Source organism: Phocaeicola plebeius (genome assembly GCF_003437535.1).
GTDB classification, from domain to species: Bacteria; Bacteroidota; Bacteroidia; order Bacteroidales; family Bacteroidaceae; genus Phocaeicola; species Phocaeicola plebeius_A.
Genome location: NZ_QSQT01000021.1, coordinates 226 through 57,896 on the forward strand (window position 1 = coordinate 226; position 57,671 = coordinate 57,896).

Annotated in this window: 38 protein-coding genes and 1 pseudogene (1 of these 39 running past the window's edge); 8 read left to right on the forward strand and 31 right to left on the reverse strand. The window is 47.4% G+C overall.

The window, feature by feature from the left end; genetic code table 11:
• Positions 1–350 precede the first annotated feature (350 nt).
• From DXD04_RS11395 to DXD04_RS11405, 3 genes are read left to right on the forward strand one after another with little or no spacing between them, the layout of a single operon-like run.
• Positions 351–1,169, forward strand: coding sequence for an ion transporter (locus DXD04_RS11395; RefSeq protein WP_117673339.1), 819 nt, complete (start codon positions 351–353; stop codon positions 1,167–1,169).
• A gap of 3 nt (positions 1,170–1,172) precedes the next feature.
• A complete protein-coding gene (locus DXD04_RS11400) occupies positions 1,173–1,634 on the forward strand; it encodes an alanyl-tRNA editing protein (RefSeq protein ID WP_117673341.1) in 462 nt (153 codons plus the stop codon).
• Positions 1,635–1,646: 12 nt separating this feature from the next.
• Positions 1,647–2,570: a DNA/RNA non-specific endonuclease gene (locus DXD04_RS11405; RefSeq protein WP_117673343.1), complete on the forward strand. Its 924-nt coding sequence runs from the start codon at positions 1,647–1,649 to the stop codon at positions 2,568–2,570.
• A 20-nt stretch (positions 2,571–2,590) separates the two neighbouring features.
• On the opposite strand, the gene DXD04_RS11410 is transcribed toward DXD04_RS11405, so the two are convergent.
• Genes DXD04_RS11410 through DXD04_RS11425 form a run of 4 tightly spaced genes read right to left on the reverse strand, consistent with a single transcriptional unit; the run spans position 2,591 to position 8,777 of the window.
• Positions 2,591–3,100 (reverse strand): hypothetical protein, encoded by a 510-nt coding sequence (locus tag DXD04_RS11410; RefSeq protein WP_022053656.1) that lies wholly within the window; start codon positions 3,098–3,100, stop codon positions 2,591–2,593.
• Between the two features lie 13 nt (positions 3,101–3,113).
• A complete protein-coding gene (locus DXD04_RS11415) occupies positions 3,114–4,490 on the reverse strand; it encodes a TolC family protein (protein ID WP_117673345.1) in 1,377 nt (458 codons plus the stop codon).
• Positions 4,491–4,533: 43 nt separating this feature from the next.
• Entirely contained in the window at positions 4,534–7,647 is a 3,114-nt protein-coding gene (locus DXD04_RS11420) for an efflux RND transporter permease subunit (RefSeq protein WP_117673347.1), read from the reverse strand.
• A gap of 11 nt (positions 7,648–7,658) precedes the next feature.
• Complete coding sequence (locus DXD04_RS11425; protein ID WP_178288521.1) at positions 7,659–8,777, reverse strand: efflux RND transporter periplasmic adaptor subunit; 1,119 nt, start codon at positions 8,775–8,777, stop codon at positions 7,659–7,661.
• 834 nt (positions 8,778–9,611) lie between these two features.
• Here DXD04_RS11425 and DXD04_RS16950 point away from each other — a divergent pair.
• Positions 9,612–9,875, forward strand: a pseudogene (locus DXD04_RS16950) (helix-turn-helix transcriptional regulator); the annotation flags it as partial.
• A 30-nt stretch (positions 9,876–9,905) separates the two neighbouring features.
• Here DXD04_RS16950 and DXD04_RS11435 read toward each other — a convergent pair.
• The 10 genes from DXD04_RS11435 to DXD04_RS11480 all read right to left on the reverse strand — a co-directional run bounded on the left by DXD04_RS11435 (position 9,906) and on the right by DXD04_RS11480 (position 28,104).
• A complete protein-coding gene (locus tag DXD04_RS11435; RefSeq protein WP_007560407.1) occupies positions 9,906–10,580 on the reverse strand; it encodes an ABC transporter ATP-binding protein in 675 nt (224 codons plus the stop codon).
• Between the two features lie 25 nt (positions 10,581–10,605).
• Entirely contained in the window at positions 10,606–12,975 is a 2,370-nt protein-coding gene (locus DXD04_RS11440; protein ID WP_117673353.1) for an ABC transporter permease, read from the reverse strand.
• A gap of 25 nt (positions 12,976–13,000) precedes the next feature.
• Positions 13,001–14,548 carry a TlpA disulfide reductase family protein gene (locus DXD04_RS11445; RefSeq protein WP_117673356.1) on the reverse strand — a complete coding sequence of 516 codons (1,548 nt, stop codon included), beginning with the start codon at positions 14,546–14,548 and terminating at the stop codon, positions 13,001–13,003.
• A 38-nt stretch (positions 14,549–14,586) separates the two neighbouring features.
• Positions 14,587–16,995 carry an ABC transporter permease gene (locus tag DXD04_RS11450; RefSeq protein ID WP_117673358.1) on the reverse strand — a complete coding sequence of 803 codons (2,409 nt, stop codon included), beginning with the start codon at positions 16,993–16,995 and terminating at the stop codon, positions 14,587–14,589.
• Positions 16,996–17,015: 20 nt separating this feature from the next.
• Complete coding sequence (locus DXD04_RS11455; RefSeq protein ID WP_117673360.1) at positions 17,016–19,364, reverse strand: ABC transporter permease; 2,349 nt, start codon at positions 19,362–19,364, stop codon at positions 17,016–17,018.
• Positions 19,365–19,381: 17 nt separating this feature from the next.
• Complete coding sequence (locus tag DXD04_RS11460) at positions 19,382–21,763, reverse strand: ABC transporter permease (protein WP_117673362.1); 2,382 nt, start codon at positions 21,761–21,763, stop codon at positions 19,382–19,384.
• A gap of 38 nt (positions 21,764–21,801) precedes the next feature.
• Positions 21,802–24,180, reverse strand: a complete 2,379-nt coding sequence (locus DXD04_RS11465; RefSeq protein WP_117673364.1) for an ABC transporter permease — start codon at positions 24,178–24,180, stop codon at positions 21,802–21,804.
• A gap of 55 nt (positions 24,181–24,235) precedes the next feature.
• Entirely contained in the window at positions 24,236–25,189 is a 954-nt protein-coding gene (locus DXD04_RS11470; protein WP_117673366.1) for a tetratricopeptide repeat protein, read from the reverse strand.
• Between the two features lie 218 nt (positions 25,190–25,407).
• Positions 25,408–26,658 carry an efflux RND transporter periplasmic adaptor subunit gene (locus tag DXD04_RS11475; protein ID WP_117673368.1) on the reverse strand — a complete coding sequence of 417 codons (1,251 nt, stop codon included), beginning with the start codon at positions 26,656–26,658 and terminating at the stop codon, positions 25,408–25,410.
• A 12-nt stretch (positions 26,659–26,670) separates the two neighbouring features.
• Positions 26,671–28,104: a TolC family protein gene (locus tag DXD04_RS11480; protein ID WP_259295973.1), complete on the reverse strand. Its 1,434-nt coding sequence runs from the start codon at positions 28,102–28,104 to the stop codon at positions 26,671–26,673.
• Between the two features lie 214 nt (positions 28,105–28,318).
• Here DXD04_RS11480 and DXD04_RS11485 point away from each other — a divergent pair, with 214 nt between their 5' ends.
• Together DXD04_RS11485 and DXD04_RS11490 are read left to right on the forward strand one after the other, a co-directional pair.
• Entirely contained in the window at positions 28,319–29,689 is a 1,371-nt protein-coding gene (locus tag DXD04_RS11485; RefSeq protein WP_117673370.1) for a sigma-54-dependent transcriptional regulator, read from the forward strand.
• Positions 29,686–30,960, forward strand: a complete 1,275-nt coding sequence (locus tag DXD04_RS11490) for a sensor histidine kinase (RefSeq protein WP_181977125.1) — start codon at positions 29,686–29,688, stop codon at positions 30,958–30,960. Before DXD04_RS11485 ends, DXD04_RS11490 begins: the two co-directional genes overlap by 4 nt.
• A gap of 17 nt (positions 30,961–30,977) precedes the next feature.
• Here the strand turns inward: DXD04_RS11490 and DXD04_RS11495 are convergent, their stop codons facing one another.
• From DXD04_RS11495 to ruvX, 8 genes are all read right to left on the reverse strand, one after another.
• On the reverse strand, positions 30,978–32,132 hold the full coding sequence (locus DXD04_RS11495) for a lactonase family protein (protein WP_117673374.1): 1,155 nt from the start codon (positions 32,130–32,132) through the stop codon (positions 30,978–30,980).
• A gap of 391 nt (positions 32,133–32,523) precedes the next feature.
• Positions 32,524–32,874 carry a 50S ribosomal protein L20 gene (gene rplT / locus DXD04_RS11500; protein ID WP_007560377.1) on the reverse strand — a complete coding sequence of 117 codons (351 nt, stop codon included), beginning with the start codon at positions 32,872–32,874 and terminating at the stop codon, positions 32,524–32,526.
• Between the two features lie 109 nt (positions 32,875–32,983).
• Positions 32,984–33,181 (reverse strand): 50S ribosomal protein L35, encoded by a 198-nt coding sequence (gene rpmI / locus DXD04_RS11505; protein ID WP_007560375.1) that lies wholly within the window; start codon positions 33,179–33,181, stop codon positions 32,984–32,986.
• Positions 33,182–33,253: 72 nt separating this feature from the next.
• A complete protein-coding gene (infC, locus tag DXD04_RS11510; RefSeq protein ID WP_007560373.1) occupies positions 33,254–33,835 on the reverse strand; it encodes a translation initiation factor IF-3 in 582 nt (193 codons plus the stop codon).
• 101 nt (positions 33,836–33,936) lie between these two features.
• On the reverse strand, positions 33,937–35,877 hold the full coding sequence (gene thrS / locus DXD04_RS11515; protein ID WP_007560371.1) for a threonine--tRNA ligase: 1,941 nt from the start codon (positions 35,875–35,877) through the stop codon (positions 33,937–33,939).
• Between the two features lie 74 nt (positions 35,878–35,951).
• A complete protein-coding gene (locus DXD04_RS11520) occupies positions 35,952–37,955 on the reverse strand; it encodes a tetratricopeptide repeat protein (protein ID WP_117673375.1) in 2,004 nt (667 codons plus the stop codon).
• Positions 37,952–38,506: a peptide deformylase gene (gene def, locus DXD04_RS11525; RefSeq protein ID WP_117673376.1), complete on the reverse strand. Its 555-nt coding sequence runs from the start codon at positions 38,504–38,506 to the stop codon at positions 37,952–37,954. Before def ends, DXD04_RS11520 begins: the two co-directional genes overlap by 4 nt.
• Before the next feature lie 21 nt (positions 38,507–38,527).
• Entirely contained in the window at positions 38,528–38,944 is a 417-nt protein-coding gene (ruvX, locus tag DXD04_RS11530; protein ID WP_117673377.1) for a Holliday junction resolvase RuvX, read from the reverse strand.
• Between the two features lie 186 nt (positions 38,945–39,130).
• Between ruvX and guaA the strand changes: the two genes are divergently transcribed.
• On the forward strand, positions 39,131–40,684 hold the full coding sequence (gene guaA / locus DXD04_RS11535) for a glutamine-hydrolyzing GMP synthase (RefSeq protein WP_117673378.1): 1,554 nt from the start codon (positions 39,131–39,133) through the stop codon (positions 40,682–40,684).
• Between the two features lie 65 nt (positions 40,685–40,749).
• Here the strand turns inward: guaA and DXD04_RS11540 are convergent, their stop codons facing one another.
• Positions 40,750–42,123, reverse strand: a complete 1,374-nt coding sequence (locus DXD04_RS11540) for an MATE family efflux transporter (protein ID WP_117673379.1) — start codon at positions 42,121–42,123, stop codon at positions 40,750–40,752.
• 113 nt (positions 42,124–42,236) lie between these two features.
• A complete protein-coding gene (locus DXD04_RS11545; RefSeq protein WP_117673381.1) occupies positions 42,237–43,214 on the reverse strand; it encodes a virulence RhuM family protein/type II toxin-antitoxin system death-on-curing family toxin in 978 nt (325 codons plus the stop codon).
• A gap of 528 nt (positions 43,215–43,742) precedes the next feature.
• On the opposite strand from DXD04_RS11545, the gene DXD04_RS11550 reads away from it, so the two are divergent.
• Positions 43,743–44,585, forward strand: a complete 843-nt coding sequence (locus DXD04_RS11550; RefSeq protein ID WP_117673383.1) for an OmpA/MotB family protein — start codon at positions 43,743–43,745, stop codon at positions 44,583–44,585.
• Between the two features lie 95 nt (positions 44,586–44,680).
• Here DXD04_RS11550 and DXD04_RS11555 read toward each other — a convergent pair whose 3' ends face one another.
• The 7 genes from DXD04_RS11555 to DXD04_RS11585 form a co-directional block, all read right to left on the reverse strand.
• On the reverse strand, positions 44,681–46,282 hold the full coding sequence (locus tag DXD04_RS11555; protein ID WP_117673385.1) for a hypothetical protein: 1,602 nt from the start codon (positions 46,280–46,282) through the stop codon (positions 44,681–44,683).
• Positions 46,283–46,289: 7 nt separating this feature from the next.
• Entirely contained in the window at positions 46,290–47,345 is a 1,056-nt protein-coding gene (locus tag DXD04_RS11560) for a serine hydrolase domain-containing protein (protein ID WP_259299549.1), read from the reverse strand.
• A gap of 201 nt (positions 47,346–47,546) precedes the next feature.
• Positions 47,547–50,672 (reverse strand): glycoside hydrolase family 2 TIM barrel-domain containing protein, encoded by a 3,126-nt coding sequence (locus DXD04_RS11565; protein ID WP_117673389.1) that lies wholly within the window; start codon positions 50,670–50,672, stop codon positions 47,547–47,549.
• Positions 50,673–50,751: 79 nt separating this feature from the next.
• Positions 50,752–51,966, reverse strand: a complete 1,215-nt coding sequence (locus DXD04_RS11570; protein WP_117673391.1) for an alginate lyase family protein — start codon at positions 51,964–51,966, stop codon at positions 50,752–50,754.
• A 129-nt stretch (positions 51,967–52,095) separates the two neighbouring features.
• Complete coding sequence (locus DXD04_RS11575) at positions 52,096–53,547, reverse strand: Ig-like domain-containing protein (RefSeq protein ID WP_117673393.1); 1,452 nt, start codon at positions 53,545–53,547, stop codon at positions 52,096–52,098.
• 42 nt (positions 53,548–53,589) lie between these two features.
• A complete protein-coding gene (locus tag DXD04_RS11580; RefSeq protein WP_117673417.1) occupies positions 53,590–55,308 on the reverse strand; it encodes a RagB/SusD family nutrient uptake outer membrane protein in 1,719 nt (572 codons plus the stop codon).
• A gap of 13 nt (positions 55,309–55,321) precedes the next feature.
• On the reverse strand, positions 55,322–57,671 hold the 3' portion of the coding sequence (locus DXD04_RS11585; protein WP_117673395.1) for a SusC/RagA family TonB-linked outer membrane protein. Its footprint extends 863 nt past the window's final position; the window shows 2,350 of its 3,213 coding nt (coding positions 864–3,213); the start codon falls outside the window, past its right edge; the stop codon is at positions 55,322–55,324.

A 57,671-nucleotide genomic window follows, 5' to 3' on the forward strand; every position in this document is an offset into this window, starting at 1 on the left:
ATGCGCGCGTAAGGAAACGTAAGGAAAAAGGAATTGTTCTAACGGAAATGAAGAGATTTTCCAGCACATATTCAGCTTTCAAAAAAACGCAAGTACATTTGATTTAAAACACAAGTGCGTTTCACTTCAAACGCAAGGACGTTTTAGTTCAAACGCAAGTGCGTTTTGGATGGAACGCACTTACGTCTTTTCAGGCATGAAAAATAACAGTTTTTAGGGCTCATTTTCAGGGGAATTTAAGCTCTCCCTTCCGTACCTCTAATTTCTTTTTCTTCCACTTTCTCCTTTATTGCAAAAGAAAAGAGTATATTTGCCTGATACACGAAAAATCATTCATTAAAATCACGACCATGAACATAGAACCTCACAACTTGATAGACCCGCTGCGCGAGAAGCTCCCGCACCTAATTCGCCACGAAAAGCAGTACCGGATGATCCATCGCCAGCTGATGAAAAAATGGTTTCAATATTTTGTGCTGTTCTTTATCATCGGTTCCATTTGCTCTATCATATACAGCTCTTTCGAGGAATCAGCTCCCTACCATAATATCCTGTATGCATTCAACTACCTGGCCTCCTTTATATTCACCATCGAATATGGATTACGCATCGTGGCTGCTCCCGTGCAGTATGCCAGTTGCAACCATGCCTGGAAAGCACGTCTGCGCTACCTGTTCTCCTTTTATGGACTTATCGACTTCGTGGCAATTATCCCGTTCATGGTGATTTATGTGTACAAGGAAACCCCGCACGTACATCTCGTAGTGCTGGCCTACGTACTGATTATCTTCAAGCTGATACGCTATTCACGTTCCTTCCAGATGATTGGCACCGTACTCCGAACCGTCAGAGAAGAACTTGTTACGGCCTATACTGCCTGTGGCATCATGTTAGGTTTCTCTGGCATTCTGATGTACTACATCGAACGCTACGCACAACCGGAAGCCTTTGAAAATATCGGCGACGGATTCTGGTGGGCAATCGTAGCCTTCACTACCGTGGGTTACGGCGACATTTACCCAATTACTCCGTTGGGACGGTTGTTGAGCAGCATCATCAGCCTGATTGGCATCGCCATGATTGCCATTCCTACAGGTATCATCAGCTCGGCCTTCATGAGCATGCTGATAGAAAAAAAGCAAAAAGAAAAAAACAATTCATCAATGTAATTTATGGAACAAGAAATCCAACTTAATGCACACAACAAGCAGGAGTATCCTCCTATGCACACCTGCGAACACATCATCAACCGCACCATGGTCAATTTTTTCGGATGCGGACGGGCTGTATCTGCCCATATCGAACGGAAGAAAAGCAAACTCGATTTTGCGCTTTCACAAGCACCTTCGGAAGACGATATTGCACGCATTGAAACGACTGTCAACGAAGTAATCGCACGCCATCTTCCTGTCACTACGGAATTTATCACACAGGAAGAAGCTACCGGACGCTTTGACATGAAACGGCTGCCTGAAGGAGCTTCCGAGACGGTTCGTGTGGTACACGTAGGCGACTACGACGAGTGCTTGTGCATCGGGCAACATGTAGAGAATACATCAGAAATCGGCACCTTCAAGATCATCAGTCACGACTTTAACGACGGTATCTTCCGGATGCGTTTCAAACTGGTTTAATACACGTACATTATGGGAAAGAAAAAGAGAAGTTCATCCACCGGCTCCCTGAAAAGCTTCATACTCCTGCTGCTGATTCTGGGTGGCGGTGCCTATTTCTATCAGAACCAGCAGAATCTGCCGGAAGCTAAGGAACTGACAAAGGAGCTTTCGCACACATTGGAGAAGGCACAGGAGGAAGTGGCACAACGCCTGCCAGAAAAGCCGCAGGACGAGGCGGAGTCACAACCCTCGGCCAACCGCATCAGCAGCAAACTGGAAATTCCCGTCATGCTGACCAAGCGGGAAGAAATCAAGTTGCAGCGAACGGGATATACCGTTTCATACAATAATTTCTACAAAACCCCCAACTGGGTAGCCTGGGAACTGACACAGCAGGAAACCAAAGGAAGTGAAGAGCGAAAGAACCGCTTCGCACCCGACCCGGATTTGCCCGAACCCCGTGTGGAGCATGCCGATTATACGCACTCCGGATACGACCGGGGACACATGGCTCCGGCGGCCGACATGAAATGGAGCAAAAAGGCCATGGAAGAATCGTTCTACATGAGCAACATCTGTCCGCAGAATCAGAAACTGAACCGGGACGACTGGGGAGATTTGGAAGAATTATGCCGCAGCTGGGCCCGGAAATATGGCACGGTACACATTACCTGCGGACCTATCTATGACAAGAAACAACCCAAGCGCATCGGAGAGCATCAGGTGGCCGTGCCCGACCGTTTCTTCAAGGTGGTGCTGATTTACAACCGGAAAAGTCCCATCGCCATGGGCTTTCTGTTCGACAACAAGGCACATCATCAGGCACTGGATAAATACATGGTATCGGTTGACTCCGTGGAAAAAGTAACGGGGATGGATTTCTTCTCCAAGCTCCCCGACAACGTGGAAAACCGAATAGAGGCCGATATTCCGGCACTGCCTTCAGGAAGGTGAAAGCAGGCCGGAACTTCGGTTCACTCCTGTTGTTCCTCGTTTTTGTATTCTTCAATACAAAAACGATTTATCGTGCAATGCAAAGAATCAAAGTTCGTGCGGTAAGCTATGACCTTTATTGCCATCCCGTCATTGGCTTCTAACAGATATTCATGGGTACCGCTTGCATTCATCCGGTACCACATACCATTCTGCCCGTAAAGTATCCGCAAGGTATTTTCCGACGTATACTCCCAGCTGATACGATAAAGCCCCGTCTCTCCTTTATGAAAGGAGAAAGTACACGAGTTTTCATCGTACTCCAGATAATCCAATGAGGTGATTTCATCTTTATAAAAGTTCAAGACAGCGGCCTCACCAAGGGTATCATATTCGAGCCGGATGTAATTCTCCGGCTCACATTTATATTTGAACGTTTCTCCCAAGTGAATCTTGGGAAGCGGAGTATATGCACCCACCTCTTCTTTATTGCATGCCAACATACATGCGAGTCCTCCCACGCATGCAGCAATTATCATCATCTTCTTCATATCAACCTATATGTTAGTTGTTTCCCCCTCCCAATGCATGATAAAGGGTAATGACACTTTTTATCTCAGCATTCCGGTCGGCCACGAGCGACAGCCGCGCTGCCAGTAATGACTGACGGGCAGTCAGCACTTCCAGGTAGTTCGTCATACCGTGTTCCATCAGCAGTTCCGTATCACGCAACGCATCTTTCAGATGCTCCACCTGCTCACGGTCGAGCACCGTTTTCTGACGGGCCGTCTGCCACTGGCTCAAGGCATTGTTCACCTCTGCACCGGCATCCAACAAGGTCTGCTGGAACTGCAGCAAAGCTTCTTCCTGCTGTGCCTTACTGATTTTCAGATTTGCCATAAGCTGCCCCCGCTGAAAAAGAGGTTGCACCAGAGAGCCTACCGCCTGAAGCAGCCAGGCACCCGGATTAGTTACAAGGGCTCCCCCACTGTTGGTCCATCCGGCCGAACCACTCAATGTCACGCTCGGATAAAAACTGGAACGTGCCTGATTGGTGGCATAAAAAGCCTGTTTAAGTACGGCCTCAGCCTGCCATACATCTGGACGGTTAGCCAACAAATTCAGCGGCACTCCCACCGACAAACTTTCCGGGAAATCCACTTCACCGAGTGTACCACGCGCAACAGGCTGCGGGGTCCAGAAAAGCAGGGCACACAGCGTGTTTTCCGTTTCCGTCACCTGTTGCTTCAAATCCAGCAAAGAGGCTTCGGCGTCCAAGCGGGAAGCTTCTGCCTGGTTCACGGTCGCACGGTCGGCCTGTCCGGCTCGCATCAGGGCCTTCAAACTACGTATATACTCTTTCCAGCTTTCTACCGTTTCCGTAGTTACGGCTACCTGCTCATCGAGCATCAGCAACGTGTAATAACTCTCGGCCACCGTGGCAATAAGCTGTGTCTGCACCACCTGACGATACGCCTCACTCTGCTCCAATGCCGCACGCTCTCTCCGTTTGGCGTTGGTCAGCTTTCCAAAGAAATCCTGTTCCCAGCTGGCAGAAGCTCCCAACGAATAAGTCTTGGTGGGTTTGCTGCCGTCAAAACTGCTCAAAGCGCCTTCCGGGTCCAACTGGACAGAAGGCAGGTAAGCCTGCTTGGCAGCTGACAGCGAAGCCCGTGCCTCTTCCACTTTCAAACGGGCCACATTCAAATCCGTATTCGCCTCCAGCGCACGTGTAATCAGTTTTCGCAAGGATGCATCCGTAAACAGTTCCTCCCATTTCAGGTCGGCCAGTGAGGAGGTAGTATCCACCTCCTCCGGAAGAGCGCCGAACAATCCGTCGGTATTCGTTTCCGGCTGCCGGTATTTTGTGTAGATGCCACATCCGGTCAGCATACTGGCCATGCACGCGGCAACTACTATATGACTTATATTTTTCTCCATATCGAATGTTTCTTTAGTTGATATAAAATTCCCCCACAAGGGATTATTCCGCTGCATCGGTCTGACGGCGAGGCATCACACGTTCTTCAATTGCCTGGAACACCGTGAACAGCACCGGCACTACAAACAGAAGTGCCACTGTACCGACAAGCATACCCCCTACCGTACCGACTCCCAACGAACGGTTTCCGTTGGCTCCTGCTCCGGTAGCCACAATCAACGGGAAGAGTCCGATAATCATCGTCAGGGCGGTCATCAGAATCGGACGCAGACGAACTCCGGCAGCAGCTACGGCAGCCTGGGCAATACTCATTCCCTGTCGGCGACGGGCCGAAGCATATTCAGTCAGCAAGATGGCGGTTTTCGAAAGCAATCCAATCAGCATAATCAAACCGGTCTGCATGTAGATGTTGTTTTCCAGCCCAAAACATTTGGCAAACAAGAAGCTTCCCATCAACCCGAAAGGTACTGCCAGGATGACCACCATCGGGATGAAGATACTTTCATAGAGCGAACAGAGAATCAAATAGATAATCACCGTATTTCCCGTACTGCTTGATTCTTCTCGGGTAATACCGCTGAACTCATAACCGTATCCAGTAGGCAGCGTCTGTGAAGCCACTTCCTCAATGGCTGCAATGGCATCTCCCGAACTATATCCGTCGGCTGGCATACCGTTGACCGGTATAGAGGTATACATATTGAAACGTGTCAAGGTTTCAGCTCCGTACACCTTGGTCAGCGTAATGAACTGTCCCACGGGCGCCATTTCCCCGCTTTCAGTCCGTACAAACATATTGTTGAGTGACTCTTTATCCAGACGGTAATCCTTGCGTGCCTGAATCATGACACGGTAGAGTTTGGAAAAACGGTTCAAGTTGGACGAATAATTACCGCCAATATAACCGGAAAGTACGCTCAGCACATCGGATGTGGTCACCCCTGCCCGTTGACATTTCACCGCATCTACCTCAACCATATACTGCGGGAACTTGGTATCGAAGGTAGTATAAGCCATCGAAATTTCCGGACGCCGGTTCAGGGCTGCAATAAAGTCCTGCGTATATTTCTGCAAATTCTCCACGCTGCCTCCGGCACGGTCTTGCACGTACATTTCAAAACCGCTACCCATACCGTATCCCATAATGGTAGGCTGCGCAAAGGCAAAGAGCTTGGCCGATTTAATGTCGGCTGTATGCTGGTAAATCGCTGCAATGATGGCATTGATGTGGTCCTGTGCCTCCTGACGTTCATTCCAGTGTTTCAGTTTGATAATCAGCATACCTCCCGAGGCGGCCTGCCCGCCCATCATGCTGTAACCTGTCACATTGGAATAAATCTTTATCTGAGGAATCTCACGGATACGCTCGTCTATCATTTCCATCGTCTTACGCGTCTGGGCCAAACTGCTTCCCGGAGGGGTCGTGACATTCACGAATATGGTTCCCATATCCTCATCCGGCACCAGGCCGGTCTTAGTGGTCCGCATAAAAAATACCAGCAAGGCACAGACTGCCGCCAAAGATACCCAGGCCATCCATTTACGACGGAGGAAGAACGACACCCCATTCTTATACTTCAACACCAGCCTATTGAAAGAAGCCTCAAATGCATGGTGAAAACGGGAAGAAAAACTCAACTTACCGCCGGTCGACTTATCCATGTGAGGAGTCATGATGAGGGCACACAAAGCTGGACTGAGGGTCAAGGCATTGATTGCAGAAATACCTACTGCCACCGCCATGGTCAAACCAAACTGGGTATAGAACACACCACTGGTTCCTCCCATGAACGAGGTCGGGATAAACACGGCCATAAATACCAGTGAGGTGGTCACAATGGCTGCAGAAATACCATCCATGGCAGCCACCGTAGCTTTATAAGGTGAACGGTAGCCTTCGTCAAACTTGGCCTGCACCGCCTCCACCACCACAATGGCATCATCCACCACCGTACCGATTACCAGCACCAGTGCAAAAAGGGTCAGCAGGTTCAGACTGAATCCGGCCACATACAGGAAGGCAAACGTACCCACCAGCGACACGATAATGGAAACCGAAGGAATAATGGTGGAACGCACGCTCTGCAAGAAGAAATAAACCACCAGCACCACCAGGATAATAGCCTCAATCAGGGTTTTCACCACCTCGTGTACCGAGGCATCCAGGAAGTCCTTCGTACTCATCAGGTCGGCCATTACAAGCCCTTTCGGCAGGTCTTTTGAAATCTCCTCCATCAGCTTGTCCACTTCCTTCACAATCTCGTTGGCATTCGATCCGGCCGTCTGCGAAATCATACACGTCGCACCGGGGTGACCCACAATTTCACTGTTATAGGCATAGCTCTGCGAACCTAATTCCACATCGGCCACATCCTTCAGGCGGAGCACTTCGCCCGTAGGGAGAGACTTGAGCACCATGTTGCCGAATTCTTCCGCAGTTTCATATCTCCCCCGGTACTTCAACGTATACTGAAATGTATTTTCAGAATCCTCGCCCAGTGTACCTGTCGCCGCCTCCACGTTCTGGTCATCCAGCAAGGCAATCACATCGGCAGGTACCAGCTGATACTGGGCCATCTTCTGAGGATTCATCCAGATACGCATGGCATAATCCCCACCCATGACATTCACATTGCCCACTCCCGAGATACGGGACAGACGAGGTTCTACATTAATCTTAAAATAGTTATTGATAAAATTCTGGTCGTAGCTATCGTCGGGACTGTACAACGATATAATCTTGACCATACTGTTCTGCCGTTTTTCTACGGTCACACCCACCTTGGTCACTTCTGCGGGCAACAGTCCTTCCGCCTCCGACACACGGTTCTTCGTGTTGACAGTCGCCATGTCCGGGTCCGTTCCCTGTGCAAAATACACGGTAATAGACGCTGAACCCGTATTGGTGGCGGTAGAGGTCATATACGTCATGTTTTCCACACCGTTAATGGCTTCTTCCAACGGAGCGATGACACTCTTCAGTACTGTTTCCGCATTGGCACCCGTATAGGTGGTAGACACCATAATGGTAGGAGGTGCGATATCAGGATACTGCTCCATGGGAAGATTGCTCAAACCGATTACTCCCAATATCAGGATGAGCACAGAAATGGCACACGACAGGATGGGCCTGTCGATAAAAGTCTTCAGTTTCATAACGTCCCCTCCTATTTTTCAGTATGTAACGAAAGAATCTGGGTATTCTCCTGAATCAATCCGGCACCCTCGGCCACAATTACTTCCCCTTCCTGCAAGCCACTCTCTACAATGTATTCCTGCCCGTTGTTCAGCGGGAAAACAGTAACCTGTGCCGACTCGGCCTTTCCACTCTCATTCACCTTATACACATACACCTTGTCCTGAATCTCAAAAGTAGCTTCCTGTGGAACAACCAGCGCGTTCTCCTTGGTATAGGGCAATACGAGCGTAGCCGTACTTCCGTTTCGCAACATTCCTTCCGGATTCGGGAACACGGCACGCAGGCTGACAGCCCCTGTTCCGGTATCAATGGTGCCGCTGATGGCATCTATCACCCCTTCGTGTGCATATTTCACTCCGTCACTCAACTGCAAGGATACTTTGGGCATACCGGCCAGTGACTTGTCCACACTACCATACTGACGGAGCAGTGACAGCATCTGATTTTCGGTCATGGAAAAATATACATAGACTTCCTCATCGTCCGAGACAGTAAGTAAAGGCGTAGTAATGGAAGAATTGACCAATGCCCCCACACGATAGGAAGACATACCTGCCACTCCATCCACCGGACTCCGGACTACCGTATAGGAAAGGTCGTTGCGGGCATTGGTTTCATTGGCCTTCGCTTGTGCCAGACTAGCCTCAGCCTCCAACAAAGAATTCTGTGCCGTCTGACGGTCGAAATCCGAAACCACACGCTCCTTGAAGAGCTCTTCCTTGCTGTCGAACGTCAGGCGGGCCGTAGCCACGGCAGCTTCCGCACTTTTCACATTCGCCAATGCCGTCTGCAAAGCTGCTTTATACGGAACCTGGTCAATCACGAACAACACCTGTCCCTTGTGTACCTTGGCTCCTTCTTTCACACAAATCTCGGTAATCGTACCGCTCACCTGCGGACGAATTTCCACACTCTGTCTTCCCTTTACTACAGCCGAATAGCTGTTAGTGAGAAGGCGATTTTCTTTTTTCACGGTCATGGTCTTGTACCCACTTTCCTGTGAGGTAGGTGCAGGCTGCGTGCAGGCTGTCAGCATCCCCAACAACGCACAAAAACATGCACCAACTGATACAAAAGCTTTTTTCATCTTATTCTCTTTTTTTAGTTGATTTGACTCTTTCTGTTGTAATAGCCGATGCAAATTTAGAAGGCGGGAAAGACTACTTACTTGTTCCATTCCTAAGAACATTTGTCTGAATCCGTGCTTTAGCATTTATTCAGTTTATGATTTCTAAAACATACAAAAAGGTTTTCAGGCTACGATTTATGTCTGTATTTTAGATGCGCAAATACAACAACGAGATACAAGATGAAAGAATATGCGTTTACAAAATGGCTGGTTCCGACGCTGCAAGCAGACGGAACGGAGCGAGATATGGTGTACAATGAACAAATGGGCATCTTCACCGTACGGGGAGAAAATCAATTCCAGAAAGGAAGTATCGACACACAGCATACGGTGTCTTTGCTCGTATTAAAAGGCGAAATCAGCATCCAGACCAACGACAAGCGGACCGTCATTCCTGCCCCTTCCTACATCGAGTTTATCGAACCCCACCAATGGAGCGACCTGAAAACAAACCGTGATTTCGAAGGATGTCTGCTCATTACCCGAAGGGAGATTTTTTTGCAGGCAGCCGAATGCATCCGTTCCAAAGTGGCAGCCTATGTATACAGACACGTATTGGAGCCGTTTATTCCATTGGAGAAACAGGATCTTCTCCGGATACAATCACATGTGGACATGCTACGCCACACCCTTCAGCAAAAAGAGAATCATTTCCTGCTTGAAATGCTGGAAAACACGCTTCGTTCCCTCATCCTGGAAGTGTGGAATATTATCCTCCGCATGTATAAACAAGAAAACGAGTTCGAGCACTCTTTCCGCTGGAAAGATACCCTCCCTCGTTTTCTATATCTGATGCATACCAATTGCCGTTATCATCACACCGTAAAATGGTATGCCGACCAACTCTACGTATCCCCCGATGCGTTATCGGCCAAGTTAAAGAAACTCTATGGCAAGACAGCCAACCAGCTCATCAGCGAAAGCCTGATAGAAGAAGCGAAAGTCTGTCTGCTCAATCCGGCCAACAGCGTGCAGGACGTGGCCGAAAAGCTCTGTTTCTCTGACCAAGCTTCTTTCAGCAAGTTTTTCAAACGCTACTGCGGAGTGTCGCCCGGCCAGTTAAAAAAAACAAGCCTAAACCCTATTTTAAAGGTTCACTTCCGTCACTACCTGTCCGTCGAAGAGATTAATGACGCGGTCGGCAAAACCGGCATCATGCTGCGAGTGAGTCACCATCACAATGGTGGTGCCTTCCTTATGCAGCTCGGTAAGTAATTCCATCACTTCCCGTCCGTTCTTGGAGTCCAGGTTACCGGTAGGCTCATCGGCCAGAATCAGCTTCGGTCCTGATACTACAGCACGGGCAATAGCCACACGTTGCTGTTGTCCGCCCGACAGCTGCTGCGGGAAGTGCTTGGCACGGTGTGTAATCCCCATCCGCTCCATGGCAGCCTCCACTTTCCGCTTACGTTCTGCCGAAGGTACACCCAAATACAGCAAGGGCAGTTCGATGTTCTCAAATACGTTCAACTCGTCAATCAGGTTGAAGCTCTGGAATACGAAACCAATCACTCCCTTACGCAAGGAAGTACGTTGCGATTCAGTATAGCCACCCACTTCTGTTCCGTTCAAGAAATACTTGCCTCCCGTGGGATTGTCCAGCAATCCCAAGATATTCAGCAAGGTAGATTTTCCACAACCTGAAGGACCCATGATAGCCACGAACTCTCCTTCCTTCACTTCGATACTTACATTATTCAATGCCCAAGTTTCCACTTCATCTGTGCGGAATACTTTCTGTAAATTTTCTGTCTTAATCATACTTCAAAATTTTATTTTAATGATATTACTCTTGTTTTATACATTCTACCGGATTTACCCGACTCAATATCCAACCCTGCAGGCAGACAATGACCGCCGAGATGCCCCACACCACCAACAACGGCCATACAAAGATACCGGCCGAAAGCGGGGCACGGTACGCAAACTGCTCCAGCCAATGCAGCATGAACCACCAGCCGACAGGCATGGCCATTACATACGCCACTACAGCATAGATACAGAACGGTTTGTTAAGCAGCCAGATAATCTGTCCCCGTGTTGCTCCATGCACCTTGCGGATACTAATTTCGCGTATCCGCTGACGGGTGGCATACCAGGCGATACCAAACAATCCGAAACCTGTCAGCAACAACCCAATCACGGCATAGAAAGTCAGAATATGTGACAAAGAAAGCACTTTCCCGTTACGTGCCATAAAATCCCGGTGCATATCTGCATAACCGAAAGGTTGGTTGGGGTTCATTTCATTCCATACGGCTTCTATCTGCCGCAAGGTCTCTTCACGGTTTTCAGGACGAAGACGCAGTTGCAAATAAAATCCTTTCTGCAAGTCACTTGCCGACAACAATGTGATGACAAGAGGTGTTACCGCTTCTTCCAGCGAATTGACGGAAAAGTCGCGCACCACACCTGCGATTACAGCCAGACTGTCTTTCGTTTCCGTATCGAACTCGCGCAAGGCATGCCCCACGACCTCCGTACCCGCAGGCACTAACAAGCGGACAAAACTCTCGTTCACCAGTACCGGAGATGCCTGACGCTCCAACAGACGGGAAGGAGATTCTCCACTCAACTGTTCAATGCGCAAGGTGCGCAACAAGGTGGAGTCGCCTTCCAATGTCAGCAGATTGGTACGTACTTCCTTCCCACTGGGACGCAGCACGTTCAACTGACGTATCCAGGCATTAAGCACCGAAGCCTTGGAAAGTGTCATGGATTCAATCCCTTTCACCCGTTTCTCCAGTTCCGCCTTGAAGGGAGCCAACGGAGTACCAAAGGCATCCCCTATCTCAATGCAGCCCTCGTAACGCGAAGCCCGCTGGCGGGTCAGTTCCATCTGGTTGCGTGCTGTCAGCGTAGCCAATAACAATCCGATGGAAATCACGAACTGCACTGTTACTAGTACCGCTACAAAACGCTGTTTGCGTCGGCCGCTGTAAAGGGTACGGTACTCCGTGAACGACAAGCGTGACAGGCGACAACTGATGTACCATGCCGGTATTACCGACATCAACAGAATGAATAACAGCAACCACGGCAACATCTGACTACTGAAGAAGAACGTCATGGTTAACCGCGAACCCAACAGGTCATTAAACAGTGACAGACAGTCGTTGACCAGCAGAATGGACAAGCCGAATGCCAGCACCACCGTCAGAAAAGCATCCCCGAAAAGTTGCAGACGGATATTGCGCAAGGTAGCCCCCATCAATTTCTCCACATGAATCATACGAAGCTGTTGCAACAAGCGGCTCAAACTCATGTTAGTATAGTTGCAGCAAGCAATAATCAGTATCAGCACGGCTGCCAGCAGACTGATATAGAGAGTCTGCGCGGGTGTCTGACTGACGAAATCAAGTGTCTGCTGAGAGGAATCATCAGGAGTAGTGAAACAAATGGCGTCCAGCGGATCCAGGTAATATTTTGTCTGACCGGGCATCAGTGTAGGTACCTTGTCCTCATTCAGCTTATCGGCCAGGTGACCCGCATCCGTACCCGGAGTCAGCTTCAGCAGTGTAAGTCCACCCCAGAAGAAATCAGGGTCGTGTGCTATCAACATGTCAAACTGCAGAAGCGATTGTTCGCGCTTCTTAAGTACTGCCGCCACTTCATACGTACGGACCTCTCCAAAGCGGAAATGTGCCTCCACCTGCTTCCCTACCGCTTGTTTCCCTCCGAACAGACGACGGGCACAAGCTTCACTTAATGCGACCTTCCCTGGTTGACAGAGTACCTGACTCAAACTACCTTCTTCCGTACGGTAATCAAAAAAGTTCGTCAGGGTCGTATCGGCCGACAACATCTTAAAATCACCTTCCACCTTCTGCTCGTTCACCTTGCAGTAAAGCAAATCCAGTTTTCCTAACCGGAGAAAGTCCTCTACCTCGGCATAGCTTTGCTTCAGCTGCGGAGGAATCTCTGCGCCGGCAAAGGCCACTCGTTTCCCCTCCGTCATCGGGTCATCCTGCCGCAGAAAAAACATGCGGTCACGGTCCGGATTACGTCCTTCCAACCCATGCTCGTGCACGAAGTATGTCATCAGCAAATTGGTGCAAGCCAATCCCAATGCCAGACTGGCTACCGAAACAAGGAAAAACACCTTGTTACGCCACCAGCTTCGCAAAATCATTTTCAATACTACATTCAGTATCATAACACATCGTTTTTTAGTTCATTTCTTATTCTGTCAGACGGATGCCTTCGATATAGTATCCCCCTTCCACGTGCTCGCCTTCCGAAAAGTCAAACCAGCGGGTATCTTTCGGCAGCGGAGCAAAATAGAGCGTGAAATCCATTTCTCCGCTATCAGGCATAAACACCTGCTCGCCTATCGCGAAACCTTCACTGCGCAGAAGCGGATAGTTCACCCCCTTGTCCGACATCAAAAAAGTCGCTTTGTCCAACCGAATCCAATAATTTGGAATATACCGTGCATGCACGCGAAGTACCGTAGCCGAGTCGGTCAACTCCACCTGACAGATGGTCAGCACCTCCATTTTTTCTGTTTTCTTCCGCGGATGATGCACCAGTTTGTGACCGTCTTTCCATTCGATACGCATCGGCTGTTTGGGAGCCATCGAGCCTTTAATTTTCAGTTTCAGCCAACCTTTTGCATATCCACTCCAGCTGTCAACCACCTTTCCTTCCGGAGAAATCAATACAAAATGGGGAATTCCTCTGACACCATAACGAGCATACAGTCCGTTGTTCTCTTCCAAATCGTTCCAATTATTCCAGGTCATGGCATGCGATTTAGAAGCCTCTTCCCATCCCTTCCGGTTCTCAATGCTCAGGCTGATCACCTCCAGGCTGTCCTTGTACATTTCACTGATTTCCTTCAGTTCCGGTTGCGACATGATACAAGGACCGCATCCCCGACTCCAGAAGTCCAGCAAGATGTATTTTCCGCGAAACTCAGCCAGGCGGTGAACCTTTCCTTCCAAGTCGTACATATCCGCATCGGCAGCTTCCTCGCCCACTTTCACTACAGTCGGCGGATTCAAGGCCAGATACACACTCTTCCCAATGGACGTTTCTTTCTGTGCGTCATCCAGCAGATTGTACAACTGCTGCACTTCTTTTTTATACGGATAATCTTTACGGAACTTAACCGACATCCCCATCCAATGCAATTCACCCATCCAGGCTGCATTAATCGGCGATTGTTTCATAATCGCAATATTATGCTGGGCAATCTGATCACTCAACTTCTCTGTCAGCTGTTGCAGACTGTCTGCTTGCGCACGGACCTGTTCTTTATTTCCTCCCTGCGCAGCCGACCTCATCAGTGCAAATTCTTGCATGGTCAACCGCTGAAATTCCTCCCATTCCTTATGGGAAGCCTGTATCAGTTGCTGCTGGAATTGCTGCTCCTTGACATCGCTCTCTACTTTCCAGGAGTAAATATAAGGATTCTCTCCTTGTATGAGCAGATGACTGCCAGGATTTACCCATAGTTCAAGCAACATGGGTGGGAATTTCGTATCATCACGTGCCATCAAGCCATAACCTTCCAGCTCGTTTCCGGCGGTAGTCAGTTCAAAACGGAATGTCCCGTTCTGCAGCGTATCGGTAGCTGCCATACTCCCCACGTTACCCTCTTGCTTCATCAAATAGAACACGGTTCCGTCGGGAATATTCTTCAACTGACCTTCCACCACAAATTTCTCCTGTGCCTGTGCCCCCAATGCACCTAAGAGCAGACAGGCTAATACTTGTTTTCTCATGGATATTTTCAATTTTAGGTTATTATACTACATTTATATCACTCCCGCTTGATTTCTTCTGCCGGATTCACCCGGGATACCTGCCAAATACGGAAAGCTACCGTAAGGGCGACGAACAAGGAGGCACTCAGGAAGAGGCAAAAATAGAAAGCCACCCCATGCTGGAAGAACACCGTATACAAGGTACTAAACTGCCTCAACAAGAATTCAACCAACGCAAATCCCAACACAGCCGTCACCGTCAGTAAAGTAACATAAAGCCGGGCAAACAGCCAGACTATCTGACGCATTCCGGCACCGTTGATCTTTCGGATAGCCATCTCCTTCCGCCGATATTCCGTGTCGATGGTCACGGCTGAATACACGCCCAACAACGAAATCACCAGCACCACTACCGAAAAGAACAATACAATTCCGCGGAGCTTGAACTCAAGCGCCTGTGACTCACGGATGTCGTCCATGAACGTGCTTACCTTCACTTCCACACTTTCCGGCAACGTCTTTTTCAGTATCTTCCTGACCTCCTGAAAGACGGTTTCCGCCTGTCCTTCCTTACATTTTATATAGCAATGCCCACAATAATCATCGAACCCGCTCAGGAGGAATATAAATCCTTCACTATCATAATACACACTGGACACAAATGTCTGGCACACTCCTTTAACCGTGTAGGCATCTCCGTCAAAATTATAAAGCGGTTTCCCCATGATGTCCGTTCCGAGACGATGAGATAATGCCTCGTCTATCACCAAATCGGACGATTCACGCGGCGTATGTCCCGACCGCATCGGAATGTGCATGAAACGAAAGAAACCGGAAGTTATACGCATCACATTTACATCCACATAACTGCCTTTATTATCTTTCTCCGTATACATACCCGTACCGGAAACACCTCCCAAATAATTGATGTCGGCCGGAAGCACCTCTTCGACTCCCGACAAGTTTTTAAACTGATGTATCAGATCCTGCTTCTGCACGGCGTTCATAAAGGAAAAATCCATCGGAATGCTCAAAATCTGCTCTTTTTCCTCCAAGCTCAATGTCCCGAACAAGGTACGTCCCGTTTTATCCGATTGCAGATAAAGTGCCGCTGCCAGTGAGATAAAAACCCAACAGATGAACAACTGCACTCCCAACAACAGATTCCGCAGTCGTCTCTTTCCTCCCCGGTGCACACCGCCAGTCACCCCTGCATGCACCTGCATGCGACGTACCTTCCACACGACTATTCCACACACCCAAGCACATACTCCCAACAAACCAGCCAGATACTCAAGGCTCTGTACCATCAACAGAGAAGCGTCAAACTGCAAATACAATCCGGCCATTTCCAGTCTCAACCAGGGAGCCATCACCTCGATGCAGACACCGGTCAACAGGCCGGCCAGCAAAACCAACAAGGCAGACTGTGTAAACAGTTGGACGAAAAGACTGCCTCCGGACGCTCCCGCCACTCGCCGGATACTGAATTCACGCATACGAGTAAGGAAAGACCCCGCGAGCAGATGAAAGAAATTAAGCAAGGCCACCAGTAAAATCAATACCCCGGCTACCATTGTAGTCCATACCATCGTACGAAGTAGTCCCCCATTCCAGTCCCTATCTCCCATCAGATGAGCTTCCACCGCAAAACTTGTATCATGCATCCGATGCGTCTGTTCACTACGATAAAACCACTCATTGAGTTGCTCCGGAGTAAAACCCTCACGCAGCAACGCATACGTAAAGGAACTGATAATGGCATAACGGGCATCATTCTGGATGATTCCTTCCGAATCGTTGAGGGAAAACATATCCAGATGCTTCATAAAAGCAATACTGTTGTTCTCTGGAATATCCTCAATCACTGCCTGAATGGTATAAACCGCTCCACCGGTACGTGGAGTAGAATCCGGCGAAGTGTACAACCGGCGCATCAGTACCAGCTGTTTTCCTACCGCCTGTCGAATATCCCCATATACCCGGCGTGCCATACTTTCGCTCACGACCAATGAATTTGGCATCATCTTGCTCACTTCAGCCGAACCGCACAAAATCTTAGGAGTCAATACTTGGAAAAAGGAAGAATCCGTCTCTGCCACGGCGAAGGAATAAGGTAACTGCTTCCCGTCGGGCATCTCCACGTTGAAAGGCCGTTCTATCGGTGAATAATCCACCACACACAACGCCTCAATCCCATCCGGCTTTTGAAGACGCAGTTCCTCGGCCAACGTCGCAGGAGTACAATCCAACACCTTCTCTTCTTTCATGTCACGAATATTGAGTTCGGCAATCCGTTCATAGTTTGCAAAACAATGATTCATGCTAAAAGCATAACGGACTAAATACAAACAAATGCTGAAACACAGCAAGGCCACTCCCACTCCAGCCAACGCAATCAGGTGCTGTGTCTTGTATTTCCACAAATTGCGGAAGGCTACTTTCAAATAATGCGTAATCATCATAGATTCATTCTTGCTTTTCTTTATTCATTTTTCATTACTTCACTCGGGTTGATGCGGGAAGCCTTGTTTACCTGCCAAAGCAACGTAGCCACGGAAATCACTGCCACTATCAGGAAGGCTGCCAAGAACAGACCGACCGTCACCGGAGCCTTCACCACCAAATCGGCGGTATAATAATGAATGGCCAGCCAAGCCAGCGGCACTGCCACCACGGCTGCCAGCAACAGCATCCCCACGTAACGGCGAAGCAACAGCACATACAAGTCTTTCAGCATGGCACCGTTCACCTTGCGGATGGCAATCTCCCGATAACGCTGGCGGATGTCGAACAAGGAAATACCCAACAGGCCCAGACAGGAAATGACAATGGCAATAAAGGCAAAAGCCGAGTAAATGGTAGCTACCTGCTGATCGGATTTATACAACTTCTGCACATCGTCCTTCAGCAACGAATACTGAAAGTTTTCCGTACCATATACTTCCCTTTCCAGCTTCCGCAGATAATCTATCACCTGAGAAAGTTTGCCCGGCTGACATGCTATCTGATACACGTCTCCCCGCATAGTAGGAGAAACCATAAACAGCATGGGACGTACCCCTTTGGAGATATGTCCGCTATAATAATCCTCTATCACTCCTACAATGGGACGGGCCGGCAAATCCGGAACAAATTCTTTCATACGGAAATCCAACACGGTAGCTCCCTCTAAAGAGGTGTATCCCAAAGCACGCAAAGCCGCCCGATTCACCACAAACCCGTCTTCTTCAACAGGTAGTTTCCCTTCCACAAGCTTCAAATTGAACAAGGTAAAGAATTCGGGAGTAGCAAAATTCTGATTCAATGAAACGGTTTCTCCCTTCGCATTCTGAAACTCCGCCGTATAGTCGAAATCCAAAATGGAATACAAACCAGCTGTCCAACATGAAATGTCTGGACATTTACTCAACGCCTCATCAATCTGAGCAACACGCTGCTTCCGGGCCTGTATCGATTCATCGGTATAAGAGGCATAGTCAGTCGACTCATACACTAAGTTGGCATGAATCACATTTTCCACCTGAAATCCCGGTGGAGTATTCAACAGCAAGTTGAGGTGACGATGGAAGAACAAGGCAAGGACAACCAGTACAATGGTTACCGTATATTGCACGAAAAGAAATCCCTGACGCAAGCGTATTGACTTCCTGTCATTCCCCGAACGAACCAGCGACATACCCAACGGGGATTTCCAGCACCGAACTACCGTGCATAATGATATGAGCAACGGCAACCACACCAAAAGAGACAATGATACCCATACATCAAACGTCCCTACGGTAAACACCGTGTCAAACAAACGGTTGACAAAAGGTTGGACAAGTTCCACCACCGTCCAGGCCAGCAACAACGACAAGACCGACAGCACCAGATTCTCCCAGTACACCAACATGAAGAGAGGACGGGAGCCTGCTCCCCACACCCGATGAAGCAGATAAATCCGTAATCGCTTGCCCAACAGCACCGCATACAAATTGATGTAATTAAGCAGGCCGATAAAGAATATAAAGATACACATGGCCGACAAGACATACAACTGAGCCCGGTTGCCCGACACACACATCGTAGGAGAAGTGCGGTACAACAAGCGTGACTCCCAATATACATCCTTCAGTGACAGGAGGGAGAAAGTGTACATACTGCCATCTCCCACCTGCGTAGGACGCAAGATCTTGCCTGCCTCATTTAATTTCTGAATATCCGCTCCCGGCACAAAACGGACAAACTCCATGGGCATTCTTTCCCAAAGTGCTCCCGGCATTTCAGAAAGAATGGCATCTACCTGCAAGATAGACTTGTTTTCTGGAGTAGCGAAGATTCCGGATACCGTCACTGATTTCCCGGTAGACAGGACAAAGGTCTCTCCAATGGGATTCTGCTTACCAAACAACTTATGTGCCAGATGCTCACTCAACAAAGCCATCCCTGGCTTTGAAAGGGAATATTCTCCTTGCAAAAGCTGATAACGGAACAGTTTCAGAAAGGTCGTATCGGCCACTATCATATTCACCTGCAAACGATTGTCCTTGTAACGTATCATGTCATGATCCAGCAGTGTGACCCGTGAACGTTGCATGACCAGTGACGGGTCTACAGCCAGCGTATCACCATTCAATGTGGAAGAGACCAATGCATCGTTCTCGCCAATCTGACAACGAGACACATACACATTTTCCCGGTCCACACAATGGGTATCGACCGTCAGTTCCCGATGGATGTATCGAAGCAAAATGATGCAGCAGGCCAGACTGAATGCCAGCCCCAACAGATTAATCAGTGTGTACGTCCGTGCACGGAGCAGGAAACGTAATCCATAGCGTAATGTATTCATATAAATTTGTTTTTTTATTATTCACTTTTCATTACTTCACTCGGATTGATACGGGAAGCCTTGTTCACCTGCCAGAGCAACGTAGCCACAGAAATCACTGCTACTATCAGAAAGGCTGTCAGGAACAGACCGACCGTCACCGGAGCCTTCACCACCAAATCGGCGGTATAGTAGTGGATGGCCAGCCAAGCCAGCGGCACTGCCACCACGGCTGCCAGCAACAGCATCCCCACGTAACGACGAAGCAACAGTACATACAGGTCTTTCAGCATGGCACCGTTCACCTTGCGGATGGCAATCTCCCGGTAACGCTGGCGGATGTCGAACAGGGAAATGCCGAACAGCCCCAGACAGGATACGACAATGGCGATAAAGGCAAACGAAGTGTAAAGCATTGCCATCCGACGGTCTGCCGCATATATCTGTTTCACCTGGTCGGAAAACAACGTATATTCAAATTCCTCTGTGCCATATATTTCACGTTCCACTTTTTTCAAGTAATCCATCACCGCAGCCAGACGTCCCGGACGGAATGACAACGTATACAGGTCACCGGAAGAGCCACGTCGCACCACAAATACCATCGGATGCACACCCGCACTGATATGTCCGTCATAATAATCATCGATAACCGCTACAATAGAATGCGCTTCCGGGTTTTGAGCCCTCATCTTGTCATCTTCATACATCAATGTAGCTCCTTGACAGGAATCATACCCCAACTCCTTCAGTGCCGCACGGTTCACCACATAATACTCCCTGTCCCAATCTTCTTCCTCTTCCATTGAGGGAAGCGTTCCCTCTACAAAACGCAGCTCATAAAGCCGGAAGAAAGAAGGATTGGCATACCACATATACAAAAAAGCCGTACGCCCGTTGTTTCCTATAAACTTCATTCCAAAATCACTGGAAGTCAGCGCAGATTGATCCGCTACCCAATACTCTATATCAGGGCAAGCTTTCATCTTGGCACCAAGTTGTTTCACTCGCTGCACACGTGCCTGTATGTCTTCCGGATTCTGATAGGAAGAAAAATCTTTCGATTCGTGCGCCAGATGCGCCACTAAAATATTCTCCGTACGATACCCCGGTTCGGTATTCAACAAAGTATCAAGCTGACGATTAAAATAAAATGCCAGTACCACCAATATCAAGGTAAGTACATACTGCAACAGCAACAGTCCCATCCTCGCCCGTACCGACTGCCCGGCCGTACTCACCAGACGAATGCCGACAGAAGGCAAGATACGCGTGAAACGGAAATACGGATAAAGCGAGGCCATCAACGGCAGGAATACAAGTAACACCAAGGACAAATACCCATCGAAAGCTGTATAAGAGAAATCAAACCCGAAAAAGCGGGACACGGGCACCCGGGTCAGTTCAATGCATACCCACGCAAGCAGCACAGCCAGAGCGGAAAGCAGAAAGTTCTCGGCAAAAATCTGTGCAAAGACAGCTCCTCTTCCTGCTCCAAACACCCGGCGTATACCGTATTCGTGCGTGCGTTTGAGCATAAAAATCATGTAAAGGTTGATGAAGTTCAGCAATCCGGTAACCAGCAGCAACGCACAGATACCCATAAATATCTGCAACTGTCCCCAATCTCCCCATACATAAATAGGTGATTGTTCCCTTATTTCCAACTTGGAAAAGTAACATTCTTTCAAAGGTACGAAACGAAAGGTGTACACCCGTGTATCCGACGGATAGTGCGGATTCAGGCTGCGTGGATGTTTCCCTACTTGATTAAGCTTATTCATATCTGCTCCAGGTACAAAACGGTACAAATCCAGCGGCATCTTCTCCCACCTATTGGAAGAGGTATTTGCCAGAAGCAAATCGAAATTCAGCCAGGTTTTGTTGGTAGGAAGCCCAATCACGCCTTTCACCACATATTCTTGTCCGTTGGAATAAGTGATTGTCTTTCCGACAGGGTTGTCCGAACCAAAAACCTCCCGTGCATACGATTGGGTCAGTACTACTGAAGAAGGATCGGTCAGGTTCTTTTCTCCCTGTATCAGCGGATAAGAGAACAGTTGAAAAAACGTACTGTCCGTAGCAAGGGCATCGCAACGGTAACGGTGTCCCTCACTGACCAGAAAATCATTCTCCAACGGAACAAAACTACATTTCGTTTCTATCAGTTCAGGAGCAATCAGTACACTGTCATTCCGATAAGCTGCATAAGAGCCCCAATATGCACCTCCAGACACACTCACTTGCACGGCATACACTTTTTCCCGGTCTACACAATGGGTATCGACCGTCAATTCCCGATGGATGTATCGGAGCAAAATGATGCAGCAAGCCAGACTGAATGCCAGCCCCAACAGATTAATCAGTGTGTACGTCCGTGCACGAAGCAGGAAACGTAATGCATAGCGTAGTGTGTTCATATTGTTTTCTTTTCTTATTTCTATATCATTCTTTTATATCATTCACTCTTTATCACCTCTGCCGGATTCTCATTTGCCGTTTTCCAAATGCGATGCCCGATACAAGCCGCCACGCAAAGGGCAACGCCGACAAAAATCAGCAGAAATGGAAGGAATCCGATTTCCACCTGACGGTTATAATGCTCTATCCAACGTCTCATCACCCACCAGGCAGCTGGGAAGGCAACCAGCGAAGAAACGACCAGCAGCAAAGCATATTCTCTGAAAAACAGCGTAAGGATATGCCTCACCGTGGCTCCGTTTACCTTGCGGATAGCTATCTCCTTACGGCGCCGCTCGCATGCCAGTGTCACCAGCGAGTAGATACCGAATATCGATATGAAGATACACACCAGCGATGAGAACCCAAGCAATGACGACAAGGCATCTTCCGACTTCAGATAATCGTTGTAACGCTCTTCTTCACTATAGAGAAAGAGCTTGCGGTCGGGCAGTTCGGCACGCTGCATCTCTTCAATGCGACGGCGACATTCGTCCCACGTTCCCGGACGGTATTTGAAGAGTACGAAGCAACGGGCGTGCATCCACTTCATCTGGTCAGTGTTGACAAATACAGTGTTAGGAAGCTCAGCGGTAGGCGACTTGTAGGCACAGTCTTTCACTACGCCGATAACGGTCATAGGCTCCTGTTCGCGGTTGACGAAAAACAGTTGCTTGCCTACAGCTTCTTCGGGATTCCAGCCCATACGACGGGCTGTGCTCTCCATGATGTTCACCTGACAGTATTCCGACTTGGCCGATACCCATTCACCAGACAGCAGCTGCATGTCGTAAAAGCGGAAGAACTCTTCACCCGCCAGCACTTCGTCAAAGGTCAGGGGTTGCTCCAGCCGGCCTTCCATGCCTGTATATCCATCTATCAGGTACGACGAATAAGCCCCTTCGCCCAGCAGCGGCCAATAGGCCGGACGTATCACTTCCGTCACCATCGGCAAGGCCTTGATTTTCTCGGCCCATACGTTCATGTCCACATTCATCCAAATGCTGACGGCTGCCCGTCCGCGATAGTCCATGCCTGTATCCACATTCCGCAAATGGTGCAGTTGCAGCTGCATAGCCACCGTACAGAAGATGAAAGCCATACAGACTGTCAGCTGAAGAATGACACTTCCCTTCCGCCAAGCGATACCCGAAAGCGCATTGCCCGTATGCATATTTCCATGCAATGACCGCTTTTGAAACAGCCATACCCACAGCACTACGATAGCCATCATGACTACCGATACCGACAGAATGTAGAACAAGATTGAACGGTAGTTCGAAAAGTCGGCATCCTGAATCAGAGAATATCGGAGGAAAATCGGCATCAGCAACTCTACCAATACCATCCCTACGACCAAGGCCGCCAGGACTGTCAGCAGAAAATCAGTACAAAGCAAAGTAACCAACGAACGCAGTCCTGCCCCACAAACCTGCCGCAACACCATTTCTCTTCTGCGCGTACGGAAACGGTCGATGTAGATTGTCAGGTAATTGATAAAAGCACAAACGATAATAAGTCCACCTACAGCAGCAAACCAGGTGATATAACGGAACTGCACCGTCTGGTTGTTTTTAAGGATGAAACCTTCCGTGGCACGAAGACCCGTCAGCGGCTCCAGGTAGAAACGTGTCAGTCCCGTGTTCTCCTGATACCTGCTTTTGGTCAGTTCTTCGGGGAAGTGGGCATTCATCTTCTCCAGTAATCGGGAGACATCCGTACCTGGCTTCACTTTGACAAGTGTCCGGTAGGTGTAATCGTCCCAGCCTGTCCGTCCGCTTCCGTTACCCAGGAAGGCGTACGGGAAATTGGTGTGCACTCCCCAGTCGCTCACCACAGCACCAATGGTATATTCCTTGTTCCAGTTGGCATTGGTCACGGTCTGGCCAATCACATCCGTAGTGCCAAACAGCTGTTTTGCGGCCTTCTCCGTAATAGCAATACGGTTATCTGTGGTACCGGCACGAAGAAAACTTTCATCCCCCTCCAAAGCACGGATGTCCAGCATACGCAAAGCAGTAGTATCGGGCAGAAGCATGGGCAACTCCAGCATCCGGTTGTCTTTCAGCACAAAAAAAGTTTCTGCCTCAAACAAACAGTAATCTTCAATTTCCGAATAATGTTCCTTTAGGTAACGTCCCAAGGCATAAGGCGTGAAGCTCGCGGAAGACCCGCCGAAACTATCGTCATTCACTCCAACCAGATACAAACGGTCTGCATCACGATGAAACGTATCGTACGTCATCTCATAATGTATCCAGAAGGCAGAAAGGGCAAAACATGCCAAGCCCACGGCCAGTCCTAAAATACTGACCACACTCTGCATACGGTATTTCAGCAAGTTACGCCAGGCTATTTTCAGGTAATGTACAATCATATCTTTTCACTCATTCGTGTCAACAATTATAAAATCAGGTATTTTTAATACCACATTATATCGCCTTCAATTTCCAATCAAAGATTGAATCGGTTTCAGAAACCTTCTCCTTATTCTCCACCTTCATGAGAAATTCCAACGCATGGTTATGTCCTTGGGCGGACGCCTGTTGGAACAAATGTTTTGCCTTGGCATAATCCTTCTCAACACCTTTTCCGAAATAGTACATCAATCCCAAATTGAACTGCGCTGCGGGAGAATTCAGTTCAGCCGCTCTTGAAAGAAGTTCAGCTCCTTTCGATAAATCTTTGGGGTATCCATGTCCTTCTATATGAAACACAGCCAGATTAAACAAGGCGGAGACATTGTCTCTTGAAGCAGATTTTTCAAACCAGTATATAGCATCGCCCGCACTGGTTGAAGTTCCGTAACCGAATGTGTACATATATCCTAAATTATTCATAGCATCAGTATTATCATGTGCCGCAGCCTTTTTATATAGCTTGAATGCTTCCGAATAGCTCTTGGTGACTCCCCAGCCATGCCTGTAAAGACTGCCCAATCCCACTTGCGCTTGAGAGTGTCCTTGCAAAGCAGCCAGACTGAGATATTTTTTAGCTTTAGAATAGTCGATGTCTGTTCCTATGCCATAAGCATACATATAGCCCAGATTGTTCTGAGAATCTGCATTGCCGTTATCTGCCAATTCCAGGAATAACTTCATGGCCTTTTTGTAATTCCTTACCCCTGTCTTACCCTGATAATATATATCGCCCAAAATAAACTGGCAACGTTTTGCTGTGTCTATTTTCGCCAGTTTTGAGTACAGAGTCGCAGCCTCCTCGTATCTTTTCTGTCTGTACAAACTATCTGCCTGCATATAAAGCGTCTGGACATCGCCCAAAAACCAGGTATATATAGTATTACGGTTTTTAAGCCCCAGTACAATCATTGCCAATAAAAGACAGATTCCCAAAGCAATAGTTATGTGTTTTATTTTCCCTTTCATAAATCAATAATTATATTCGACTATAGGATACTCCGGAGAGTCACTGTTTCCAATATTCACTATTAATTTCCCAACTTTCTGTAATTCTTCACTTTAAGCGTTCTCAGTACTTCCTTTGCAGTACTCCAGTACTTCCCTGAAAGTACTACAGTACTTCTTAGGCAGTACTCCGGTACTTTCGGGGAAGTACTGGAAGCAGGTGAAAGCATCTGGTTCATTCACTTAAACACCAGCTCTTCCGCGTCGCCAAAGTTATTATATCCTGTGGTAATCACCCAATCGCCGGGCTGCAAACCTTCGGTTATTTCGTATTGCAGGGGGTTCTGACGCCCGATTATCACCGGAACCCTTCTCGCCCGGGTCTTGTCGGCATTGAGTTTGTAAATCCACTGTCCGCCGGTCTGCGAATAGAAATTACCGCGCGGAATTACCAAGGCTTGTTCCGGTTGCCCTAACTCAATCTGTACCCGGAAGCTTTTTCCCAGACGGACGTTTTCAGGCATTTCTCCCGTAAAGACTAAGTCCACATCAAAGGTGCGGTCTTTCACCTCCGGCACCACCTTGCTGACTTTCAAGGCATAGCGTTTTCCCTGATAAGTTACGGATGCCGGCAGGCCTACCGTCACCCGGTCTACGTAGTATTCGCTCAGGGAAGCATGTACCTTGAACTGCGACATCACTTTCACTTCCGCCAGATTCTCTCCGGCTGCCACCTGCTGGCCTAATGTGACCTTCACAAAACTGAGCTGCCCATCGGTCGGTGCACGTACCACCAGCTCTTCCATACGCTGCAAAGAACGCTCCAGCTTCTTCTGTTCCCGTTCCCGGTCGTTTCGCAACAGCTCTCTGCGAATGACCGTCATGGCCGAATCGCTCTGCAGGCTCTGCATCTTCAGCTGGGTAGAAGCCGTTTTATAGCGGTACTCATCTTCCGACACTTCCAGCTGCGCCTTGCTGCGGATGCCCATACGGTATTCTTCCTGCTCCAGGGCAAAGCTTTTCCGTATCTTGTTCAACTCGTAAGCAGCCTCCAGTGTCTGTTGTTTCAGGGTCAGACTTTTCTGTTCCATCTCAAGGGCCTTCTCCTGATAAGAGATGCGTTGCTTCTCCCATTCATCCCGCTGGTCGTCTATCTCGCGCAACAGGTCCGGATTGGTCAGCAGCAAGATGGTATCTCCCTGCTGTAAAAGGCTTCCCTCCTCGGCTACGATGCGGGCTACATTACCCGACTCGCGGGCATTGACCATCAAAGTCAGAATGGGATGCACCACTCCTTCCACGTCCACGTATTCACGGAAAGGGGCCTGCTTCACCTCGGCCAATTGCACAGAGTCCGCATCAATGCGTAAACGCTGGGGGCCGGAAGCCAGTATAATCACATAAATCAGTCCGGCCAGCAAGAGTACGCCGCCCGCCAGATAAAGGCGATAGCGAACGTACCAGGGTTTCTTTTTCAATTGTATATCCATAATCGGTTTGTGTTATATTTCAGGTAAAGTTTCAGTCAGCGGACAGTTCCGGTAAAAATCATATTGCGTCAGGCTGCGGAGTCCGTAATACAGCATCCAGTAGGTTTTCAGAGCCTCGATATAATTGCGTCGGGAGGTATCTTTCTCCGTAGTGGCCGCATTCAAATCGAGCACCGAGGATTTGCCCATCAGGTAAAGGCGGAGTGCCACTTCATACCGTCGGCGGGCTGTTTCGTCGGTACGGGAGGCTACTTCCACCTGCCGTGCCTGAAGATTAAACTGCCGTACCATCTGCCGCACGTTCAGTTCAAAATCATTCATGCCCTGTTCCACCTGGGTATTGACCAGCTCGATGTTCGATTTGGCCACACGCACTTTTCCCTTGCCTCTCCCCCAGTCCAGTATCGGAATCACTACGGACAGGCTCACGTATTGCTGGTCGAGCGGGTCACGATAGGAATCCCGAAGACGGGCAGCGGTCTGCGAAAGTCCGAACTGAAGGTACAAATCCGCTTTTAGTCCCCGACTGGCACGAGCAGAGGCCAACTGGCTACGACTCTCCAACTGCATCCGCCGGTAGGTCTCAATTTCCGGACTGTGAAAATGGGCCTGTTCCAGTGCCTTGTCCAAAGGCACTTCAAAATCCGGCACACTGTCATGCGGAATCACCTCTATCTCTTCTTCCTCCCGGATACCTAAGAAAGAACAGAAGGTAAGCATCGCGTCTTCCACACTGATACGGGCTTTCATCAGGTTGGTTTCCTCGGTCAGTTTGTTCACTTCCAGCTGCAACATCTCGTTCTCCGTAATGCTGCCGATGCGATACCGTCCGCGGGCATAGCGATACAAGGTATCAGCGGAAGCATAGTTGGCTCGGGCAATCTCCAAGTCGGACTGGGCAGATGCCAGTGCAAAAAACAACTCGCATGTTTTCGAAGCAATCAGCTCCAGCGTCTCACTATATGTTTTCTTAGCCTCCTGAAAACGGACGGGCTCAATGCGGCGGTTCCACTTCAAGGAGTTATAGCCAAAAAGCGACTGACGGTAACCTACCGTGAAAGGCTGGGTGTTATAAGCCGTGCTTTTCTCGCCCAGTTCATCCATACGCTGGGCGGCGGTCTGCATGAACAAGTTACCTCCCGTGAACCAGACGTTTTGGCTGACGGAAAGCGTCAGGTCGGTAGCCAGCTGGTTCTGGCGGAGAAACAGTTCCGTACCGTCAGGCTGGGTTACCTTATTAATCTGCCGGTTCAGATAAGGCGATGCAGACAAACTTACCTCAGGCAGGTAGTCTGCCCGAAACGAACGGTAACTCCAGTAAGCTGCCCGGTAGGTATGCCGAGCAGCTTCTGCCTCTGGAGAGCTGGCCTGCGCCAACTGAATAGCCTCTTGCAGCGTCAGCTTCTCTCCCCACACAACTTGCCCGCAAAAAAGCAGGCAACTCATAAGCCACAGTATCTTGTTTCCCATCTTCATACGCATAGTTATCTGCTTTTTTATATCCAAAAACTGTGCCATTCAGATAACGCACTGATTATGTAGAAGATAGAGGAATCGAGCAAATTCACACCGTGTGCGCATCCGCACAAAAAGCGTGCGAAAATGCACATACAGCACATGCAAAAAAGCATTATCTTTGCGAAAGACACCTTGATATTGTATGGAAGAAAAAGGAAAAATACTCATCATTGACGATAACGAAGACGTGCTCTTCGCCTTGAACCTGCTGTTAGAGCCTTATATGGAGCAGATTCGAGTAACTACACAGCCTACACGGATTGAACATTTCATGACTACCTTCCATCCCGATGTGATTCTGCTCGACATGAATTTCCAGCGGGATGCCATCAGCGGGCAGGAAGGGTTTGACTACCTGAAGCAGATCCTCCGTATCGACCCGCAAGCGGTAGTGGTATTCATGACGGCCTACGCGGATACGGGAAAAGCGGTGCAGGCCATTAAAGCCGGGGCTACTGATTTTATCTCCAAACCATGGGAGAAGGAAAAGCTGTTGGCTACATTGTCGGCTGCCGTCAAACTCAGCCGTTCACGCCAGGAAGTAGGACGGTTGCAGAATGAGGTACAGGCCCTGAAGGGAGACGATCGCATTCCGGAACTGATTGGCAACTCCCCCGCCATGCAGAAGGTAAAAGAAACCATCTACAAGCTTTCTGATACGGATGCCAACTTGCTCATACTGGGAGAAAATGGTACCGGGAAGGACCTGGCTGCACGCATGCTGCGTTTCTTCTCTCCCCGCCGGGAACAGGTCTTTATTCCCATCGACTTGGGAAGTATTCCGGAGCAGTTGTTCGAAAGTGAGCTCTTCGGGTACGAAAAGGGGGCCTTTACGGATGCCCGGAAAGCGAAACCCGGCAGAATGGAAACAGCTTCAGGGGGTACGTTGTTTCTGGATGAAATCGGCAACTTGTCCCTGCCCATGCAGGCCAAGTTGCTGACGGCCATCGAAAAGCAGTGCATCACCCGACTGGGGGCAGTCAATCCGATACACATCGATGTACGGCTGATTTGTGCCACCAATGCCAACCTGCATCAGTTGGTGGCAGAAGGAAAATTCCGTCAGGATTTGTTGTACCGCATCAATACTGTGGAACTTCACATCCCTCCTTTACGGGAACGTGGAGAAGATATTCTGCTGTTAGCTACACATTTTCTGAATCAGTACAACCGGAAATACCGCAAGGAAATCAAGGGACTGACGCGTGAAGCCAAAAACAAGCTGCTGAAATACGAATGGCCGGGTAATGTGCGTGAGTTACAGCACACCGTGGAACGTGCCGTCATTCTGAGCGAAAACGGACTCCTGAAACCGGATGATTTCTTGTTTCCACAAGGGAATGCCGCCGCGCACCAGCCTGCACTGACGGAAGAACTCAACTTAGAGAAACTGGAAAAGAATGCTATCGAACGGGCCTTGAAAGTGAGCACAGGAAACATGAGCAAGGCCGCCGAACTATTAGGAATTACACGTTTTGCACTTTATCGGAAACTGGAAAAATGGGGCTTATGAAAACGTATGGATACTACCTGATACTGCACATTTTAGGACTGACAGGTCTGATTATCGCAGGTGTTTTAGCCATGCTGCATGGACTGTGGTTCTGTACCATCATCTGCGGACTGTTGCTCATTGGCATCTGTTACAGCCTGTACCGCATACAAATCCGGCAGACTGAAACCATGTACCGGCTCGTGGAATGCATGAAACAGAATGACCTGGGACAGCGGGTTTGCGCACCTTTTGCCGACCCGCAGATGCAGAAGTTAGCAGAAGAACTTTCACAGGCTCTGAAGAACCTGCGCACCCGTATAGTAGATGAGGAGGTAAAGCACCAATACTATGAAATGCTGCTGAACAAGGTAGATACGGCCGTCCTCGTCACCGACCGAAGCAACCGGATGGAATGGATGAACAAGGCAGCCCGCGAACTATTGGGACACTGCGCCCATCTGCCCGAAGAAATCAGCACGGCCATTCAGGAAAACCAGCAGGTGGCTCACCTGCAAAAAGGAAACGCCACTTTCGACCTCTCCCTGTCGGTCACTCACATCCAGCTGCAAGGACGAACCTGCCGGCTGATTAGCTTGAAAAACATCCACGGCGCATTGGAGTACAAAGAAATGGAAGCTTGGCAAAAGCTGATACGGGTACTGACGCATGAAATCATGAATTCCATCACCCCAATTATCTCTCTGGCAGATACATTGAATGAACGAAGCCAGGAGCATCCTGATGATGCACGTACGCATACCTACATACAGCAAGGGCTACAGGTCATCTACCGCCGGGGAAAAGGCTTGCTGGAGTTTGTAGAAAATTACCGGAAACTGACCCGTATCTCGGCCCCGATGAAGACGGAAATCCCACTGGAACAGTTTCTTTCCGACCTGCAACGACTTTACCCGGAACTGGAAGTGCAGTATAAATGCCCGTCTTCCCAGCTCACCTGGTATGCTGACCGCACACAGATGGAGCAGCTATTTATAAACCTGCTGAAGAATGCCCGTGAAGCATGTGCCCATCGCTCCCATCCGGACATTCGCATCCAGGTAGAAACTCATGCCCAGGAACTCATTTTCGAAATCAGCGATAACGGAGAAGGTATGCTGCCGGAAGTGACGGAACGTATCTTCGTGCCTTTCTTCACCACTAAGAATAACGGTTCCGGTATCGGCCTTACCCTCTGTAAACAGATTATCAGCCTGCACGGGGGACAAATCAGCGTACAAAGCACAGCGGGGAAAGGAAGCCGTTTCCGCCTCTCTTTCCCCGCCGTATAAGTATATGGTTTAATTACTTATTTCATAACCCATTGCAGACAAACCGGTTTATCGGTATGGATAGTCTTGCCAGTATCCTGCAAAAGACCGGTTTCTGCATCACGCGCAAACACCTGAATCTCATTGGTATCCCGGCAAGCTACCAGCAGAAACTTGCCGTTCGGTGTAATCGTGAAATTACGCGGATGAATGCCCGTCAACTGATAGCCCACCTTGGTCAGTGTACCATCGGAAGGAGAAACCTTGAAAATAGCCACGCCATCTGCTTGCAGACGGTTGGAAGCATACAGGAATTTTCCATCGGGCGACAGATGAATATCCGCACTACCTTTCGCGCCCACCGTATCTGCCTTGATGACTTGCTGCTGTATCAGGGCCTTTCCATCATACGTCCACACCACTACTTCGCCAGACAGTTCCGTCAACAGATACGCATGTTTTCCCTGCTTGTCAAAACAAGTATGACGCGGACCTGAACCTGGAGCCAACTCAATATCAAAAGCAGCCGCTTCATCCAATAAATCCGTTCCTTTCGTTCCTGGAGTTTGTTTTACCGGAAAAGCGTGAATACGGTCCAGTCCCAAATCGTTTGCCAAAAGCAACTTCCCGTCGGGAGTGAAATACACACAGTGCAAGTGAGGCTGCTCCTGCCGTTCCTTATCGGCTCCTTTTCCCTGGAAGGAAATGACATGCCCCTCTCCTAACTTTCCATCCGCCAGACGAGGGAAAACCGTAATATTCGCTCCCATGTAATTGGCGGTCAACACAAACTTGCCATCCGGACTCACCGTAATATAACACGGTGAAGCTCCACCCGTAGACTGGCTGTTCAGCAACGCCAGCCCCGAAGTCAACGTATCCAATGCCAGCGCATTAGCCGTAAACCCTTTTTCCGTCTCTCCCACGGCATACACATGCGTACCGTCTTCCGTCGGCACTAAAAACGACGGATTCTCAATCCCAGACAACGTACTGGCCAGCACAGCCTCTCCCGTCTCCTGATTGAAGCGATACGTCTTTATCCCTTCTTGATCTGCACTTGCATAACTGCCCACCAGCATCAACAAAGTATCCGGTTCTTGTGACACACTCATTTTCTGCTCACCTTTTCCAGCACAAGCCCCCAACAAAAGAGAGCCGGCACACAACGACATTAAAATGTGCTTCCTCATAGTTCTTATATTATCTAAGTAAACAACGTTCCAAAAGTAAACTCATAAAAAAACGAAGAACCTTGACTCGCTAAACCCAAGATTCTTCGCTTTTATGAAAAAGGAGAAGCCGTACCCGAGGCGTGACGAAACTCCGAATGACAGGTTTTGAGTGCTCCCCTCCTTTGTAATCCACCGGCATAAATGCTACCCGAAGGCGTGGCCCGCCATTGGAAGTAGAAGCTTGTCTCGGTATTTCTTTAGATTTGATGAGTTTCCCGATTCTGCAAGTACGGCTTCAATTTTTCTATGACAAATATACGACAAATATTTGAATATACAAAAATAATGCACAAAAAAAGGATGCCATTTTAGGGGCATCCTTTATACATTGTCTCCGTCTCCGGTGAGATTAAGCAGCTTTAGCTTTAGCAACCACAGCCTTGAATGCTTCAGGGTGGTTCATAGCTAAGTCAGCCAACACCTTACGGTTGATTTCAATACCTGCTTTGTGCAATGCACCCATCAACTTAGAGTAAGACATACCTTCCAGACGAGCAGCTGCGTTGATACGCTGGATCCACAATGCGCGGAAGTTACGTTTTTTGTTCTTACGGTCACGGTATGCATAAGTCAGACCTTTTTCCCAAGTATTCTTAGCAACGGTCCAAACGTTCTTTCTTGCACCAAAATAACCTCTGGTTAAACCTAAAATTTTCTTTCTTCTTGCTCTAGAAGCAACGTGATTTACTGATCTTGGCATAGTTTTAATTCTTTTTTGAATGATAGCGCCGATATATTCTCAATCGGACTTGAGGCTAATGCATTCGGTTAATAATTTAAAATGATACGTTTTTACGCTTTTGTTAAGATTACTTCATGCAAAGAAGTTCTTTTACCTGAGCTAAGTTAGCATTGTCAACTAAGCCCATGTGGCAAAGGTTTCTTTTCTGCTTTTTAGTCTTCTTAGTCAAAATGTGACTGTGAAAAGCGTGCTTTCTTTTGATTTTACCTGTTCCGGTAAGAGCGAATCTTTTTTTAGCACCGGAGTTAGTCTTGATCTTTGGCATCTTGTTAAAATTTTAATTATTATTATTCACATGGTAACGCACTATACCGGCACGTTACGCACTTTCTTTTCTTTATTCTTTGGTTTCAACCACCTTCGCAGGTTCTAGTTTTGCAGCCTTTTTCGGAGCTCCCGGCTTTTTCGGAGACAATGATATAGTCATTCTCTTTCCTTCGAGCAACGGCATCTGCTCTACCTTTGCATAGTCTTCCAAGTCGTTAGCAAAACGGAGCAAGAGCACTTCTCCCTGTTCCTTGAACAAAATGGAACGTCCTTTAAAGAACACGTATGCTTTTACCTTATCTCCATCCTGCAAGAAACCGATGGCATGTTTCAGTTTGAAGTTGTAATCGTGTTCGTCAGTCTGAGGTCCAAAACGGATTTCCTTCACGTTTACCTTCACCTGTTTAGCTTTCTGTTCCTTTGCGCGTTTTTTCAGCTGATAGAGGAATTTAGAATAATCTATAATTCGACAAACTGGAGGAACTGCGTTAGGTGAAATTTCGACCAAGTCGGCTTCGTGTTCTTCCGCAAGCTTCAAAGCCTGCGCAATCGGATATACCGCCGATTCAATATCATCTCCCACAATACGTACTTCTTTGGCGCGAATCTGTTCGTTGATTCGGTGTTGCCCTTTTAACGTGTCATTTTTCATTAAAAATAGTGTCTTCCTGTTTGTTTTTTGAATTTATAAATTATTTATTTTAAAGTCCGTTTGCCGCAGAATTTTGATTCTGTCAGCAAACGGCTGCAAATTTACCATTTATTTATCATATTATGAACTTCTTCTGCAATATTTTTTGCAAATTCTTCGATTTTCATGGTTCCTTTGTCTCCTTCACCCTGCTTACGTACGGCAACTTCACCATTTTCGGCTTCTTTTTCGCCCACAATCAGCATGTAAGGGATGCGTTTCATTTCGTTGTCGCGAATCTTACGGCCAATCTTTTCGTTACGGTCATCCACCAATGCACGTACGTCATACTTTTTCAATTCCATGCGTACCTTATCGGCATAGTCATTGAATTTCTCAGAGATAGGCAGGATAGCCACCTGATCCGGAGTCAGCCACAACGGGAACTTACCAGCAGTGTGTTCAATCAGCACAGCCACGAAACGTTCCATTGAACCAAACGGAGCACGGTGAATCATTACCGGACGATGTTTCTGGTTATCTGAGCCCATGTATTCCAACTGGAAGCGTTCCGGCAAGTTGTAGTCCACCTGAATGGTACCCAGCTGCCAGCGACGACCGATAGCATCCTTCACCATGAAGTCCAGTTTCGGACCGTAGAATGCAGCTTCACCGTATTCCACTTTCGCCTTCAAACCCTTTTCTTCACAAGCTTCCACGATAGCCTGTTCTGCCTTTTCCCAGTTTTCATCGCTACCGATGTATTTTTCACGGTTTTCCTTGTCACGCAAAGAAATCTGTGCTTCAAAGTTTTCCAGACCCATAGAAGTGAACACGATAGAGATGATGTCCATCACGCGGAGGAACTCATCTTTCACCTGGTCAGGACGGCAGAAGATGTGCGCATCATCCTGTGTAAAGCTACGTACACGAGTCAATCCGTGCAACTCACCACTCTGTTCGTAACGACATACCGTACCGAATTCAGCGATACGCAATGGCAGGTCACGATAAGAACGCGGAGAGTTCTTGTAAATCATACAGTGATGCGGACAGTTCATCGGTTTCAAGAAGTATTCTTCGCCTTCTTCCGGAGTATGGATAGGCTGGAATGCGTCTTTACCATATTTTGCGTAGTGACCTGAAGTCACATACAACAGTTTGTTACCGATAGGCGGACACATTACTTCCTGATAGTCATAACGTGCCTGGATACGACGGAGGAAGTCCTGCAGACGGATACGCAAAGCAGTGCCTTTCGGCAACCACATCGGAAGTCCCTTACCGACTGTATCCGAGAACATGAACAAATCCATTTCCTTACCAATCTTACGGTGGTCACGTTTCTTGGCTTCTTCCAGCATTACCAGATATTCATCCAGCATCTTCTTTTTCGGGAAAGTGATACCATAGATACGTGTCATCTGCTTGCGGTCTTCCTGACCTCTCCAGTAAGCACCAGCTACTGACAGCAGCTTGATAGCCTTAATAGGAGCAGTAGACAACAAGTGCGGACCACGGCAAAGGTCGGTAAACGCACCCTGAGTATATGTACTGATGTGACCATCTTCCAATTCAGAAATCAGCTCACACTTGTAAGTCTCACCTCTGTCACCGAACATTTTCAAGGCATCTTCCTTTGAAATACTCTGGCGAACCAGCTCTTCCTTCTTGGCAGCCAGTTCAGCCATTTTCTTTTCAATGGCAGGCAGGTCACCTTCCTTAATCACAGCCTCACCCGGATCTACGTCATAATAGAATCCGTTTTCGATAGCCGGACCGATACCGAACTGAATGCCCGGATACAATTCCTGCAATGCCTCAGCCAGCAAGTGTGCACTTGTATGCCAGAAGGCATGCTTTCCTTGTTCGTCTTCCCATTTATAAAGAACGAAGTTTGCATCTTCGTTGATAGGACGATTCAAATCCACAGTTTCACCGTTCACCCCACAAGCCAATACATCCTGTGCCAAACGGGAACTGATGCTTTCTGCAATCTGCAGACCAGTAACTCCTTCGTTATACTCGCGAACGGAGCCGTCAGGAAAAGTTATCTTAACCATAGTCTTTTTGTATTAATCTATTATTGAGACGCAAAAATATAAACTTTTTAGTTAAAGAAAAATATTGCATCCAATTATTTCTCCTCTATTGTCGTAAATCGTTTGATAATATTGTAGGCCGAGAATATTCCCAGTTCACCCGCCTTACTCAAATCCTGAATACCCTGGCGATTGTTCCCAAGAAAGATATTCGTCAATCCGCGATTGTAATAGGCATCCGCAAAACGGGGATCCAGTTCAATGGCCTTGTTGTAATCTACCAGTGCAGCCCGATAGTCTTTCATCACCGCCAGGATATTACCCCGGTTATAATATGCATACACAAAGTCAGGAGCCAGTTCAATCACACGGTCCAAATCTTCGCGCACCTTATTATAGTCATACGAACGCACCTGCAGGTTCTGTTCCTCTACCGTTTCCACTTCAAACTTCCGGTCGCGCTTACGGTATTCCAACTGTTTGTAGTAAATCAGTGCACGACTGAAATAAGCCGGGAAGAATGTAGAGTCACAGCGGATAGCCTCATCCAGATCCTTCAGCGCATTGTCAAAATCCTGCACCAGATAGAAGTCGAGTGCCCGGGCATAATAATGCAGCACATTACCAGGCTCCTTCACAATGGCAGCCGTCTGTTCATCAATAGAAGCGAAATGCTGCTTCACCTGCTCTTCCGACAACGAAGCCTCGTTGTTCGTAATCAGCAGGCGATGCGGAAGCACCCTGCGTGCATTCAGGTCGTCGATACCCTTATAATAATTGACCTGACGCTTCACCTCTTCCGGACGCTCGTAGTAATTCAGGGCAAACATCGGCTGCGGCAAAATCGTCACATTCTTGTCCTGCACCCTTCCACGGTAATCCGTCTTGTAACGGTCGTCTTCCGAATCATTGTCGGCCACCACAATCTTGCGGTAGTTTTCCACGTTCTTATCCGATTTCTTACGCGTCTTGTCGTTCGAAGCCGTCTGCTTCTTCGTACCGTTCTGCGCTTCAATCTGCGCTTTCAGCACCTTAAATTCGTCGGCATCCGCCCCTTTCAGGTCGCCCACCTTTCTTCTGGCCTGCGCACGATACTGGTACCCGGCCAAGAAATTGGGATATTCTTCCAGCACCGCCGAATAGTCCTCGATAGCCCCAGGATAATCACCCGTACGGTCGCGCAGCAAGCCCCGGTTGAAACGGGCCATCAGGTTGTCCGGCTCCATCTTGAGCACAAAGTCGAAATCCTCAATCGCGCGGTTGTCATCCCCCACCTGTGCACGCAGCAAACCACGGTTATAGTGTCCGATAAAATTATTCCGGTCCACATCCAATGCCAGGTCATAATCCGACATCGCCCCTCTCAGGTTATTCTGATGGTATCTTGCCAGTGCACGGTTGATATATACCCCCGCATTACGTACTGACAGACGGATTGCCTCCGTCAAGTCCGTTTCCGCATCCTTATACTTTCCGCGTTGCAAGAACAGCATACCGCGCGATGACCATGTATCCGGATTATAGCGGTCCATCTCGATAGCCTTGTCCGCATCCGTCATGGCCTGCAGCGTATCCTTCTGTTTCAATGACACCTCCGTACGCATCAGGTACGCATCCGTATAACGCGGAGAGATACGAATCAGCGTATCCAAATCCGCACGTGCCTGCGCATATTCCTCCTCGTGCATCCGGCACAAAGCCAGGTTATGCCACAGACTGATATTCTCCGGGTCCATCTTCAGGGCTTTGCGGTAATCCTGGATAGCCCCCTGATAATTCTGCTGGCGGATACGTGAAATACCGCGAATCTGATACGCATTCACCACGAAAGGATTGCGTTCCAGCGCCTGCGAACAGTCGGCTTCCGCACCCTGATAATCATCCAGGTTCATCTTGGCCAGTCCACGGTAAAAATACGGTTCAGCCAGATACGGTTTCGCCCCGATTACCTGATTGAAATACTGGATAGAGAGGACATAATCCTCAAAATAAAGTGCATTTTTCCCGATGGTCATAACCCTGTCCGTATTAATCTGCGACAGGGCAACCACCGGGAAAAACATACCTATATATAATAGGTATAGGATTCTTTTGATCATTTCACCGTTTTCACTTTATAAGAGCAACGAGCTTTACCATTCACCATGCCGTTCAGCTTGCCACGAATCATCTGTTTGCGCAAAGCCGACAAATGATCGATAAACATGGTACCATCCAGGTGGTCGAATTCATGCTGCATCACACGGGCCAGATAGCCTTCCACCCACTCATCGTGCGGCTGCATGTTTTCATCCAGGTAAGTCACGTGAATCTTGTCCGGACGCTTCACACTTTCGTGGATACCCGGCAAGCTCAGACAGCCTTCTTCCATTGAAACCATCTCACCGCCTGTTTCCAGAATATGCGGATTGATATACGTACGCTTGAAATCCTTGAACTCCGGCATATCATCCGACAACACGTCCAGGTTCACCACTACCACACGGATAGGAAGCCCGATCTGAGGAGCAGCCAGTCCCACCCCGTCGGCACGGTCCATCGTTTCAAACATATTTATAATCAGCTCTTTCAAGCCCGGATAATCTGGCGTAATATCTTGAGCCTCCTGACGCAATACAGGCTGCCCGTATACATAAATAGGTAAAATCATATTATTCAAAAATTTATTAAGTTACATTCTTCTCGATTCCAAATAAGATTGCAGAATAATCGTGGCACTGATTTCGTCCACCAGCGCCTTGTCCTGACGCGCCTTCTTCTTCAGTCCGCCGTCAAGCATCGCCTGATGTGCCAGCACAGAAGTAAACCGTTCGTCCACCAGTTCCACCAGCATGTCCGGCAACTTCTTTTTCAGCTGCGCCACAAACGGCTTGATATACTTCATATTTTCGGAATCCTCATTGTTCATCTGCTTGGGATGCCCCACCACGATGCGCTCCACCTTTTCCTGCGCCACATACTTCAGTAAAAAATCCATCAGCTCATGTGTCGGTACGGTAGTCAGTCCGTTCGCTATAATCTGCATCGGATCGGTCACTGCAATTCCGGTGCGTTTTCTGCCATAATCTATTGCCAAAATTCTGCTCATACGGCGACAAAAGTACAAATTTATTCCTTACTTATTTACATATAAAACTTAAAAAAAGCATACCATAAGGCTTTCAAAGCTCCAAATGACAGGTTTCGGCCTCAAATAAAATCAAAGGCCACATCGGATTTAGGAAAAATATGCGTACCTTTGCACGCATAGATTACATTTTACATCACACACAATATGCAGGAAAAAATTATTATTCTTGACTTCGGTTCACAAACCACGCAGCTTATCGGCCGCCGTGTGCGCGAGCTGAACATGTATTGCGAAATTGTTCCTTACAACAAGTTTCCACACGATGACCCGTCGGTTATCGGCGTAATCTTGTCGGGAAGTCCTTTCTCAGTGTATGATGAGAAGGCTTTCAAAGTTGATTTAACCAACATCCGCGGAAAATATCCTATCCTGGGTATCTGCTATGGTGCACAGTTCATGTCGTACACCAACGGAGGAAAGGTAGAGCCGGCCAACACCCGCGAATACGGACGTGCACACCTGGCTACTTTCGACCACCAGAACCCGCTGCTGAAAGGCATCCGCGAACATTCTCAGGTATGGATGAGCCACGGTGACACCATCACTGCCATCCCCGACAACTTTGAAATCATCGCTTCTACCGACAAAGTAGCCATCGCCGCTTACCAGGCAAAGAACGAAAAGCTCTGGGGCGTACAGTTCCATCCGGAAGTGTTCCACAGCGAAGACGGAACTTTGCTGCTGAAGAACTTCGTAGTAGACATCTGTGGCGGAAAGCAGGACTGGAGTGCCGCTTCTTTCATTGAAACCACAGTAGCCGAACTGAAGCAACAGCTTGGCGACGACAAGGTGGTGTTAGGACTGAGCGGTGGCGTTGACTCATCAGTAGCAGCCGTATTGCTGAACAAAGCCATCGGAAAGAACCTGACCTGTATCTTCGTAGACCACGGAATGCTTCGCAAGAACGAATTCAAGAACGTATTGCACGACTATGAATGCCTTGGTCTGAACGTGATCGGCGTAGACGCCAGCGAAAAGTTCTTCTCAGAACTGGCAGGTGTAACCGAACCCGAACGAAAACGTAAGATTATCGGTAAAGGCTTTATCGACGTATTCGATGAAGAAGCACATAAGATTCAGGATGTGAAATGGCTGGCACAGGGTACTATCTATCCTGACTGCATCGAGTCATTGTCTATCACCGGTACCGTTATCAAGAGTCACCACAACGTAGGTGGTCTGCCGGAAAAGATGAACCTGAAACTCTGCGAACCTTTGCGTTTACTGTTCAAGGACGAAGTACGCCGCGTAGGTCGCGAATTAGGTATGCCTGAGCACCTGATTACCCGCCATCCGTTCCCGGGTCCGGGCTTGGCTGTACGTATCCTGGGCGACATCACTCGTGAAAAGGTACGTATCCTGCAGGATGCCGACGACATCTTTATCCAGGGCTTGCGCGACTGGAAGGTGAAAGATGCAAACGGAAACGAAACTTCCCTGTACCATCAGGTATGGCAGGCCGGCGTAATCCTGTTGCCGGTACAGAGCGTAGGAGTTATGGGCGACGAACGTACCTACGAACGTGCAGTAGCACTGCGTGCGGTAACAAGTACCGATGCCATGACAGCCGACTGGGCTCACCTGCCCTACGAATTCATGGCCAAGGTTTCGAACGACATTATCAACAAAGTAAAAGGTGTGAACCGCGTTTGCTATGATATCTCGTCAAAACCGCCAGCCACCATCGAGTGGGAATAAGAAACACACTCATCCTTTAGTATAGCAAAGAGGTTGTCTCAAAATTTGAGACAACCTCTTTCTTTTTAGTTCAAAGCCAATCTCTTTTTCCGGATAAACAACCAGTAAGCCGTAAGCACCAACAATCCGGTAACCACCCACGACACCGGATACACCATCATCAGCACATCGTATCCTCTCCACACCGGTGATACCCCATACACCCAGACAATACGCAACAGGCAGGTTCCAAACACCGTGAGCACGGCCGGAGTCAGCGATTTTCCCATGCCGCGCAACGACGAACCGGCAATCTCATAACTGCTGGCAATAAACTGACAGGCCAGCACAATGTGCATGCGGATAGCCCCGAAATGATGCACCATCGGCACATCCGAAAAGAAGCCCAGGAAGAAATCATCCTGCCAGGCAAAAAGCCAGTTGAAGGCTGCACAGAAAGCCAGACTTGAACCCATGCAAATCCAGAACACCCGATGCACCCGGTCCATTCTTCCGGCCCCATAGTTCTGGGCAATGAAGCTGATGGCAGCCCCGTTGAATCCCTGAATAATGAAATAGCAATAATACTCAAAGTTGAGCGCAGCCGACGAACCGGCAATCGCATCGGCTCCGTAGCTGTTGATAGACGACTGCACCACCACATTCGAAATGGAGAAAATCATGCCCTGCACTCCTGCCGGCACTCCGATGCGCAGCATACGGCTCAACTCCACCCCGTGAATCTTCATCTTGTCGAAATGCAACCGGAAAGGTTCTTTCTCCTTACGCAGCAAACGAATGATTAAAGTGGCACTGACCGCATTGGCTATACCCGTAGCTATAGCCACTCCTGCCACTCCCATGCCGAAGCCTATCACGAACAGCAGGTTCAGCAAGGTATTGACCACACCAGCCATGACCAGAATATACAGCGGACGTCGTGTATCGCCCATGCTTCGCAAAATAGCGGCACCGAAATTAAATGCCATGATAAAAGGCATCCCCAGGAAATAAATACGCAGGTAAGTCACCGCCTCATCCAATACATCCGGCGGAGTACCCATCCATGTCAGAATCGGCCGGGCAGCTACCTGCCCCAATACCAGCAAAAAGAATCCGCTGAGAAGCGCCACCAACTGCACCGTACTGATGGCATTGCGTATGCTCCTGTCGTCCTGCTGCCCGATGTGGTTCGAGATAATGGCACAGGCTCCCATGGAAACACCCATAAACAGGTTTATCAATAACCCGATGACCGGCGCATTACTTCCCACGGCTGCCAGGGCCCTGCTTCCTACGAAGTGGCCCACTACTGCCACGTCCACCGAATTAAAAAGCTCTTGTAATAAACTGCTGGCTGCCAGCGGAAGGGCAAACAGCAAAATTTTCTTGAACAACGGCCCGTTCAGCATATCTATCTCATTGCTTTGGGCACGTTTTTTAGTCACACTGTGATCCATCTTTTTTACCTTCTTCAAAATGCGCGGCAAAGTTACGGTAAAATTGAATAAGATGGATACAGGCAGCTTTCTGTTTTATTCATTATTAATCACCCAGCCACCTATAATTACCCTCATTCGTAGTTATTCTTATTAATCAGGTTTACCACTACTTTCACCATGATATCTTTTTCCTCGGTACGGCTCTCAGCTATCATCAGCGTAAGAGCCACAAGGGTGTTATCGGCAATGCGCTTACTCCCATCCGGATTGTAGAGAATACCGTTACCGGCCATAAACCACAGAAAAAGGGTGGCAGCAATACGTTTGTTGCCATCACTAAACGAATGATTTTTCGTGACGAGATAAAGCAGCATAGCCGCTTTTTCCTCCACAGAAGGGTAAAGATCTTGCCCGCCAAAAGTCTGGTATATTTGCCCGATGGAACTTTTAAAGGAATCATCCTTCTCATGGGCAAACCACTGGCTTCCACCGAATTTCTCCTTCAGTTCTTCTATGGCCTGCATGGCTCCCTCGTAGGTAGCATGAAACTTTACGTCGTTAGTGGTCTGCTCTACCGCCAGCTGCTGATAATCGTATCTGTCTAACGTATCGAGAGCATAAGCGTAATCGGAAACCACTTCCACCAGATTGAGCGCATCTTCCGAAGTCAGTGCTTCCTGTGTCTTGACTGTACGGCCCAAGACCGTTACCAATTGCTTCAATTCAGTATAACGCTGTTCGGTCAAAACCTTATTGACGACATAGCCTTTCACCAGATATTCTTTCAGCACCTTATTGGCCCATATACGAAACTGAATACCTCGTTGGCTTTTTACACGATAACCCACGGAAATGATGACATCCAAAGAATAAAAGGCAACAGGTTGTTTCACTCCATCAACACGCAAAAAATGCGTGTTGTTCTCTTTTTCCAGTTCACCTTCGGAAAAGACATTATTGATATGTTTTCTTATAGTCTTTTCATCCCTATCAAATAGATTGGCCATCTGGTTAGCTGAAAGCCATACAGTCTCGTCTTCTAATTTAACGTCAATGGATGTTTGTCCATCAGCGGTACGATAAATTACTATTTTATCATTCAATTCCATAACCCAATTTCCTAAACCGATTCAACAACTCTGTCATGCTTTCTTCTTCCTGTTTCAGTAAATCTGTAACTGCTTTGCCATGTTCTTTATTCTTCTTTTCTTTTATTCATCAGTTACCTTAAATTTACCTTATAATATGAAGCTATCTCTATCCATATTCTCTAAAAGATTGATTAGCATGCAATAATTACAAATTTAATGATTAAGCATAAGAAAAGCCAATGTTAAATTTAAAATATTCGTAGCCTCCAGACCTTACCATCTAAACATACCTCCACACTTTCCCAACCCCTTAATCCCCAAACTGCAAACGAACTTACAAAAATACCTCGACACGAACGTGTCAAGACCTCGTCACGTACGTGTCGAGGTAAATTTAACTATATTTTTAAGAAATGGCCCAGGTTGATTTCCTGAAAAAGTCCACATACCCTGTAAACATTTTTCATGTATAAAAAGACAAAAAAATACCTTATCCCCATACGATTCACGCAAACAACCGTATCTTTGCAAAAAAATTTGCAGATTATGAAGAAAATAGGTTTAATCATACTGGGCGGGGCACTGATAATGAGCAGTACTTCGTGCGTCACCAAGAAAAAATTCCTCCTTGCAGAAAACGGACGGATAGAAGCATTGTCCAGAGGAGACAAGCTGCAAGGGCAACTGAACGAATGCCACAATGAGATGGACAAGATGCGCGGACAAATTGACCGCCTGCAGCAAGATACCAACCGGCAGGGGAACTCCATCCGCCATTACCAGCAGCTATTGTCAAGCAACATGAATGAACAGGAGAAGCTGAACGCCCTGCTTGGTGAAAAGCTGAAAGAGCTGGATGAACGTGAAAAGACCATTCAGGAACTGCAAGGCATGATTGACCAGCAGAATGCCACGGTACAGAGCCTGCTCAACAGTGTGAAAGATGCCTTGCTCGGCTTCAGCAGTGACGAGCTGACCGTACGCGAGCAGAACGGCAAGGTCTATGTGGCCATGTCCGACAAGCTGTTGTTTCAGTCCGGAAGTGCCAAACTGGATAAACGTGGAGAAGAGGCTTTGGGAAAATTAGCTGAAGTGTTGAACAAGCAGACCGAAATTGATGTATGCATCGAAGGACATACGGACAACAAGCCGATTCATACCGCACAGTTCAAGGATAACTGGGACCTGAGCGTCATCCGCGCTACCTCCGTAGCACGCATCCTGATTGAAAAATACAAGGTCAACCCGTTGCAGATACAACCCAGCGGACGCGGAGAATACATGCCGGTGGCCGATAACGAAACAGCCGAAGGTCGCGCCAAGAACCGCCGCACAGAGATTATCATGTCGCCGAAACTGGACAAGCTGTTCCAGATGCTGAAAAAATAAGAAAGACTGAAAGTCTTTACAAACCAATAGCCCTGACATGCTTCATCACACGGGAAGTATGTCAGGGCTATTTATTGTCGGTTTACAAGAAGATATTATTTATAGATATAGAAGCTACGCTCCACCGGTTCGGCCGTCTGTACCTTTCCCTTCAATCCATACTGCCAGGCCACGACCGTCACTTTAACCGGAAAATGGCTCCGTGGCGGAATTGGGGTAAACTCCAGCGTATTGTTCTCCGTGATGCGGGCCGGACCTTCCTTCACGTAGTAATATACGGGTAAACCACAATCGGATACCGCTTTCAAAGGCAACGGTGCACTTCCTGCCTTCACGTCTTCCAGTCCCGGGAAAAGAATGTGCTGGCGTTTCCCTTCCGTCAGCCGGTAAGGGATGCGCAGATTCACCTGCTGCACGGCTCCTTTGTAGTGCTTGTCGCCCGGATGACTGGCCAGCAGCCAGATGTCCGACGTGCGGCGCGGATTGTACATCCCCATCCGGTAAAAACGGACCGTAAACGTGGTATCATCCACCTGCTCCACTGGTCCACAAATGCGTTCCAGACGAATCTTTCCCGCCGCATGTTCATCCGTCATTTCCTGACGGAGCGAATCCGTAAAGCAGGCGTTCAGATGAAACGTCAGCCCATCTTCTTCGGGCAAGAACTTCAGCAATACCCCAGCATGCAGTTTCGGGTTATAATCCACCCGCTTTCCCTGCTGGCAAATGCCTAAATACTGCATCTTTTTCAGTTTATGTTCCTTGTAACGCTGCTCGGTAAGCTCTGCCATCTCCCGATCGAAATACCAGAAGGCATCGTGCACATCCCCCTTGTAGCGCGCTACCGGCGCAGGAGTAGCACGCCTTGTACGTTCGTCGGGCGACCAGCGCTGTACCAGCCAGCCCGCAGCCAGATTCACTTTCTTCAGCGTCTTCCCGCCATCAGCAGGCAAGCGTTGTTCCAGTGCTTTCCGGATAAAACGGGAAATATAACGGGCTGTCTGCTCCGACACATCGAAATGTCCCCTGCCCGTATCACAAAGAAACGAGATGCAGCTCTCCGGATACATCATCCGAAAAGCCAATGCCGGATTTACCCGAGCTTCCCACCACTCATACTCGCCTTCAATCATCAGGCTGGGAATGCCGTCAATGTTCCGCGTCCGTCCCCACTCCAGGTTTTCACGCCCGTAACCGCACAGGTTGGTGCGCGGCGCATCCCCATGGAAAGACACCACCGCCAGTGTACGTTCCGGATTCCAGGCCGCAAAGTTCCACGGGAAAGTGGCCATGGCCGAATGTCCGAAAGGAATGAGAGGCACCTCACGCAGTTCCGTGTAGCCACTCACTTCCGCCAGGTCGTTCACCATCTGGTCAAACACTTTCTGTGTACCTTTGCGCACATCCCACTGCTGGTCTATTCCGGGAGCGATCCAAATCAGTCCCACTCCCATCTCGGCTAACGAATCACGGAAGGAAGGCATATCAAACAACATCTCTTCCGTCATATTCTGCTGACTCCACATCACAGCCGACAGGCGCTCGCAATGTGCCGGAACCCACAAGAAGGCTTCTGGTTCCTTTTTTGTTTCGTCCGATACAAAACCTTTCAATGTGACCGCCCACTGCCACTCTCCGGCACAAACCATCTGCAGCCAGGCCATTACCATCCATAATATACACACTCCTCTTTTCATCTTTCTTTCATTTATTATTCGTTCCTACAATTTCTGATACCGTACGCGACAGGACCGGACTGCCGTAAAATGACGAAAAGCCATCTTCCTTGCTGGAGCCTCCCTGCACATGGGCAATAAAAAAGCCGCACACTCCCTCGCGCTTGTTTATCCAGGGATAAGCTCCTGCCCATCCGGGAGAACTAATCTGATAGGCCTCTCCGGTCTGTTCGTCCAGTAATTCACGCCACTCTCCTAACCCGTAAATTCCCGTATGATGCTTTCCAAGAGCCCGTCCCACATATTCTCCGGGCATCACCTGTGCACTTCCTACCTGGTCGGCCTGCATCTCACGCACCGTTTCTGCCTTCAAGATACGTTTACCCTCATATACTCCCTCGTGCGAAATCATTTTCAGGAAACGCATGTAGTCGGCCAGCGTCGTACAAAGTCCGCCACCCAGCATCGGTGCATGTCCTCCGTCGGTGTTGACTGGGGTAAAGTGTGAATGCCGCATACCCAACGGAACCGCAATCAGCTGCTGGAACAAGGTTTCAAACTCTTTTCCGGCTGCCACCTCTGCCATTCGTCCGGCCACCTGCATGGCCAGTCCGCCGTACTCAAAACGTGTGCCCGGTGTAAAGACTGTATCCAGCGGCAGAATCTCCGCCACAGCCGAATCCAGGTGATTGTAATTGTCAACCCGGGGTTCAGGAAGATACGGCCGGATGCCCGACGTATGCGAAAGCAGCCTTCGCAACGGAATGTTCCCCTTTGCATCTCCCCGAAACTCAGGCAGCCATTTCTCTACCGGGTCATCCCAGTCCAAAGCCGTCGTATCGACCACGGCTGCCACCACTGCCGCTGCTACCCACTTGCCGGCCGAAGCCACATACACCTGCGTGCTGTCCGTAAAACCGCCATAGTCTTTCCGAAAAAGGACGGAATCGTCTTTCATCACACAGACTGCCCCGCCCGGATAATATCCTTTGTCCATCCAGCCGGAAATGATGGAGTCCAAAGGAGCAAAGTCATACGCCTTCTGTGTATGAGTCTCCTTCACGCAAGCACATAAACCCGCCATTCCGGCAAGGAAAATCAAGTTCTTTATTTTCATATTCAAATTTACACTTTTGTAGATAGTTACGTATGGAGAAAATGATTTACCTAAAAAAAGAATGTATTTTTTAGGTAAGAAACAAAAAAGACCGGAAAGCAGCCTCCTTTTATAGATTCTGTTTCCGGTCTTCACCTTAATATTATATTCTCAGTATTTGTATTGCCTTTATTCTCCGTCTACCAACTGAAGTTTATAGCTATAACTGTACTTCTTGTCCAGCAGACGGTATTCATTGTGCGGATACATGCCCCAGCTGTTATCGCCTCCCAGTCCGCGCTGTTTCAGGTCGACATGCAGACACACGTTCTTCTGCGGAATCACGTCCACCGTATGCTGCAGCTTGCGGGTCAGTCCCGGATCAAGGTCTTCCAGCGTAAAGTGCAGGGCAGTAAATGCCAGCGGCTGCAAGCCCGTCACCTTCAGTCCGAATCCCTGGGCATCGAGCAGTGAAACCCAGCGCACATCGGTCTTGTTACCCGTTTCCTGCGGACGGATGTACGGATAGAACTGATTGCTGACCGTATCTTCATAACGTCCTACGAAGGTAGAGCTGCAACGGTCGGTATAATTTTCTTCCGGTCCGCGACCGTAGTACACCAGCCGTTCATAGTCCTTCTTCAGTTCCATTCGCATACCGAAACGAGGAAGTTCCGGAAGCTTCCGTCCCGTCAGGTCGATGCTTCCTGTCACGACCACCGAACCGTCGGGACAAATCTGGTATTCCATCGTATAGGGCACCAGCACATCCTCCAGCATCCAGTCTACCGTTACCCGGATTCCATTGGCATCCTGCTCGCCCACTGACACCTTGCGTACCGAACGGTTTACATGCGCCGTACGCCATACACCGCAAAGCAGCGGCATCTTGTTGCCGAAGTCATTGTCGGTCGGCACACGCCAGAACGCCGGTTCCGGATACTGCGACAGCGGAGACTTGCCATCCAGCGCATACTGGAAAAGCACTCCTTTCTTCAGGTCAATCTTACCCGATACCCGGCCTGACTGGAACGACAGCACATTCCCCTTCACTTCGGCAGTCAGCTGTCCCTCTGCTTTCGGCTGCACGGCAAAGAAATCCCCCGTTCCAATCTTCAACTGTTCACGAGCCACCTCAAAGCCTGCCGGAATCAATTCCGTAGCCTCACGCGTATAGGCATATAAGTTCAGATAATGCTCATTTCCATCCTCAGGAATCTCCGGAAGCGACAGCTTCACCTCTTTGGAGGCATGCGGTTTCAGGCGCACCTCAAAACGTCCGGAGTCGGCCGGTACCCCGTTCTTGACGAGTTGCCAGCGGAAATCATACGCAGAAAGGTCGGTAAAGTCATACAAGTTGCGCACCGAAATCTTTCCATCCGACAAATCTTCTGCCTTGAAATGGATATACTGATACACCTTCTTCACCTCGTAAGCCTGCGGTTTAAGCACTCCGTTGGCCGAAATCAATCCGTCCGTACCCGTGTTCAGTTCCGTTTTCTTATCCTCCAGCCAGCGGCGACTGCCCATCTTTCCGTTATAGGTCCAGTATGTACGGCCATCCTCTGTCTGCGTCTTGAATCCCTGGTCCATGAAGTCCCAGATAAATCCCCCCTGCATGTTCGGGCTGTCGTAAATCACCTCCCACAGGTCTTTGATATTTCCGTTGCTGTTTCCCTGCGCATGCGCATACTCACACATGATGTAGGGACGCGTCTTGCCGGAATTGCGGTATTCCTTCATCCGGCCAAAGCTGGGATACATGGGACATACCACGTCCGTATTCCAGTCTTCCCATGCCTGCTCAAACTGCACGAAGCGGTCGGGGTCGTACGCCTTCAGGCGCTTGTACTCATCGTGGAACACTTTTCCGTTGCCGCACTCATTACCCAATGACCAGCCGATGACGCACGCATGGTTCTTGTCTCTCTCTACCAGGCGCGTAATGCGGTCTACATGTGCCGCATACCATTCCGGACGGTAAGCCGGATGTGGAATCGTATCCTTGAAGTAAGGCACGGAACCCATTCCGTGAGTCTCAATGTTCGCCTCATCCACCACATAGAATCCATATTTGTCGCACAACTTATAGAACAGCGGATGGTTGGGATAGTGGCACGTACGCACCGCATTCATGTTCAGTTGCTTCATCAGTTTCAGGTCGGTCATCATGATGTCCCGACTCTGCACATGCCCCAGGCTGTCATTGTGCTCGTGACGGTTCACGCCTTTGATATACACCGGTACCCCGTTCACCAGCAGCTTCGAGTTCTTGATTTCAATCCGGCGGAAACCCACCTTGCAGGCTGTGACCGACTGCGGTTTTCCCGACGCATCGGCCAGTGTCAGCACACAGTCATACAGATAAGGGTGCTCGGCATTCCATTGGTTTACCCGACTGACCGTTCCGGAGAATGAAAGCGTTTCCTCCTGTTTCTCCCGGTCGAAGCGTCTGCTCTGCGCCCACACCTTCTTGCCGTTCTTGTCCAGCAGTTCCAGCTTCACCATTCCCTGCTTCATCCGGTTGCCACTGAACTCACGCAGGTCAACCGTTCCACGGAACACCCCGTGCTTATAATTATCGTCCAGTCCCGCTCTGAGGAAGAAGTCCCAGATAGTCAGCTTCGGATACGCCTGAAGGTACACATCGCGCTCAATACCAGACAAGCGCCAGAAGTCCTGGTCTTCCATGTAACTGCCGTCGTGCCAGCGGTACACCTGCACCGCCAGCAGGTTCTTCCCTTCTTTCAGGAAAGAAGTCACATTGAACTCCGCAGGCGACTTGGAAGCCTTGGTCATGCCCACCTGCTTCCCATTGACAAACACACGGGCATAGCCGCTGATGGAGCCAAAGTGCAGCATCACCTCACGTTCGTCCCATCCCGCGGGCACCGTGAACCATGTGCGGTAGGTACCCACCGGATTCTCCACATCAATAAAAGGAGGATTCGGTGAGAAGACATACTGGATGTTGCGGATAATCGGTTCGCCGAAACCCTTCAGCTCCCAGTTGGACGGTACGGCAATCTCCTGCCAGCCTTCCTCCGAAAGGTCGGTACGATAAAAATCTTTCACACTCTCTTCTATCGAAGAAGCATAACGGAACTTCCAGGTACCGTTCAGTGAATGAATCCACGGCGAACGGCTGTGATCCTCCGTACGCGCGTCCTCCGCATTCTCATACAACGCAAAGTCTACGTGCGGCTTCTCTTTGTTCCACTCGTATCGCGTAGGGTTCTCCCACTCGTTCTGCTGTGCCCATGTCAGACTTGCCAGACAGAGCAGGAGACCTAATATTGTTGTTTTCTTTTTCATGAACTATGGTTTGATTTCAAAAACAGCCGACACAAATGGCCGGCTGCTTTCACCAATTATAAATATAAATATTGAGACATTATTTCAAATCATTAAACAGCAACGGACCGTAGCTTGGATGTCCCCCGTCATACTTATCTTCCGTATACGTTTCCAGTAATGATTCTGTGTAGGGCATACTTAATTTCTTACGTTGTACATAATGATTGTATACCATATAAAATACAGGCTGCCAACAATTACCCCGCTCTGTATCCACTCCTCCATTTTTATCTTTGGTCTCTTTGGAAATAACGTCCCATTTACAATATTTGCCTGTGACATCCGTCCAAGTTTCAAAAGGCACATCATACCCTAAATTATATTTTACCGTATATTCATAACCTAATAAGGCACGGTTCTCATATGCAGAATAAAGGTCATTTCCTTGTTTCCAAGCTAATTCACAGATAGCAGATACGGCCCCAAGTCCTAGTACAGTATGCTGTTGATCACGTCCAGACTCTTGGCACTGTCCAGTATCCCCATCAATATAATGTGAAATAGTACCATTATCATTCCCATACAAATAAAAATTCACACATTTTTTATACATATCTACATCATCCCACAAAATAGCAGCAGCCATATAAGATTTTGTCACATGCAAGCCCCAGTTTCCATTCGTGTAAGGATCGGTATTATAAAACTCCTCCCACACCGGAAGAAAGACATTACGAAGCATATCGTTTACTTTCTGAATATCAGTCTCACTGATTTTATCATACGTATGGCTTAACATTTCTAATGCATAGACAATTTTGATTCCTTCAAGACCAGCCATTAATGCGGTATCATTTCCATCAATGTCTTTCAAAACCTCTGCATATGCCAACATCAGTTCCAATGATTTCTTCGCATAATTTTCATCCTGTGTAATCATCCACATTACTGAATTTAAATATACAGCATCAAAATCCTGTTCAGCATTTCGCTTGGTATATCCATAATTTCCATCACGTGCAATAACTTCATAAGGCCCTTTTATCGTATAAGAAGATTGTGCCAAAGGCTCTTTTTCCAATGCTTGAAAAACACTATAAGCAGGTTCCTGTTTTTCCTTTACCATCTGGCGAATATGATCAATGTCTTTCTGTGTATGAAGTATACCTGGATGTTCCAGAGACGGTTCATAATTTGCACCAGACAAAGGCCAGCTATCTATATCATTTACTCCATGCTCAAACTCAGCTGAACAGCTCATTGCCATTAAACCTACGGCAACTAATGGAAAGAATATTCTATTTAACTTCATATTTTTCTGTTTTATTGTTAGGTATTAGGTATAAGGAAAGAATGAAAGAGACGAACCTATAAAAACATTATTCGCCCAATATAGACTACAGATTTCGTCTCTTTCAATTTCCATTGTATTTATCGTCCCTTATTTCTTTTCTTCATTTATTAAACTCTTTAAAGCTTCTTCCGACTCGAATGTTTTAATCCAGTCCACATCTATCGTGCCCGTTTCATCAGCTTCATACCAAATTTTCCAAATTTCAAATACGACATTATCTACCTTCTGCAATTTTGTCGGCATCATTTCCGTATTCACTTTCTTTTTAGTAAAATCAGCATAGAAAACTTTGTAATCACCACAATCCAATACTTCCATGGCTTTGTTTCCCTTATTCGTATCGGCACCATATTTACCTCCAGATGATAAACCACCCCACATATCAAGATACCACTCCATCTTTTCAGATACTTCAAATACATCTTTGGGGAATCTCACTTTAAATGCCAAAATCGGATAATTAGCCACATTAAATTCAAACCCTCCAGTTCGTTTGATTCGGATAGCTTTATAATTTTTGTCAGCACCTGGGAAAAGACTTAAAATACCCTGATCTTCCAACCAGTTGAATTCCAGACATTGTCCGTTAAAGTTCTCCCATGAGTTCATAAACTCGAATGAATCATTCATTTTACCCTCAGCTACTATTACATTCATAGAAGCAGAAATAGGATTACCATCACCATAGTCTGCCGTAGCAGTAACCACAGCGGTTCCATATTTCTTAGCAATAAAGTGTCCGTTTTCATCAACCTCAACTACTTCCGGTTTACTGCTTTCCCATTTCAACGCCGAAAGTGTCGCATTGCCCGGTTTTACATTGAGTTGAGGTACATAAACTTCACCTAATGCCAACTTATCTGATTCTTTAACAAAAGAAAGAGTTTCTATAAAGATGATGGGCTTCACAGTAATTGTAAACTCTTTAGTAAAATGCTTTCCATCTGTAGCTGTTGCCTTAACACGTGCAGTCCCAGCTTTCACGCCTTTCACAACCCCATCCTCGGTCACAGTTGCAATCTCGGGAGTCAAACTTTCCCATTTCAACGTAGGATAAGTAGGATCTGAAGGAATTGTTTGCCATCGCAACTGCAATGAAGCAGTTTCATAAACTTCCAGTTCATTTTCCGTCATATCAAGATTGATATCTTCTATAAAGATAATCTCATCTACCACCTTGATTTCAACAGTAGAAGTAACCGCAAAACCTACAGCAGGCATTACTGAGATAATTGCTGTTCCTGCATGTACAGCCTTTATCCGTCCTTCTTCATCTACACTAGCGATTTCAGGACTTCCTGATTTCCAAATTACTCCCTTATCTGAAGCATTTTCTGGCAATACGCTGTAATTCAATATAGTATCACTTCCTACCAACAACGGTAATACAGGTGTTACATCTAAATTAATATCAGAAATAAGTACCTTTTCATTCATTTCGGGTGACACCATTTCATCGTTGCACGAAACCATAGATGCCATTGTCCCTATTAAACAAACAGCCGCACAACCTTTATATAATATATTTTTGTATGTCATGATTGATATAATATTATTAGATTGCTAATACAAATAAAACTATTACTCCCAACCTGGATTTTGTTTCAAATTCGGATTTAATTTCAGCTGGTCCATAGGCAGAGGATACAAATAATGTTTCTCCTCCCAAACACGACCCTGTTCGTAAATAATACAACCTTCTGCGTCCATGGTTTTAGAAGAAGCGTCCGACCATTTTGTTTCATACTCAGTACCTCTCCATTTAACACCTGTAAGATTCATCGGCATTTCCTCTTCTGCTGTTTTCCATCGTTTTAAATCATCAATACGGAAATTCTCATCATAGAATTCAACAGTACGTTCACGACGTATCTCAGTACGCATTTCCAAATTATTGGCAGAAACAAAAGCATTGGTCAAATCAGGCATATTAGGATTAACACGCTTACGAGTCAAATTCAAACTGATAGCTAAATCTTCATCAGAAATTTTATCATCACGTTCAAATACTGCCTCAGCATAATTTAACAAAACCTCAGCATAACGGATAATTGGATAATCATATGCTTCCATTCCTGTAGGTACCCCATCACGTTCACAACACCATTTATGAGGGAAATACCCTGTACCAGTAGAAGGCATAAAGTTCTTATGAGAAGCATTCGCAATTTCTTCTGCACTTCCAGTCCAGTCTATACGTCCTCCTCCTGTTCCCCAATATGTATGTCCAGGAATCATAAGCGTATTGCTCATTCTGTTATCTCGGTCCTTGAACTCGGAATCCACTTTACTATAATCCCATGTCTGAGGGTTAATGGGTAAGCCATTACTTTGCAAATACATATTTGCCATTTTACGTGTCACGTATACAGCATTACCCAATCGTCCTTGTGTGATATTAAAACCAATAGAAGCCAATGTAGGATCATGACGTCTAGTAAAAATGTATTCCTTATTCCCACTTTTAGTAATACCAGCAGGATTCGATTTATCATTTTCAAGGATAAAAAGATATTTGTAAGCTTCAGTACCTAATTCCTCTGGAGCAAACAGTTCAAAGAAACCACTTTCTATTACATCATGAGCAGACGTTGCAGCTATATCCAATAATGCGCTTGAACGATCATTGTTCTGTCCACCATTACGAAACTTTTGCCAAGTACCTTCATAAAGAGCGACACGAGAAAGAAAAGCACTCGCAGCCTGACTAGACAAACGACCTTCATCTTTACTGCTAATCTCATTTGCTTCAGGAAGAAGTCTGATTGCTTCTTCCAAATCTTCCAGAATAAAATCAACCACCTCATCGCGAGAGTTACGGGCCATTTGCATTTCAGGTGAATCAATATCCAATGGAGTACGAGTAATAATGACATCTCCATATACCTGCAACAAATCAAAATAACAATAGGCTCTGAAGAAATGGGCCTCACCCACTGATGTTTCGATATCTGCCGGAGCAGCATAACCTTCAGCCTGCTGCAATAATGTGTTCACCTGACGGATACGATTGTAATTATTGGTGTAAGTTTTATCCGACGACGGAATACTATTCGTTCCATTACTGTAGACATCCAATGTGATTCCTGTCCGCAAATCAGAACGAACATCACTATGAGGACTATCATCCAATTGTTTAAAATCGACAGTCCAGCCATAGAACTGAGTAGCAAACAATTTAAAATGGTCTGGAGTCTGCCAGTAATTTGTATCTGCCAACTGAGTTTTCGGCTCCATGTCAAGACATGACTGAAACGTTAGCATAGAAAATAATCCCAAAATATATGTTATCTTTTTCATCATTTCTTTATTTTTAGAAAGTAGCATTGATACCAAAAGTAATTGTACGATTAAATGGATAGCGCTGTTTATTTTCCACTTTGCGTGTAGCCTCAGGGTCCCAGCCATCGTTTATATATGATTTTTCCCACAAATCTGCTCCCGCAACATATACACGTAGATTGCTCAAGAAACCTGTTTTACTTATCAAATTCTTAGGGAAGGTATATCCTAATACAATATCCTTCAAACGAAGATAAGCACCATTTTCTACAGACCATGTAGAAGCCATGTAATTGTAGTTGTTAATATCATTATTGTTTGAGTAGCTCGGATAATAGTTATTGGGAGTTTCAGGGCTCCAAACATTGCCCACACTTTGATTAGATGTATTCAACCAAATAGCTTTAAAAGGTACTTTCCATGCATCAATTTCGCGATAGATGGTACGATCTCCAACTCCTTGAAATACTGCATTAAAATCAAATCCCCTCCATTCGAAACCGAAGTTAAAAGAGAAAGACAGTTTGGGATCATCAGTACCTAAAAAGACTAAGTCATCCTGAGTAAGTTTACCATCTTTATTGACATCTTCATACATATGATCTCCTAAACGAAGGTTAGCAGGCATATTTACGGAGTTGTTTCCTGTATATTTCTGTGTATACTTCATCAGCTGCTCATCTGTCTGAATTTTCCCCATATAACGATAACCAAATATAGAGTTTAACGGATAGCCATTCAATGCTGCATTGTATCCAGCCTCTACCACCACTTCTCCTCCATCAATCAATTCATTCGTCATATAAGTTAATGTTCCACCTAAATGGTAATTTACCTCACCTATCTTATCACGCCAGGTCAAACTTCCATCATATCCTTTGGCCATAAACTTTCCGGTATTGGTACTTGGTGCTGTACCACCTAACACACCTGGATATAAACGGGAAATCAACATGTTGTTATTTTTTTTCATAAATAATTCAAAGGTTCCGGTAAGTCGATTTCCTATGAAACCAAAGTCTAAACCTAAATTGTAATTATAAATACGTTCCCAAGTACGTACTTTACTTACCAACCCCGCTGATTCCACGTAAGTTCCTTTTGATGTTCCCAGTAAAGCACCACTATTTGACTTATAATTATACAACTGGATACCATCATAGCGTCCGATACCACTTTGATTACCTACCTCTCCGTATGAAGCGCGTAATTTCAATTCGCTCACGTAGTCATGAATACCTTCCATAAAGCTTTCCTCACTGATTCGCCATCCAGCAGATGCTCCCCAGAAGAAATTCCAACGGTTTTCTGGCAAGAATTTAGAGGAACCGTCATAACGGGCATTCAACTCTGCCATATACTTCGACTTATAATTATAGTTGAAACGCCAAAAATAAGACAATATAGCCTCTTCCCACTTATCAACTTTATCAATATAAACCTGTCCTTTACCATTTAATGATTCAATGGCAGACTCTACATCCATGACTTTAGTAGCGCTGTAATCATATGCTGCATAATCATACTGTACACCTCCCATCACAGCCAAATCATGAACCTCGTTCAACAACTTCTTATAAGTAAGGAAAGCAGAAGCCGTACAATTATCTGTGCGGGATGCGCTCTTCATGTAAGAAGATTTTTCCTGTGCAGGATAAGGAGAGTTTTCATTTCTGATTAACGTACCATCATACTGATACCAGTCAATAGACAAATATTGCTCATCACGCATTGCCGTATTTGTGCTATATCCTACAGTTCCTTGAAAATCAAGCCCCTCCAATATGTTTATTTTTAAGACCTCATTTACGCTCATACTAGTAACCGTCAGTCTATTATCGCCACCAAGTTCTACCTGCCAGTTAGGAGTATGAATTCCACCCCATGCATAAGGCTTACCATCTATAGTTGATACTGGCAAACCTGGTTGAGGAATCGAAACACCAAGAACCGCACCAATCTGTGTGGGAGCTACCTGATGCTGACGGCTAGCGGCCATATTAGAATCCAAGCTAACACGATTAGAAATTTTAAAACTATTAGATAAACGCACATTATAACGTTCATTTGAATTATTACCCCATTGCAAAGTACCTTGATCATTCAGATAACCCAATGAAAGACGGTAACTAGATTTATCAGTTCCTCCTGAAAGACTCAAATTGTGTTGTGTAGAATTTGCATTTCCCCATAACACATCTGTCCAGTTCATATCGTGAAACACAAAATCGGCTACACCAATAAAAGCATTAGGAATTGGATTAGGAACCGAACCATCTCCCCCATTCAAGTTTATCCAGCTTCCCTTTAAAGACTTTGCCAACTTAGCATAACGTATCCATTGATCATCCTCTCCATAACCATCATTAGTACGTGCCTGA

Bases quoted from the DNA above. Each gene is read 5' to 3' on its own strand.
- DXD04_RS11395 (WP_117673339.1), top strand. From the start codon at position 351: ATGAACATAGAACCTCACAACTTGATAGACCCGCTGCGCGAGAAGCTC.
- DXD04_RS11400 (WP_117673341.1), top strand. From the start codon at position 1,173: ATGGAACAAGAAATCCAACTTAATGCACACAACAAGCAGGAGTATCCT.
- DXD04_RS11405 (WP_117673343.1), top strand. From the start codon at position 1,647: ATGGGAAAGAAAAAGAGAAGTTCATCCACCGGCTCCCTGAAAAGCTTC.
- DXD04_RS11410 (WP_022053656.1), bottom strand. From the start codon at position 3,100: ATGAAGAAGATGATGATAATTGCTGCATGCGTGGGAGGACTCGCATGT.
- DXD04_RS11415 (WP_117673345.1), bottom strand. From the start codon at position 4,490: ATGGAGAAAAATATAAGTCATATAGTAGTTGCCGCGTGCATGGCCAGT.
- DXD04_RS11420 (WP_117673347.1), bottom strand. From the start codon at position 7,647: ATGAAACTGAAGACTTTTATCGACAGGCCCATCCTGTCGTGTGCCATT.
- DXD04_RS11425 (WP_178288521.1), bottom strand. From the start codon at position 8,777: ATGAAAAAAGCTTTTGTATCAGTTGGTGCATGTTTTTGTGCGTTGTTG.
- DXD04_RS11435 (WP_007560407.1), bottom strand. From the start codon at position 10,580: ATGATTAAGACAGAAAATTTACAGAAAGTATTCCGCACAGATGAAGTG.
- DXD04_RS11440 (WP_117673353.1), bottom strand. From the start codon at position 12,975: ATGATACTGAATGTAGTATTGAAAATGATTTTGCGAAGCTGGTGGCGT.
- DXD04_RS11445 (WP_117673356.1), bottom strand. From the start codon at position 14,548: ATGAGAAAACAAGTATTAGCCTGTCTGCTCTTAGGTGCATTGGGGGCA.
- DXD04_RS11450 (WP_117673358.1), bottom strand. From the start codon at position 16,995: ATGATGATTACGCATTATTTGAAAGTAGCCTTCCGCAATTTGTGGAAA.
- DXD04_RS11455 (WP_117673360.1), bottom strand. From the start codon at position 19,364: ATGAATACATTACGCTATGGATTACGTTTCCTGCTCCGTGCACGGACG.
- DXD04_RS11460 (WP_117673362.1), bottom strand. From the start codon at position 21,763: ATGAACACACTACGCTATGCATTACGTTTCCTGCTTCGTGCACGGACG.
- DXD04_RS11465 (WP_117673364.1), bottom strand. From the start codon at position 24,180: ATGATTGTACATTACCTGAAAATAGCCTGGCGTAACTTGCTGAAATAC.
- DXD04_RS11470 (WP_117673366.1), bottom strand. From the start codon at position 25,189: ATGAAAGGGAAAATAAAACACATAACTATTGCTTTGGGAATCTGTCTT.
- DXD04_RS11475 (WP_117673368.1), bottom strand. From the start codon at position 26,658: ATGGATATACAATTGAAAAAGAAACCCTGGTACGTTCGCTATCGCCTT.
- DXD04_RS11480 (WP_259295973.1), bottom strand. From the start codon at position 28,104: ATGAGTTGCCTGCTTTTTTGCGGGCAAGTTGTGTGGGGAGAGAAGCTG.
- DXD04_RS11485 (WP_117673370.1), top strand. From the start codon at position 28,319: ATGGAAGAAAAAGGAAAAATACTCATCATTGACGATAACGAAGACGTG.
- DXD04_RS11490 (WP_181977125.1), top strand. From the start codon at position 29,686: ATGAAAACGTATGGATACTACCTGATACTGCACATTTTAGGACTGACA.
- DXD04_RS11495 (WP_117673374.1), bottom strand. From the start codon at position 32,132: ATGAGGAAGCACATTTTAATGTCGTTGTGTGCCGGCTCTCTTTTGTTG.
- rplT (WP_007560377.1), bottom strand. From the start codon at position 32,874: ATGCCAAGATCAGTAAATCACGTTGCTTCTAGAGCAAGAAGAAAGAAA.
- rpmI (WP_007560375.1), bottom strand. From the start codon at position 33,181: ATGCCAAAGATCAAGACTAACTCCGGTGCTAAAAAAAGATTCGCTCTT.
- infC (WP_007560373.1), bottom strand. From the start codon at position 33,835: ATGAAAAATGACACGTTAAAAGGGCAACACCGAATCAACGAACAGATT.
- thrS (WP_007560371.1), bottom strand. From the start codon at position 35,877: ATGGTTAAGATAACTTTTCCTGACGGCTCCGTTCGCGAGTATAACGAA.
- DXD04_RS11520 (WP_117673375.1), bottom strand. From the start codon at position 37,955: ATGATCAAAAGAATCCTATACCTATTATATATAGGTATGTTTTTCCCG.
- def (WP_117673376.1), bottom strand. From the start codon at position 38,506: ATGATTTTACCTATTTATGTATACGGGCAGCCTGTATTGCGTCAGGAG.
- ruvX (WP_117673377.1), bottom strand. From the start codon at position 38,944: ATGAGCAGAATTTTGGCAATAGATTATGGCAGAAAACGCACCGGAATT.
- guaA (WP_117673378.1), top strand. From the start codon at position 39,131: ATGCAGGAAAAAATTATTATTCTTGACTTCGGTTCACAAACCACGCAG.
- DXD04_RS11540 (WP_117673379.1), bottom strand. From the start codon at position 42,123: ATGGATCACAGTGTGACTAAAAAACGTGCCCAAAGCAATGAGATAGAT.
- DXD04_RS11545 (WP_117673381.1), bottom strand. From the start codon at position 43,214: ATGGAATTGAATGATAAAATAGTAATTTATCGTACCGCTGATGGACAA.
- DXD04_RS11550 (WP_117673383.1), top strand. From the start codon at position 43,743: ATGAAGAAAATAGGTTTAATCATACTGGGCGGGGCACTGATAATGAGC.
- DXD04_RS11555 (WP_117673385.1), bottom strand. From the start codon at position 46,282: ATGAAAAGAGGAGTGTGTATATTATGGATGGTAATGGCCTGGCTGCAG.
- DXD04_RS11560 (WP_259299549.1), bottom strand. From the start codon at position 47,345: ATGGCGGGTTTATGTGCTTGCGTGAAGGAGACTCATACACAGAAGGCG.
- DXD04_RS11565 (WP_117673389.1), bottom strand. From the start codon at position 50,672: ATGAAAAAGAAAACAACAATATTAGGTCTCCTGCTCTGTCTGGCAAGT.
- DXD04_RS11570 (WP_117673391.1), bottom strand. From the start codon at position 51,966: ATGAAGTTAAATAGAATATTCTTTCCATTAGTTGCCGTAGGTTTAATG.
- DXD04_RS11575 (WP_117673393.1), bottom strand. From the start codon at position 53,547: ATGACATACAAAAATATATTATATAAAGGTTGTGCGGCTGTTTGTTTA.
- DXD04_RS11580 (WP_117673417.1), bottom strand. From the start codon at position 55,308: ATGAAAAAGATAACATATATTTTGGGATTATTTTCTATGCTAACGTTT.